The sequence below is a fragment of the Vicinamibacterales bacterium genome (genome assembly GCA_041659285.1).
In the GTDB taxonomy this organism is placed as follows: domain Bacteria; phylum Acidobacteriota; class Vicinamibacteria; order Vicinamibacterales; family UBA2999; genus 12-FULL-67-14b.
Genome location: JBAZYO010000003.1, coordinates 285,315 through 342,985, shown reverse-complemented (window position 1 = coordinate 342,985; position 57,671 = coordinate 285,315). Strand labels below are relative to the sequence as shown.

Annotated in this window: 44 protein-coding genes and 2 pseudogenes (2 of these 46 cut by a window edge); 22 read left to right on the top strand and 24 right to left on the bottom strand. The window is 66.9% G+C overall.

From position 1 onward, the window contains the following. The 6 genes from WC815_06415 to WC815_06390 form a co-directional block, all read right to left on the bottom strand. On the bottom strand, positions 1-359 hold the beginning of the coding sequence (locus WC815_06415) for a DUF4175 family protein (protein ID MFA5908388.1). The gene continues 3,370 nt to the left of window position 1, outside the view; the window shows 359 of its 3,729 coding nt (coding positions 1-359); its start codon is at positions 357-359; its stop codon lies beyond the left edge, outside the window. 55 nt (positions 360-414) lie between these two features. Further along, positions 415-2,559, bottom strand: coding sequence for a BatA domain-containing protein (locus WC815_06410; GenBank protein MFA5908387.1), 2,145 nt, complete (start codon positions 2,557-2,559; stop codon positions 415-417). Positions 2,560-2,561: 2 nt separating this feature from the next. After that, positions 2,562-3,470, bottom strand: a complete 909-nt coding sequence (locus tag WC815_06405; protein ID MFA5908386.1) for a DUF58 domain-containing protein — start codon at positions 3,468-3,470, stop codon at positions 2,562-2,564. A 40-nt stretch (positions 3,471-3,510) separates the two neighbouring features. After that, positions 3,511-4,533, bottom strand: a complete 1,023-nt coding sequence (locus tag WC815_06400) for a MoxR family ATPase (protein MFA5908385.1) — start codon at positions 4,531-4,533, stop codon at positions 3,511-3,513. Positions 4,534-4,606: 73 nt separating this feature from the next. Further along, complete coding sequence (locus WC815_06395) at positions 4,607-5,449, bottom strand: DUF4159 domain-containing protein (protein ID MFA5908384.1); 843 nt, start codon at positions 5,447-5,449, stop codon at positions 4,607-4,609. Further along, positions 5,430-7,709 (bottom strand): glutamine amidotransferase, encoded by a 2,280-nt coding sequence (locus WC815_06390; protein ID MFA5908383.1) that lies wholly within the window; start codon positions 7,707-7,709, stop codon positions 5,430-5,432. The genes WC815_06395 and WC815_06390 overlap by 20 nt, the downstream gene beginning before the upstream one ends. Before the next feature lie 272 nt (positions 7,710-7,981). Here WC815_06390 and WC815_06385 point away from each other — a divergent pair, with 272 nt between their 5' ends. Further along, positions 7,982-9,040: a branched-chain amino acid aminotransferase gene (locus tag WC815_06385; protein MFA5908382.1), complete on the top strand. Its 1,059-nt coding sequence runs from the start codon at positions 7,982-7,984 to the stop codon at positions 9,038-9,040. Between the two features lie 138 nt (positions 9,041-9,178). Here the strand turns inward: WC815_06385 and WC815_06380 are convergent, their stop codons facing one another. Both WC815_06380 and WC815_06375 read right to left on the bottom strand, forming a co-directional pair. Continuing rightward, on the bottom strand, positions 9,179-9,730 hold the full coding sequence (locus tag WC815_06380) for a hypothetical protein (protein ID MFA5908381.1): 552 nt from the start codon (positions 9,728-9,730) through the stop codon (positions 9,179-9,181). A gap of 107 nt (positions 9,731-9,837) precedes the next feature. Next, positions 9,838-10,818: a YpdA family putative bacillithiol disulfide reductase gene (locus WC815_06375; GenBank protein MFA5908380.1), complete on the bottom strand. Its 981-nt coding sequence runs from the start codon at positions 10,816-10,818 to the stop codon at positions 9,838-9,840. A gap of 85 nt (positions 10,819-10,903) precedes the next feature. Here WC815_06375 and WC815_06370 point away from each other — a divergent pair, with 85 nt between their 5' ends. Then, entirely contained in the window at positions 10,904-13,705 is a 2,802-nt protein-coding gene (locus WC815_06370) for a VWA domain-containing protein (protein MFA5908379.1), read from the top strand. Between the two features lie 9 nt (positions 13,706-13,714). Here WC815_06370 and WC815_06365 read toward each other — a convergent pair whose 3' ends face one another. Together WC815_06365 and WC815_06360 are read right to left on the bottom strand one after the other, a co-directional pair. Further along, positions 13,715-15,022, bottom strand: a complete 1,308-nt coding sequence (locus tag WC815_06365) for an aminotransferase class III-fold pyridoxal phosphate-dependent enzyme (GenBank protein ID MFA5908378.1) — start codon at positions 15,020-15,022, stop codon at positions 13,715-13,717. A gap of 7 nt (positions 15,023-15,029) precedes the next feature. Then, positions 15,030-16,298: an acetylornithine deacetylase/succinyl-diaminopimelate desuccinylase family protein gene (locus WC815_06360; protein ID MFA5908377.1), complete on the bottom strand. Its 1,269-nt coding sequence runs from the start codon at positions 16,296-16,298 to the stop codon at positions 15,030-15,032. Positions 16,299-16,387: 89 nt separating this feature from the next. Here WC815_06360 and WC815_06355 point away from each other — a divergent pair, with 89 nt between their 5' ends. The 5 genes from WC815_06355 to WC815_06335 all read left to right on the top strand — a co-directional run bounded on the left by WC815_06355 (position 16,388) and on the right by WC815_06335 (position 19,908). Next, entirely contained in the window at positions 16,388-17,167 is a 780-nt protein-coding gene (locus WC815_06355; GenBank protein ID MFA5908376.1) for an SDR family NAD(P)-dependent oxidoreductase, read from the top strand. Between the two features lie 3 nt (positions 17,168-17,170). After that, entirely contained in the window at positions 17,171-17,590 is a 420-nt protein-coding gene (locus tag WC815_06350; GenBank protein ID MFA5908375.1) for a DUF3788 family protein, read from the top strand. An 11-nt stretch (positions 17,591-17,601) separates the two neighbouring features. Continuing rightward, a complete protein-coding gene (gene speB, locus WC815_06345; GenBank protein ID MFA5908374.1) occupies positions 17,602-18,411 on the top strand; it encodes an agmatinase in 810 nt (269 codons plus the stop codon). Positions 18,412-18,535: 124 nt separating this feature from the next. After that, on the top strand, positions 18,536-19,720 hold the full coding sequence (locus tag WC815_06340) for an aminotransferase class I/II-fold pyridoxal phosphate-dependent enzyme (GenBank protein ID MFA5908373.1): 1,185 nt from the start codon (positions 18,536-18,538) through the stop codon (positions 19,718-19,720). 5 nt (positions 19,721-19,725) lie between these two features. Further along, a complete protein-coding gene (locus tag WC815_06335; protein MFA5908372.1) occupies positions 19,726-19,908 on the top strand; it encodes a hypothetical protein in 183 nt (60 codons plus the stop codon). 76 nt (positions 19,909-19,984) lie between these two features. Here the strand turns inward: WC815_06335 and WC815_06330 are convergent, their stop codons facing one another. Then, on the bottom strand, positions 19,985-21,616 hold the full coding sequence (locus WC815_06330; GenBank protein MFA5908371.1) for a hypothetical protein: 1,632 nt from the start codon (positions 21,614-21,616) through the stop codon (positions 19,985-19,987). A gap of 263 nt (positions 21,617-21,879) precedes the next feature. On the opposite strand from WC815_06330, the gene WC815_06325 reads away from it, so the two are divergent. Both WC815_06325 and WC815_06320 read left to right on the top strand, forming a co-directional pair. After that, a complete protein-coding gene (locus WC815_06325) occupies positions 21,880-23,961 on the top strand; it encodes a radical SAM protein (protein ID MFA5908370.1) in 2,082 nt (693 codons plus the stop codon). 74 nt (positions 23,962-24,035) lie between these two features. Next, a complete protein-coding gene (locus WC815_06320; protein ID MFA5908369.1) occupies positions 24,036-24,959 on the top strand; it encodes a heavy metal-binding domain-containing protein in 924 nt (307 codons plus the stop codon). On the opposite strand, the gene WC815_06315 is transcribed toward WC815_06320, so the two are convergent. Beyond that, on the bottom strand, positions 24,941-25,987 hold the full coding sequence (locus WC815_06315; GenBank protein ID MFA5908368.1) for a hypothetical protein: 1,047 nt from the start codon (positions 25,985-25,987) through the stop codon (positions 24,941-24,943). The two genes, WC815_06320 and WC815_06315, sit on opposite strands and share 19 nt — an antisense overlap. A 120-nt stretch (positions 25,988-26,107) precedes the next feature. Here WC815_06315 and WC815_06310 point away from each other — a divergent pair, with 120 nt between their 5' ends. Then, positions 26,108-30,742 carry a LamG-like jellyroll fold domain-containing protein gene (locus WC815_06310; protein MFA5908367.1) on the top strand — a complete coding sequence of 1,545 codons (4,635 nt, stop codon included), beginning with the start codon at positions 26,108-26,110 and terminating at the stop codon, positions 30,740-30,742. 114 nt (positions 30,743-30,856) lie between these two features. On the opposite strand, the gene WC815_06305 is transcribed toward WC815_06310, so the two are convergent. Next, positions 30,857-33,763 (bottom strand): TonB-dependent receptor, encoded by a 2,907-nt coding sequence (locus WC815_06305; protein ID MFA5908366.1) that lies wholly within the window; start codon positions 33,761-33,763, stop codon positions 30,857-30,859. A gap of 162 nt (positions 33,764-33,925) precedes the next feature. On the opposite strand from WC815_06305, the gene WC815_06300 reads away from it, so the two are divergent. Genes WC815_06300 through WC815_06290 form a run of 3 tightly spaced genes read left to right on the top strand, consistent with a single transcriptional unit; the run spans position 33,926 to position 36,375 of the window. Further along, a complete protein-coding gene (locus tag WC815_06300; protein ID MFA5908365.1) occupies positions 33,926-34,216 on the top strand; it encodes a DUF485 domain-containing protein in 291 nt (96 codons plus the stop codon). Then, on the top strand, positions 34,216-35,757 hold the full coding sequence (locus tag WC815_06295) for a sodium/solute symporter (protein ID MFA5908364.1): 1,542 nt from the start codon (positions 34,216-34,218) through the stop codon (positions 35,755-35,757). The genes WC815_06300 and WC815_06295 overlap by 1 nt, the downstream gene beginning before the upstream one ends. A 45-nt stretch (positions 35,758-35,802) precedes the next feature. Beyond that, positions 35,803-36,375, top strand: coding sequence for a VTT domain-containing protein (locus tag WC815_06290; protein MFA5908363.1), 573 nt, complete (start codon positions 35,803-35,805; stop codon positions 36,373-36,375). Here WC815_06290 and WC815_06285 read toward each other — a convergent pair. Genes WC815_06285 through WC815_06275 form a run of 3 tightly spaced genes read right to left on the bottom strand, consistent with a single transcriptional unit; the run spans position 36,372 to position 39,379 of the window. Beyond that, the gene (locus tag WC815_06285; protein MFA5908362.1) at positions 36,372-37,913 is read right to left on the bottom strand and encodes a hypothetical protein; all 1,542 of its coding nucleotides are present in this window, start codon (positions 37,911-37,913) and stop codon (positions 36,372-36,374) included. The two genes, WC815_06290 and WC815_06285, sit on opposite strands and share 4 nt — an antisense overlap. Continuing rightward, positions 37,910-38,602: a glycosyltransferase family 2 protein gene (locus WC815_06280; GenBank protein ID MFA5908361.1), complete on the bottom strand. Its 693-nt coding sequence runs from the start codon at positions 38,600-38,602 to the stop codon at positions 37,910-37,912. Before WC815_06280 ends, WC815_06285 begins: the two co-directional genes overlap by 4 nt. Positions 38,603-38,608: 6 nt before the next feature. Continuing rightward, positions 38,609-39,379, bottom strand: a complete 771-nt coding sequence (locus WC815_06275; protein MFA5908360.1) for a hypothetical protein — start codon at positions 39,377-39,379, stop codon at positions 38,609-38,611. A gap of 23 nt (positions 39,380-39,402) precedes the next feature. Here WC815_06275 and WC815_06270 point away from each other — a divergent pair, with 23 nt between their 5' ends. Genes WC815_06270 through WC815_06260 form a run of 3 tightly spaced genes read left to right on the top strand, consistent with a single transcriptional unit; the run spans position 39,403 to position 42,286 of the window. Then, positions 39,403-40,107, top strand: coding sequence for an alpha/beta hydrolase (locus WC815_06270; protein ID MFA5908359.1), 705 nt, complete (start codon positions 39,403-39,405; stop codon positions 40,105-40,107). Continuing rightward, positions 40,104-40,895 carry a CoA transferase gene (locus WC815_06265; GenBank protein MFA5908358.1) on the top strand — a complete coding sequence of 264 codons (792 nt, stop codon included), beginning with the start codon at positions 40,104-40,106 and terminating at the stop codon, positions 40,893-40,895. The genes WC815_06270 and WC815_06265 overlap by 4 nt, the downstream gene beginning before the upstream one ends. Further along, on the top strand, positions 40,892-42,286 hold the full coding sequence (locus WC815_06260; protein MFA5908357.1) for an aminotransferase class V-fold PLP-dependent enzyme: 1,395 nt from the start codon (positions 40,892-40,894) through the stop codon (positions 42,284-42,286). Before WC815_06265 ends, WC815_06260 begins: the two co-directional genes overlap by 4 nt. Here the strand turns inward: WC815_06260 and WC815_06255 are convergent. Beyond that, the gene (locus WC815_06255; protein ID MFA5908356.1) at positions 42,273-42,968 is read right to left on the bottom strand and encodes a hypothetical protein; all 696 of its coding nucleotides are present in this window, start codon (positions 42,966-42,968) and stop codon (positions 42,273-42,275) included. The genes WC815_06260 and WC815_06255 overlap by 14 nt on opposite strands. A gap of 242 nt (positions 42,969-43,210) precedes the next feature. On the opposite strand from WC815_06255, the gene WC815_06250 reads away from it, so the two are divergent. Next, on the top strand, positions 43,211-46,009 hold the full coding sequence (locus tag WC815_06250) for a TonB-dependent receptor (GenBank protein ID MFA5908355.1): 2,799 nt from the start codon (positions 43,211-43,213) through the stop codon (positions 46,007-46,009). Positions 46,010-46,172: 163 nt separating this feature from the next. Here the strand turns inward: WC815_06250 and folE are convergent. Further along, positions 46,173-46,697 (bottom strand): annotated as a pseudogene (gene folE / locus WC815_06245) (GTP cyclohydrolase I FolE). Between the two features lie 7 nt (positions 46,698-46,704). On the opposite strand from folE, the gene WC815_06240 reads away from it, so the two are divergent. The 4 genes from WC815_06240 to WC815_06225 all read left to right on the top strand — a co-directional run bounded on the left by WC815_06240 (position 46,705) and on the right by WC815_06225 (position 49,045). Further along, on the top strand, positions 46,705-47,436 hold the full coding sequence (locus WC815_06240; protein ID MFA5908354.1) for a TRAP transporter TatT component family protein: 732 nt from the start codon (positions 46,705-46,707) through the stop codon (positions 47,434-47,436). Positions 47,437-47,497: 61 nt separating this feature from the next. Then, a complete protein-coding gene (locus WC815_06235) occupies positions 47,498-47,719 on the top strand; it encodes a hypothetical protein (GenBank protein MFA5908353.1) in 222 nt (73 codons plus the stop codon). Beyond that, complete coding sequence (locus WC815_06230) at positions 47,716-48,234, top strand: hypothetical protein (protein ID MFA5908352.1); 519 nt, start codon at positions 47,716-47,718, stop codon at positions 48,232-48,234. Before WC815_06235 ends, WC815_06230 begins: the two co-directional genes overlap by 4 nt. Positions 48,235-48,241: 7 nt before the next feature. After that, a complete protein-coding gene (locus WC815_06225) occupies positions 48,242-49,045 on the top strand; it encodes a methyltransferase domain-containing protein (GenBank protein ID MFA5908351.1) in 804 nt (267 codons plus the stop codon). Between the two features lie 182 nt (positions 49,046-49,227). Here the strand turns inward: WC815_06225 and WC815_06220 are convergent, their stop codons facing one another. From WC815_06220 to WC815_06205, 4 genes are all read right to left on the bottom strand, one after another. Beyond that, entirely contained in the window at positions 49,228-50,085 is an 858-nt protein-coding gene (locus WC815_06220) for a 3-hydroxybutyryl-CoA dehydrogenase (protein MFA5908350.1), read from the bottom strand. Next, positions 50,085-51,266, bottom strand: coding sequence for an acetyl-CoA C-acetyltransferase (locus WC815_06215; protein MFA5908349.1), 1,182 nt, complete (start codon positions 51,264-51,266; stop codon positions 50,085-50,087). Before WC815_06215 ends, WC815_06220 begins: the two co-directional genes overlap by 1 nt. A gap of 52 nt (positions 51,267-51,318) precedes the next feature. Then, positions 51,319-52,368 carry a 3-isopropylmalate dehydrogenase gene (locus WC815_06210; GenBank protein MFA5908348.1) on the bottom strand — a complete coding sequence of 350 codons (1,050 nt, stop codon included), beginning with the start codon at positions 52,366-52,368 and terminating at the stop codon, positions 51,319-51,321. A 115-nt stretch (positions 52,369-52,483) separates the two neighbouring features. Next, complete coding sequence (locus WC815_06205; GenBank protein ID MFA5908347.1) at positions 52,484-53,713, bottom strand: acetyl-CoA C-acyltransferase; 1,230 nt, start codon at positions 53,711-53,713, stop codon at positions 52,484-52,486. A gap of 877 nt (positions 53,714-54,590) precedes the next feature. Between WC815_06205 and WC815_06200 the strand changes: the two are divergent. Then, a pseudogene (locus WC815_06200) lies at positions 54,591-54,854 on the top strand (transposase). Positions 54,855-54,983: 129 nt separating this feature from the next. On the opposite strand, the gene WC815_06195 reads toward WC815_06200, so the two are convergent. Both WC815_06195 and WC815_06190 read right to left on the bottom strand, forming a co-directional pair. Then, a protein-coding gene (locus tag WC815_06195) for an IS3 family transposase (GenBank protein ID MFA5908346.1) occupies positions 54,984-56,089 on the bottom strand; the annotation gives its coding sequence in 2 pieces (ribosomal slippage) (positions 54,984-55,840 and positions 55,840-56,089; 1,107 coding nt in all). 1,319 nt (positions 56,090-57,408) lie between these two features. Further along, positions 57,409-57,671 carry the 3' portion of a transposase gene (locus WC815_06190; protein MFA5908345.1) on the bottom strand. 7 nt of this gene lie beyond the right edge of the window, so 263 of the gene's 270 nt are visible here — the last part of the coding sequence; the start codon falls outside the window, past its right edge; its stop codon occupies positions 57,409-57,411.

The following is a 57,671-nucleotide window of genomic DNA, read 5'->3' as shown; positions in this document are numbered from 1 at the left end:
GGCGACCAGTCGCCCGGGCGTTCCGCCGCTTCCATGGCGCTCAGGATGGTGGAGTCGAGCGACGGCTCGTGTTCTTCGAGGTAGAGCGCGACCTGTTCGTCGGAGACCTTGCGCGACAGCGGCCGCGCGAAGAACCACGCGCCGGCGGCCACCAGGACGAACCCGGTGACGATGCGGAACGAGAGGATCGCCGCCGGCGTGAACTTGAGCGCCTCGAGCGCGTAGGCCATCGCGACGATGGCGAGGATGCCGGCAATCAGGAAGCCGACCGCGCCGCGCAACGCCAGCTTGATGCGCCAGCGCCGGCGTACCTGGCGGACCACCTCGAGTAGTTGCGCGCGCGGATTGAGTTCACCCATCTACGGCATCTCCGATGTAGGGCCGCCCTTTATGGGCGGCCATCGACCCGACAGCTCACCGAGTGGCGCGCGACAAGCGCTGGGCCAGCACGGTTTCGGCGATCAGCAGCAGGATACCCGCGAACAACAGGTACCACCAGACCCGTTGTGCCAGTTCCTGGGCCTCATCCGGTAAGACGTCCTGGGCGCCGGCAGAGCCGGGCGCGCCGTTGCCGTTCACCCCGGCAATCAGCTCCTTCGGATCCATGCGATCGAGATTCGACTCGGCCAGGCTCACATTCGCCGCGGCCACGATCACTGGTCCCGCTTCTCGCCCCGCGCCGCGGACCTCGTAGAAGCCCTGTTCGCTGAGTTCCAGAGCCGCAGACACAGATGACGGAGATGACACGGATTTCACACCCAGATCGTGGCGTTGCCCTGACGGCGCCAACACGGTGCGGCCGGCTTCGGTCCGCCCTGCCGCGCTCGTCGTGGCGCCGGCCGCGATCTCGGCGGCATCAACATCGAGCACCTCGCCGATGGTCAGCCAGGCCGGCTGCTCCTTGAATCCCGACAGGTGGCGGCCGAGCTGGTGCACGAACGGCAGGAACACCGGCTTGAGGGCCAGGTCGTTCCAACTGAGATCCAGTGTCGACGCGAACATCACGACACGGCCGCGGCCCCTGGTCCGCTCCACCAGCGCCGGCTCGCCGGTGTCGAACCGCGCCAGCACGGTGGCGCCTGTCGCCGCCTTGAGGCCGCGATACGAGTAGAACCGCGCCGTCGAGAAGTCGCCGCTGCGCGGCGCGCGGAACGGTTCGAACACCGCGTGGCCGTAATCCATGCCGCTCAACTTGGCCGCCGCGCCACGTGAGCGGTCCACCACACCGGCCATCACGGCCGGCAACCACGCTTCGCGAGCCGAGGGCCAGGTCGCGCGCGGGCCGAGGGCCAGCAACAGTCCGCCGCCGCCCTCGACAAACGTGACCAGCTTCGCCGCGGCCGCCTCGGCTACCGACACGTCATTGAGGATCAACAGGCGCGCGCGGGTCGTCGCGTCACCCGCCAGCGCCTCGGCCGATTGGAACGAGGTGTCGAAGTGCGGCGCTTCGCCGATGGCGAGGGCGCGCGACAGATAGAGGTTGGCGTCGGCGCGGCCGCCTGGCGTCACCACCATCACCGGCACCGGCGCGCTCGGCGTGATCACGAAGTTGAACACGTTGTCGCGCGCCAGCGCGTCGATCGACGAGGTCGCCGGGGCCACGCCGGTCTGGACCGCCACGCCCTTCGGCGTGTCGGTGCCGAGGCGCACGGTGGCGCGCGTGGTGGTGGTGGCGATCGAGACCGGCGCGAAGGTCACCGTCGCCGAGGCATTGGCGCCGACGTTCACCGGCAGGGTCTGCACGATGCGGCCGTCCATTTCGAGCTGCACCGGCAGGTTGGCGGCGGCCGTTGCGGTGCGATTGAGCACGCCGGCGGTCACCGTCACCCGCTCGGGTTGCCCGGCCTCACGCGTGCGCAGCAGCGTGGCCGGCGTCAGCGCCAGGCTGGGTCCCGAGGCACCCTCCACCACCGCCGTGGTGATCACCGTCCCGCCCGGCATGCGCAAGGTGTCGTCCGGTTGCCACCCGCCACGCTGGAAGTCGGACACCACGATCACTTCCTTGCGCGGCAGCAGCGATTCGGCGAGCAGGCTCCCCGCCAGCTTCAGCGCCGGCCCGTACTTGGTCGAACCGGGACCGGGCGCCGCGGCGTTGATCTCCGACACCGCGCGCGATCGATCTGGCGTCGATCGCAACGCCACTTCGGCGTTGTCGGCAAACAGCACGAGGGACACGCGGTCCGCGGCCGTCGCGCTCTCGATCGCCTGCGCCGCCGCCCGCTGCGCGCGCGCCCACGAGTCGCCGTAGCCCATGCTGTAGGAACGGTCGAGCAGCACGACGATGTCGCGGGCGCCGCCGGGTGCCGCCGAGACGCCGGACCCGCGCAGGAACGGGCGGGCGAACGCCGCGACGATCAGTGCCAACGCCGCCAGCCGCAGGGCCAGCAACAGCCAGTCGCGGATGCGCCGCTTCTGCACCGACTCGTAGGGAATCTTCTTCAGGAACATCAGCGACGGGAACGCGATCACCGACTTGCGCTCGCGCTGGGTCAGGTGCACGAGCACCGGGATCGCGAGTGCCGCGAGGCCGAGCAGGAAGAGAGGCGTCAGGAACGACACGGTTACCTGGTCCGGGCCATGCGTTCGCGCATCGACAGGAAGCGGAACAACGCGTAGTCGAGTGGCTGGCTGGTGTTCAGCAGCATGTAGTCAATCTGCTGCTGCGACGCCCGGGTGGTCAGCGCCTCGATGTGCGCGGCCACCAGCGACCGGTACTGATCCGCCAGCGCCGCGGGAACGATGGGAATCTGGTCGCCGCTCTCGAGATCCTCGAAACTTGACGGCTCGACGAACGAGAAGTCGACCTCCTGCGGATCGAGCACATGAAAGAGGACCACATCGTTGCCGCGGAACCGCAGCAGCCCGACCGCATCGAAGATCTCTTCCGGCTCGGCGTAGAAGTCGGAGATCACCACGATGATGCCGCGGCGGCCGAAGTGTTCCGCCAGCCGCTTGAGCGGCGCCACCAGGTGGCCCGGCTTCTCGGCCCTGGCCCGGTCGAGCGTGTGCAGGACGACGTCCATGTGCTTGGCTGACGGCGGCACGTGGTCGACGATGTGCTCGTCAAACGTGACCAGGCCGACGCGGTCGCGCTGCTGGTTGGCGAGATAGGTCAGGCACGCCGCCAAGGTCTTGGCGTAATCGAGTTTCGAAATCTTCTCGCCGAAGCTCATCGACTTCGAGACGTCGAGCAGCACCGAGAAGTTGGCATTGGAGTCGGCCTCGAATTCCTTGATGTAGTACTTGTCGGTGCGCGCGTAGACGCGCCAGTCGACGCGGCGGATGTCGTCGCCGGCGACGTAGCCCCGGTGCTCGGCGAAGTCCACCGAGGCGCCGAAGAAGGGCGAGCGGTGGGTGCCGTTGATCAGGCCATCCACCACCGTCTTCGCCACGAGCTCCAGGTTGCCGACGCGCGCGAGGACCGCGGGGTCCACGAAGCGCGCGCCGGGGATGGGTTGGTGTACTGCCATGTCGCTCCCGGGCGGGCAAAGCCCGCCCCTACATTCGAGATTACATCCCCGACTTCGGCACCGGCACCGACTCGAGCAGCCGATCCACCAGCGTGTCGCTGGTGACGCCCTCCGACTGGGCGTGGAAATTCGTCAGCACGCGGTGGCGCAGCACGGAGTGCGCAATCGCGCGGATGTCCTCGAAGCTGACGTGGTAGCGGCCGCTGGTGAGCGCGCGCGCCTTGCCGCCGAGCACCAGGTACTGCGCCGCGCGCACGCTGGCGCCGAACGCCACCCATTTCTTCACCGACTCGGGACAGGTCGGCGACTTCGGCCGGCTGGCACGGACCAGCGACAGCGCGTAGCGCATCACCGGATCCGCCACCGGCACCCGGCGCACCAGCCGCTGGAACGCGACCAGGTCGGGCCCGGTGACCGGCCGCTCGAACTGCGGATCCTGGTTCGTGGTGGTCGTCTTCACGACCAGGAACTCCTCGTCTTCCGGCGGGTGCTCGATGACGATGTGGAACATGAAGCGATCGAGCTGTGCTTCGGGCAGTGGATAGGTGCCTTCGAGCTCGATCGGGTTCTGCGTCGCGAACACGTAGAACGGCTCTTCGAGCTTGTAAGTGCGGCCCTGGATGGTGACGCGGTGCTCCTGCATGGCCTCGAGCAGCGCCGACTGCGTCTTCGGCGGCGTGCGGTTGATTTCGTCCGCCAGCACGATATTGGCGAAGATCGGCCCGGGCGAGAACACCATTTGCCGCCGGCCGGTGGCGGCATCTTCCTGGATGATGTCGGTGCCGGTGATGTCGGACGGCATCAGGTCGGGCGTGAACTGGATGCGCGAGAACTTGAGGTCCAGCACGCGCGCCATGGTGTGAATGAGCAGCGTCTTGGCGAGGCCGGGCACGCCGACAATCAGGCTGTTGCCGCCGACAAACAGCGTCAACAGCACCTGGTTGATGATGTCGTCCTGGCCGACGATTAGCTTCTTCAACTCGTGAATGATCTTGTCGCGGCCGTCCTTCATCCGTTCGGCCAGGGCCAGATCGTCCGGCGAGTTCATGTCTGCGGTGTCCACGGAAGCTCCTCTCGCTGCTAGTCCGCCTGAAGGCGGACGCTACGTACGGCTCCGCCTAAAGGCGGAGGCTACATCAATGCGTCATCGCGTAGATGACGTAGTTCACGCCAAACTTATACGCTTCGTTCGATAAGTCCACCGGCATGTAGCCGGTGTCCGAAAACTCCCACATCTCGCCGAGGTCGTGGTTGTAGTTGGCCACGGCCATCAGCCGCTTGGCCGGATCATTGTCTTCGAAGAGCCCCGTCCATTCGGCGGGGCCGTAATAGCCGTCGAGGTCGAGCGAGTTGATCTCGAAGAACGAATGGAAGATGGGATGGGTGGCGTCGAGCGGCACCCAGCGCGCGTCGGGCAGCACGTGGCGCATCTGGAACACCAGGTTGTCGCGGTGGTTCTCGCGGAAGTCGTCGAAGATGATGAAGCCGCCCTTCTGCAGGTAGGCCCGCAGTCCGGCCGCCTCCGCCTCGTTCATCGTCCAGAAGCCCGGCTCCGACATGTAGGCGATTGGAAACAGCGCCAGGTCTGGATCGTCGAGCGTGCGGATGTTGCCCTGGTCGACGAAGGTCCGCGTGAAGGTCAGCTCCGACAGGATCTTCATGAAGTGGAAATCGGCGCGCGGGAAGTCGTGCGCCCAGGGCGGCTCGCGCCGCATCATGCGGAGGTCGGCGGCGCCGTATTGAAGGCGCATGAACGCAAACCGCCCGTCGTAGCCGGCCTTGGCGCTTTCGACCACCGGCACGGGCCGGCGGCCGCGGCCGGCGCCGCGAAAGTCTTGCGGCTCCTTCGCCCCGACTTCGCTCTTCGAGCTTCGTCGGGCTTCGCTGCTGACGGCGCCCAGTGCACCGCTCGCGGCGATGACGGCGGTGACCAACGCCGCACAGGTGGTCGCGACGGCGTTACGCGAGGCCGACGACACGCCGGTACCCCCATTCGGCGGACAACAGGCCCACCAGCAGCATCAACACGATCGGCATGTGCCAGAGGTCGTGCTCTTCCACCGTGGTCACGCCGCGGCCGGTGTAACGCAAATCATCGGCGAGCGTCGCGGTGGTGCCGGCCTCGTAGTAGCGGCCGCCGGTATCTTCCGCAATCCGCCTCAACGTCGCCGCGTGCATCGTCGCATCGAAGAACTCGGCTTCGCCGGGCGCGGCGCGGAAGTGCGTGACCGTGCTGCTGACGGTCTTGCCGCCGCGCGTCGCTTCCAGCTTCGCTTGGTACCAGCCCGGAGCCTTGGTTGGCACCGACACGTGGTACTGGCCCGGGTGCTCGCCATCCCACGACATCGGCAGGTCGGCAATGGCGCCGTCGGGGCCGGTGATGGTGGCGGTCACCGCCGCGTCGTTCAACTCGACGAAGGACGGATCGACCACGTTCGCGATCAGCGTGGCGGCCTCACCGGGCTCGACGCGTTCGCTGGTGAGGCTGGGCTCGACCTGGTCGGGGACGCCGTCCACGACCCAGCGCAGCAACTGGCGCCAGTAGTTCTCGTGGGTCATGTCTTCGACCGGAATGCTGGCGTGCATCTGCCAGATCCACGAGTCTTGCGGAAGAAACGCGAACGCCTTGCCGCGCCCGTAGCGCTGGAACGACAGCATCGGCCGCTCGGCCCGCGACTCGTCGGTGCCGGTGAGCAGCACGGTGGCGCCGGGCTTCACCGCGTCGATGCGGTTCACGGTGGTGATGCCGGGCAGCGTGTTCCAGCGTTCGGCGGAGGCCGTCTCGTTCGCCGCCAGTTGGGTCACCGCCGTCGCGCTGCCGGCGCGCGTCGGTTTGACCTGGAGCCGCGACACCGTGTCCCTGGCCTGCACCTTCGCGCGGTCGAGCACCACCGGCAGCACGTCGGCGACCGCGGTGCCGGCATAGCCGCCCTCGGCAAACGCGCGCGGGCCGCCCAGCGTGAGCAGGCCGCCGCCGCGGCGATCGACGAACTCCGAAATCATCCGCAGCTGATCGCCGGTGAAGGCGCCGGCCTCGATACTGCCAAGGATGAGGCCGCGATAGGAGAACAGCTCCTCGCGCGTCTTGGGAAACCCGGCCGCCAGTTCTTCCGGCGTGTCGACCCCGATGCGCAGGTACTTGTTGTCGGCGGTCCGCTGCAGCACCGTGAGAATCAGGTTGCCGTCTTCCTTAATGGCGCGGCCGATGAACTTCATCTCGAAGCGCGGCTCGCCTTCGAAGTAGAGGACCTTCTCCTTGCGATCGCGCACGTCGATCAGCGCCTCGCGGGCGTTGTTCTCCGTGACCAGCTCGCCCGGTTGCGGCGAGACGCGGAAGCGCAGCACGCGCGGGCCGGCTTCGCTCACGGTGAACCGGACCGGGATCGACGCCGGCGTGCCGGCGTCGGGCAGCGTGACCTGCTGCGTGCTGACCAGCGTGCCCTCGTCGTCGACGTCGAGCGTGACCTGCTGGCCGTCGAAGCCCGACTGCGACAGCACGACATCGACCATCAGCGTGGTGCCCTTGAGCGTGGTCTTGGGCGTGACGATGCGGCCGACCTGGATGTCCTTCGACAGCGTCTCCTGCCCCACGCCGACCGTGAAGACCGGCAGGCCCTCGGCCTTGAGGCCCAGCAGCGCGTCGCCCAGCGCCGCATCCGCGGTGTCGGCGCCGTCGCTCACCATGACCAGGCCGGCCACGGGCAGGCCCGCCAGTTCCTGCCGCACGCCGGAGAGCGCCGCGCCGAGCCGCGTCTGCGATCCGCCAAACGTCAGCTCGCCCTGCGCCATCGTTCGCGACGGCGCCGAGGAGAAGCGAAACGTGCGCACGGTGAACCGATCGGAAAGCGCCTTGAGCAGGCCGGCATTGGGCTCCGCGAATTCGTCGGTGATGAACTTCGAGCGCGGCTGGCCGCCGTGATCGGCAATCTGCATGCTGCGCGAGTCGTCCAGCAGCACGCCGAGGAAGTTCTGTTGCGGCACCGCCGCCTTCACCACCAGCAGCGGGCGGAACAGGCAGACCAGGATGATGGCGAGCAGCGCGACGCGGATGGCCGCCAGCGCGACGCGATCACGCGTGCGGCCGCGTCCGGAGCGGTAGGCGGCCAGGGTCAGGCCGACCGCGACCAGCACCGCGACGGCAGCCACGTACGAACCCGTGGAGGCGGCGAAGCGGAACTCGCCCTGGGTGAACACCACCGGGGAGAGCTCGAAAAAGAACTTGAATAGGGCGTCGAACACGAATGGCTCGGATTCTACTTCGGTTAGGGAGGCGCCACGCCACAGCTAACCTGTCAGACGGTCCCCGGCCCACCGTGGCCGTGACCGTATGTAATACGACGTCTCCGGCCACCGATTGGACACCGATTAATCACGGATGAGAGCCCGACCCGCGACGCCGGGCTCTGCCCGGCGCGTGCGCGGGTCGGGCTGCAGCTCGGTTGCGCTGAATCGGTGCCAAATCTGCGCCTAATCTGTGGCTGGTTTGATAGGATTTCCAAAAGGACCCCGCCATGCTTGCCACTATCCCGATTACCAAGACCACCTCGTCCCGCCTCACCCCGGAACTCCGCGACAAATCGGCGTTCGGTGCCGTGTTCAGCGATCACATGCTGATCGCCGACTGGTCCCACGGCAAATGGGGCGACCCGAAGATTGTCCCGTATGGCCCCCAGATGCTCGCCGCCGCGCCGGCGGTGGCGCACTACGGCCAGGGCATTTTCGAAGGCTTCAAGGCCTTCCCGCGGCCGGGCGGCAGCGCGGCGGTGTTCCGCCCGCAGGCCAACCACGCCCGCATGGGCCGGTCGTGCCAGCGGATGGCGATGCCCGAAGTGCCGGCCTCGATCTTCATCGACGGAACCATGGCGCTCGTGCAGCTCGACCGCAACTGGATTCCGGAAAGCGAGGGCGCGGCGCTCTACATTCGCCCCGTGCTGTTCGCCACCGGCGAGCCGCTGGGCGTGCGGCCGTCCGACACGTTCCGCTTCGTCATCGAGACCTGCCCCAGCGGCCCATATTTCTCCGGCGCGGTTGATCTGATCGCCGAAGACACCTACGTCCGCGCCTTCCCTGGCGGCACCGGCACCGCCAAGTGCGGCGGCAACTACGCCGGCAGCATGCTCGCCGCGCTCGAGGCGCAGAAGAAGGGCTTCCACAACGTGCTGTGGCTCGACGGCATCGAGCGGAAGTACGTGGAAGAGGCCGGGCTGATGAACGTGGTCTTCGTGATCGACGGCACGGTGGTCACGCCGCCGCTCGGCGGCACGATCCTCCCGGGCATCACGCGCGACAGCGTGCTCACGCTGCTCCGCGACATGAAGGCGCCGATCGACGAGCGCCGCATCTCGATCGACGAGGTGTTCGAGGCGCACGCCAAGGGCACGCTGCAGGGCGCGGCCGGCGTCGGCACGGCGGCGGTGATCGCGCCGCTCGGCCGCCTGCGTCACAAGGATCGCGAGATCACCGTCCCGGCTTTGACCCCCGACTCGGTGCTCGCGAAGGTGGGCGCGGAACTCGAGGGGATTCGCACGGGCCGCATTGCCGACCGTCACGGGTGGTTGACGATGATCTGATCTGGTGATTTGGTGATTTGGTGGTCTCGTGATTTGCCGGGGCGGCCGAGAAGTCCGACATCACGGCGTTCATGCGCGCGCTGTAGCTGTCACGGCGGCAGGGGCCGGGCCATCGGTGCCCGGCCTTACCGAAATAGATCAGCGCTCCTCGGCGGCCGCCGCCCCGGCGATGAGCCCCTTGAGTTCACGCAGCACCTGGTCGCCCGTCCACCTGGCATCGGCCGAGTCCCACGCCGACTGGGCGAAGTTGGTCGGCTGGCCGATCTGCCGGTACAAGGCAAGCAGGGACTGGTCGTCGGATACCCATGGCGCCGACATCACTTCGATCACATGCTGCAATTCGTGACCGAGCAGCGCCAGCAGCGCGTCCGAGCTAGCCTGTGCTTTGATCGACACGCGCACGAAACGATTCGGCGGACCCGCGCCGATCCAGGTCAAGATGCCGGCCGCCTCGTGCGGCAACCAGCGCACGGTCTGAACTATCACAATGACGCGGCCACCCTGCACCTGTTCCACCAGCGACCGCAGGGTTGGCGAGCGACGGAGGCCATCGGGCAGCAGCCCCGCCAGGCGGGAGTCCTCGATCCGAATCTGGGTGCCGGCGGCCGGCTCCTGAGGCGATGACTGCGGTACGGCCACCTGTAGGACACCAAGCAGCAAGGCGAGGACGATCGAGGCGAGGTGAACCATGGATGGTGCCTCCTCTTGCTATTGTGCACGATCGGGCCCATGCCGGCGTGTCGAAAACACCACCGGGGCAGGGCACACCGGACGCGCCAGGGCGCCCTTCCGGCCGCCTACTCCGGCGCGCGGAGACGGGCGGCCAGCGTCTTCGCGATCACCTCGCCGTGAAGCCGGCCGTTCTCGATGAACACGGTTCCCGTCTTCTTCCCCGCCAGCTGCCCGCCCGCGACGAACAACCCGGGAACATTGGTCTCGTAGGTGTCCGCGTGGTACCGCGGCTCCAGCGTCTCGGGATTGATCTCGACGCCGATCTTCCGCATGAACTCCGGATCGGCGCGATAGCCCGTCAGCAGCAACACCGCCTCGGCCGGCAGGGTCTGCCCCGAATCGAGCACCACCTCGGTCGGGCGAATCTCGGCGATGTTGGCGTTGAAGTGGGCGGCGATGGAGCCTTCTTTCACGCGGTTCTCGATGTCGGGCTTCACCCAGTACTTGATCGAGTCGCCGAACGCCGCACCGCGGTGCACGATCGTCACGTGTCCGCCGGCACGATGGATCTCGAGCGCCGCTTCGGCCGCCGAGTTCTTGCCGCCGACAATCACCACGCGTTGCCGGTAATAGGGGTGGGCTTCCCGGTAGAAGTGCGAGACGTGCGGCAGATCCTCGCCGGGGATGTCCAGCATCACCGGCGCGCCGTAGTAGCCCATCGACAGCACCACGTTGCGCGCCTCGCGCACCCGCGTCACGCCGCGCGCGTTCCGGGTGTGGACGACGAAACAGTCCGCCTCAGCCTCGACCTCGGTCACTTCCTCGAACAGCGACACCTGCAGCTGAAACACGTCCACCACCTTCCGGTAGTAGCGCAAGGCCTCCGTCCGCGTCGGCTTGTCGTACGGCGTGGTCAGCGGGATGCCACCGATTTCCAGCAGCTCCGGCGTGGTGAAGAACACCATGTTGGTGGGAAACCGCGCAATGGCGTCCACAAGCGCGCCCTTTTCGAGGACGAGGTAGTCGAGGCCGAAGTGCTTGGCGGCAATGGCGGTGGCGAGCCCGGACGGCCCGGCCCCGATGATGATGACGTCGCGAACGGACATATCTCCCGATTCTAGCCGGGAGTCGGGAGTCGGGAGTCCTGAACCGGGAACCGGATCCGGTTAAGATGCGCCCGAGGGGTTCGTCATGCGATTACTGCTTGCCGGCGTCGCTGCCTTCGCGTCTGCGTCCGTCCTGTCGGCGCAGGTCCCCCAACAGCCGCCGCAGCCACAGCCGCCGATTTTCCGGGCCGGCATCGAGCTGGTCAGCGTGGACGTCGCCGCCCTCGACACCAACGGCCGGCAGGTTACCGACCTCACCATCGCGGATTTCCAGGTGGAAGTGGACGGCGACCGGCGGCAGGTGGTGTCGGCCGAATACGTGCGCTCGGTCGATCCTCTGCGCGTGATCGGCGCGCCGCGCAAGGTGGCGGCGGCGCCGGACGAGACCTTCTTCTCCTCCAATTCCAAGGGCGCGCCCCTGGGCCGGCTGGTCCTGCTGCTGATCGACCAGGGCAACATCCGCACCGGCGCCGCGCGGGCGGCGATGAACAGCGCCAAGAAGTTCGTGGACACGCTGACGCCGGAAGACCGCGTGGCGGTGGTCGCGGTGCCGGGGCCGGGCGAACTCGTCGACTTCACGACCGATCACGACAAGGTGCGCGAAGCCCTCCTCCGGATCGTGGGCAGCGGCGAACCGGTGCAGTTCCGGTTCAACCTCAGCGTCACCGAAGCCCTGGCCGTCTACCTGCGCAGCGACCTGCAACTGGCCGTCGAGGTGATCATGCGCGAGTGCGGGCGGCTGCCGGCCTCCGAGGCCGAGCGGTGCGAGCGCGAGGTCGAGCAGGACGCGGGACAGATCGTGGGCGAGGTGCGCCACCGCACGCAGGCCTCGGTCAACGGCATGCGCGCGGTGCTCAAGGGCCTGGGCGGCATTGAGGGCCCCAAGTCGGTGATCCTGATCTCGGAAGGGTTGACCTTCGAGAGCCTGGGCGGCGAGAGCGACGAACTGGCGTCGGCGGCGGCCGATTCGCGCGCCACCATCGACATCCTGCTGCTCGACGTGCCGCGCTTCGACGTGTCGCAGTCGGCGCGGCCGAATACGCCGCGCCAGGATCGCGACCTCCAGGTGACCGGCCTCGAGCTGCTCGCCGGCGCGGCGCGGGGCTCGCTCTATCGCATCAACACGTCGGCCGAATACGCCTTCGACCGCATCTCGCGGGCCCTCGACGGCTTCTACCTGCTGGGTGTCGAGTCGCAAGCCGCCGATCGCAACGGCCGGCGGCATCGCATCTCGGTGAAGACGCCTCGCCGCGGCGTGACCATTCGCTCGCGGCGCAGCTTTCTCACTTCGGTGTCGGCGAAGGCGACCACGCCCGAGGATGCGGTGTCGCGCGCGCTCAAGTCGCTGCTCCCGATCAACGACCTGCCGCTGAAGGTGGCGACCTGGACCTACAAGGAGCCCGGCTCGTCGAGGGTCCGCGTGCTGATCGCCGCCGAAGCGGAGCGCCTCGCCGGACAGCCGCTCGACTACACCGCCGGCATGGTGATGGTGAACAAGGAGGGGCGCGGGTTTGCCCCGGCCGTGGGCCTGCGGACGCTGACGGAAAAGGCCGGCGACCCTGGCACCGCCGTGCTCTCGGGCTCGATGGCGGTGGACCCCGGATCTTACCGGTTGATCCTGTCGCTGGCCGACAGCGAAGGGCGCGTCGGCAGCGTGTCGCGCCTAGTGACGGCGTGGCAGATGGATGGCCCCGCCCTGGCGATGGGCGACCTGATCCTCGGGAGCTACACGCCGGGCGAGAAGACCGCGCTCGCGCCGGCCATTGAACCCGCCGTGACCGGCCAGATGGCCGCGCTCGTCGAGATCTACGGGCCGGCGCCGCAGCTCACCGGGCTGGATGCGGTGCTCGACATCCTGCCGAATGAGGACGCCCAGCCGCTGGCGACCATCCCGATGCGCCTGGCGCCGGGACCGTCACCGGAGATCCTGGCGGGCAACGCGCAGTTCAGCACCACCGCGCTCCCGCCGGGGCGCTATCTGGCGCGCAGCACGATCCGCCAGGGCGGCAAGGCCCAGGGGCACATGATTCGCCCGTTCCGCGTCCTCACCGAGTCACCGGCGCTCGGCGGCGGCGTGCCGGCGGCCGCCGCGGGCGGCGCGCTGCCGGCGGAGATGGCAATGGTGTTACTGGGTGGGTTGTCGAACTTCGATCGCAAGGAGTGGCTGACACCGGCGGCGCTGATGGCGACGTTCGCGGCGGCCGAGGCGCGGGGAAACGGGTCCCAGGCCGCGATCAAGGAAGCCCGCGGCGGCGACCTGGGCTCGGCGGCAATGACCGCGCTCGGCGACGGCGATCAATCGCTGGCCGCGTTCCTCAAGGGGCTCGAGCTGTACCAGTTGTCGCAACTCGAGAAGGCCGCGGTGCAGTTCCAGAGCGCCATGCAGATCGCGCCCACCTTCACCCCGGCGCGGTTGTATCTCGGCGCCGCGCTTGCCGACGCCAACCGCCACAAGGAAGCGGCCGGCCTGATCCAGAGCGCGGCGACGTCACCGGCAAGCCCCGCGGCGGCGCGGCTCGCCGGCGAGGAGTGGCTCAAGGCGGGCCAACCCGAGCTCGCGATCACGCCCCTCGAGTTCGCCATGCGGCAACCCGGCGTCGATGCGCGCACGCGCAAGCTGATGGGGATTGTCTACGTGCTCGGCGGCCGCCCGGCGGATGCCGTGGCGGTGCTGACGCCGTACCTCGAGACCAACCCGACCGATCAGCCGGCGCAGCTGGCGGCGATCTTCGGCACCTACATGCGTCACCTGGACGCGCCGCAGCCGGCGACGCTGGCGGCCGACCAGGCCAACGTCGTGAAGTGGTCGAAGGCCTACACGGCGTCAAAGGGCGCGATGCAGCCGCTGGTCGCCGCGTGGGTCAAGCACGTGCAGGGACTTCGGTAAATCACCAAATCACGAGATCGCCAAATCCGTGACGCACAACCCTTTGTCGATGATCGCAAACGCCTCCGCCAGCTCCGCCTCGGTGATACACAGCGGCGGGTTGGTGAAGAACGTGTTCCACCGCACGAAGGTGTAGAGCCCCTCGTCGCGGAAGAACTTGCCGAGCGCCTGCATCTCCGGCGAGGTGCCGTTGAACGGCGCCAGCGGCTCCATGGTCCTGCGATCCTTGACCAGCTCGACGAGGCCGAACAGGCCGATCGAGCGCACATCCCCCACGCACGGGTGCTTCGCCTTCAACTCCGCCAGCATCTTGCCCATCAACACGCCCATGGTCTTGGCCCGGGCGATCAGGTTGTCTTCTTCGTAAACGGCGATGGTGGCGAGCGCGGCGGCGCAGCCGAGCGGATGGCTGTTGTAGGTGAGGCCGCCATAGAGCACCTTCTGCTGGAAGTGATCGGCGATGCCCTGCCGGACCCCGACCGCGCCGAGCGCCACGTAGGCGCTGGTCAGGCCCTTGGCCATGGTCAGGATGTCGGGGACCACCTTCCAGTGATCGACGGCGAACCACTCGCCGGTGCGGCCGAAGCCCGACATCACCTCGTCGCAGATCATCAGGATGCCGTGCCTGGTGCACAGCTCGCGGACGCCTTCGAGGTAGCCATCGGGCGGCACGTGGATGCCGTTGGTGCCGGTCACGGTTTCGAGGACGAAACCGGCGATGGTCTGCGGCCCCTCGAACATGATGATCTCTTCGAGCTGCGCCAGCGCCTCAGCGCCCGAATCGGTGCCGCGCTTCAGGCCATGGTGCGGATGCGGCACGTGGATGATGCCGGGCATGCCCGGCTCCATCGCCCACCGGCGCGGGTCGCCGGTCATGGTCAGGCTGGTGCCGGTGCCGCCGTGATACGACCGGTAGCGCGCGAGGATCTTGTGGCGGCCGGTGACCAGCCGGGCCATGCGCACGGCGTTCTCGTTGGCTTCGGCGCCGCCATTGGTGAAGAAGAACACGTCGATGTCGCCCGGCGAAATCGCGGCCAGCTTCTGCCCCAGCCTCGCGCGCGGCTCGGTGGCCATGAACGGGTTGGCGTAGGCCAACGTCGCGGCCTGGTCCTGGATGGCCTTGATCACACGCGGGTCGCCGTGCCCGATGTTCACGCACATCAACTGGCTGTTGAAGTCGATGTAGCGCTTGCCTTCGGGCGTCCAGAAGTAGATGCCCTTCGCCTTCGCCACCGGAATGGGGTCGACGTGCGCCTGCGCCGACCACTCGTAGAGCGAGTGCTTCTTCGAGAGCGCCACCATTTCTTGTCCGGTCATGAGTTCCTCATTCGGCCAGCGTGAGCACCGCCAGCGCCAACACTTTCGTTGCCATCACAATATCCGCAATCGAACAGTACTCGTCGGGCTGATGCGCCAGGTCGAGTTCGCCGGGGCCGTAGGCCACGCAGTGCGGGACGCCGGCGATGCGGGCGACGTGCTTCTGATCGTAGGTCCCCGGGCTGGCCACCAGCGCCGCCGGACGGCCCACCACGCGGGCAATGGCGGCGGTGAGCGCCGCGATTACCGGCGCGTCTTCGGGGGCACGGGTCGGTTCCACGATCATCCGGTCTTCAATCGCGAAGCGCACCTCGGGCATCTTCGCCTGCGCCTTGGCCACCAGCGCGGCGACCTCCGCGCGCGTCCGCTCGAGGCCCTCTTCCAGCAGGAACCGGCGATCGAACACCGCGCGGCAGCGGTCCGCCACGCAGGGACTCGGCGATTCGTCCACCGGCTGGCCGCCCTCGATGCCGTTGACGTTGATGGTGGCGTGGCGCGACCCTTCGGGCACCACCGGCATGGTGGTGACGCGCCCGGCCAGCGCCGGCCCGAGCTCGTCGCGGACCAGGTCCATCAGGTGCGACATGCCCTCGATGGCGCTCACCCCGAGATACGGCATGCTGCCGTGGGCGATGCGGCCTTCGGCAATCACTTCGAACCAGTAGACGCCGCGATGACCGACACAGATGCGATCGACGCCGAAGGGCTCGGGGATAATCACCGCCTTGGTCCGCTCGCGGGAGATCCAGCGGTTCTCGGCGAGCCACGCCACACCGGCGAAGCCGCCGCTTTCCTCGTCCACGGTGCCGCTGATCTCAATCGGCGCCTGGTGCGCGACGCCGGCCCGCCGGATGGCCGCCGCCGCAAACACCGCCGCCGCCAGGCCTGCCTTCATGTCGCAGGACCCGCGGCCGTAGAGCCGCCCGTCGATGATCTGGCCGCCGAACGGATCGCGCGTCCACCCCTGTCCGGCGGGCACGACATCGAAATGGCCGTTCAGGTGAATGGCGGGGCCCCTGGCGGCGCCCTCGTAGCGACCCACCACGTTGATGCGCGGGTGGCGCGCGGTGTGCTCGACGCGGCCAATGGCCGGCAGCAACTGGACCTCCGCCCCGTGCGCGCGTAGTTGATCGCCAATCGTGTTGGCGCAGGCTTCGTACTCCTCACCTGGCGGGTTCACGGTGGGGATGCGCACCAGCCGCGAGGCGAAATCGACGATCTCGCCGGCGGCGCGGTCAACTTCCGCGATGATGCGATCGGTCTCCGAAGCACGCACGGTGGGAATTTTATCCCGACCGACTCCCGACTCCCGACGAGAAATGCCCTCCCGACCAGAAATGCCTTCCCGGCAAGTATCATGTCTTCATGTTTCGATTAGACGGGAAAACCATTGCCGTCATTGGCGCCGGCTCGGGCATCGGCCAGGCCGTGGCCCTCGGTGTCGCGCAGCAGGGCGGACACACCATCTGCCTCGACATCAACGCCGCCAACGCGGCCGCCACCGCGGACATGATCGCCAGGGCCGGCGGCTCCGCCGCGGCCGGCGTCGTCGACATCGCCGACGAGACGTCGGTGCGCGACGCCCTCGCCAACGCCCTGCACCACCGGACCGGGCTCGACGGCCTCGTCTGCACGCCGGCCATCAATGTCAGGAAGTCGATCCTCAACTACACCGGCGAGGAGTTCGACCGCGTGGTCCGCGTCAACCTGCGCGGCAACTTCAACGTGCTCCAGGCCGCCGGCCAGCTCATGGTCCTGCAGAAGTCCGGCAGCATCGTGCTGTTCTCGTCGATTCGCTCGCTTGTGACCGAGCCCGGGCAGTCGGTCTACTCGATGACCAAGGCCGGCATCGTGCAACTGGTGCGGACCGCGGCCACCGAGTGGGGCGAACTGGGCGTGCGCGTCAACGCCGTGGGACCGGGCGTGATCGAAACGCCACTCACGGCGCCGATCAAGGCGCAGCCCGAGTGGTACAAGGCCTATGCCGACAAGACGCCGATGAAGCGCTGGGCCCAGGCCTCCGAGATGGCGGGGCCGACCGTGTTCCTGCTGTCGGACGCCGCCAGCTACGTCACCGGCACCATCCTGTTCGCCGACGGCGGCTGGCTCGCCAACGACGGGCGGTTCACGCCGCCGGGAATGTGACGGATGGCCCTGAGCGTCTTCGCCGACAGGTCGAAGAAGCCGTCGCCGGCCGCCCTCACGGCCGCCCTCGGGCGGAAGGCGCCACAGTGGGACCATGCGATCGAACAGATTGCGGGCCGCATCGGGCCCGTGACCACTGAATGGGGCTTCTCCAGCAAGAGCACCGGCTGGGGCCTGCGCGTGAAGCGCGGCGACCGCATCATCGCCTACCTCACGCCGTGCGATGGCCACTTCCTGGCCTCGTTTGCGCTCGGCAGGGCGGCGGTGGCGGAAGCGCGCGCGGCGCGCCTCCCTCAGCACGTCCTCGACGCTGTTGACAGCGCCCAGAAGTACGCCGAAGGCACGGGCCTCCGCTTCGCCGTGTCGACGGCCGCGGACGTTCGCGCGGTCGCGGCCGTCGCGGCGATCAAGAATCAGAACTGAAGGTGGGAACCATGCCCCTCACGTCAACTCGCCCGCGACCGCAACTCATCGGCATCCCCTACGACGCCAGTTCCTCGTTCTTGCGCGGGTCTGCGGCGGCGCCGTCGCTGATTCGCCAGGCGATGTGGTCGCCCGCGGGGAACTTTTTCACGGAGAAGGGCGCCGACCTCACCGGCCTGACCGACGCCGGCGACCTGCCGCTCTCGGACACGCCGGCGAAGGCGCGCGATCAAATTCAGCTCGGCATCGGCGCGCTGCTGGCGAGCGGCTTCCAACCCATCGCGCTCGGCGGCGACCACTCGATCACCTATCCAATCCTGCGCGCCCTCATCACGCAGCGCCCCACGCTGACCATTCTCCACATCGATGCCCATGGCGACCTCTATGACGAGTTCGAGGGCGACCGCTATTCGCATGCCTGCCCGTTTGCCCGGATCATGGAGGAGTGCGCGGGCGTGACGCTGGTGCAAGCCGGCATCCGCACGCTGACGCCGCATCAACGCGAGCAGGTGGCGAAGTTCGACGTCAACTGCCTCGAGATGCGCCACATCGCGGCGGGAGCCCGGCCGGCGATCGACGGCCCGGTCTACATCTCGGTGGACATCGACGGCCTCGACCCCGCGTTCGCGCCCGGCGTCTCCCACCGGGAGCCGGGCGGCCTCTCCGTCCGCGACGTGCTGACGATGATCCACGCGCTCCCCGGCCCGATCGTCGGCGCCGACGTCGTGGAATACAACCCGTCGCAGGACCTCGGCGGCGTGACAGCGGCGGTCGCCGCGAAAATCGCACGAGAGATCGCCGGCCAAATGATGCTCGGTTAGCTCACCAGCAGCGGCTGAGGGATGATTGGGGTCAGGCCGCGAAAATCGCCCTTACCAGTCGTTCAAAAGGGCGATTTTCGCGGCCTGACCCCAATCATCCCTCGGTGCGACGTAGAATCCCGACGTGCGCTACACGCCGTCGTTCACCGGCGTCGCCGAATCGCCGATGGTGCAGATCGCCACGGCCGCCGAGCAGATGCCCGGCTCGCTCAAGCTCTGCTACGGCGAGTCAGACCTGCCGACGCCGGCGTTCATTTGTGAAGCGGCGGACGCCGCGCTGAAGGCCGGACACACCTTCTACACGCACACCGCCGGCTACGCCGAACTGCGCCAGGCCATTGCCGGCAAGGTTCACGAACTCCACCGCGTGACGTATCGGCCGTCGGAGATCATGAGCACCGTCGGCGCGTCGATGGCCATCTACGCCGCCATCCGCGCCATCGTCGGTCCCGGCGACAACGCCGTGGTCGTCTCACCCGCCTACGCCATCTTCGCCAACAGCGTGATCATGGCCGGCGGCGAACCGCGCCCGGTGCCACTCGCGCGCGACGGCGCGCGCTTTCGCCTGGATCTCGATCGCCTGCGCGCCGCCATCGACGCCAACACGCGAATGATGATCGTCAACAGCCCATCGAATCCCACCGGCTGGGTCGCCTCCATCGCGGAGCAGCAGGCGCTCGCGGAGCTGGTGGCGCAACACGACCTCGTCCTCCTCGCCGATGAGGTCTACGAGCGGCTGGTCTACGACGACGGCCAGGACGTCGCGCCGTCGTTCGCGCGCCTCGCCATCGATCGCGACCGGCTAATCGTCGTCAACAGCTTCTCGAAGACCTACAACATGACCGGATGGCGGCTCGGCTGGGCGCAGGCCAGCGAGGCGACCATCAAGACGATGTACAGAGCTGTGGAGTTCATGACCTCGAACGCCTCGGCGATGGTGCAGCAGGCGGGCATCGTCGCGCTGCGCGACGGCGAGCCATACATCCGCGAACTGCGCGACCACTACGCCGATCGCCGCGCCGACGTGATGACGGCGCTATTGTCGCTGCCGGGCGTGTCGCTGCCGGAACCGCAGGGCGCCTTCTACGCGTTCCCACGGATCGAGGGCCTGACCGATTCCCCGGCGTTGACGAAGGAATTGCTGCAGGCCACGGGCCTGGCGCTGGCGCCGGGTGCAGGCTTTGGGACTGACGGCGAAGGCTACGTGCGGATGTGCTTCGCGGCGACCGAGGCGACCGTGGCCGATGCCCTGGCTCGATTCACGCAATGGATGTCGCGTCGAGAGGGGCCGGTATGCAGCCGAAAATAATCCGGGTGCTGGTGCAGGTAGCGATCGTGTTCGTCCTGATGGTCGGGTTCATGATGATCGTGACCGCGGTCACCGGGCGACGCTCGCCATGGGCAACCGGGTTGCTCATCGCCATCCTCACGATCGTGCGTGGCGTCTACATGTGGCGCACGACGCCTCCGAACTCCCCTGCCAAGCTGGTCAAGTGAGCCCGAGATACAGGAGAGCCCTCCCGACCAAGGGTGTCCTCCCGGCCAGAAGTGCCCTCCAGGCAGGTTCCGATATCTACTTCGCCATCTTCCTCGCGTACTGGAGTTCGGGACGCTCCGTACCGGCGTCGGCGCAGGTCGCCACGATCTGCTTGTAATAGCCCTTCGCCTTGGCCGTCTGCTTGGTGGCCTCAGCGGCCTTGCCCGCGCCGTAGAGCGCGAGGAACCGGTTCGGTTCTTTCTTGGCAACGGCTTCGAACGCGACCAGCGCTTCCCTGGCGCGGCCGGCCTCGAGCAGCATGGCCCCGTACATCTCACGGGCGGGAGCGATCGGACCGGGCGTGACGGCGGCCTTGTCGGTCTTGTCCTCGGCCTCGGCCACCGCCGACATCGCCGCGATCGCTTCGGCCTGCTTGCCCTCGGCGAACATCACCCACGCCGCGGCGCCGCGGCGCTGGATGTCCACCTGCTCGGTCCAGTAGGCGTCCTTCATTTCGATCTCGCGGTCGCGAAGCGCCGTCAGTCGCGCGATGTCCGCGGCCGCCTCGGCCGGCTTGCCCGAGCGCGCAAAGCCAATCGCGCGGGCGAAGTGCGTGATGGCTTCGGTGTAAGGAGTGTTCGCCGCGGGCCACGGCTTGAGCGCCGTCGCCTCGGCCCATTGACCGCGCTCCATGGCGTAGCGGGCCGGGATGGCCGCCAGCGCAAAGGTGTTGGCGCCGCCGGCGTCAGCCGCACCTGGTGCCGCGGCGACCTTGGCCGCGACCATCATCGCGTGATCGAGCACGCCCCTGGCTTCCTTGTCCATGCCCATTTGGAGATACGCGTAGGTCATGTAGTCGCGCGCATGCAGCCCCTCACCGAGCCCGCCGCCCGACTTCTCGGCTTCGTCGGCCGAACGGATGTTGGTGGCCACCGATTCCTTCCACTCGCCCACGCGCGTGAAGGTGTGCGACGGCATGTGGAGCGCGTGCGGCACCGACGGCGCGATGTCGGCGTAGGCGCGCGCCGCGGGCAGGGCCTTGGCGGCCAGCGCCGGCACGTCATAGGCGTGGATGATGTAGTGCGCGAGACCGGGATGATTCTGGTTCCGCTTGTAGAGGGGCTCGAGGATCTCGGCGGCCTTGAGGTTCTGCGCGAAGGTCTTGTCGGTCGGGAGCGCGGTTTGCGCAATCGCCAGCGCCCAGAAAATGCGCGCTTCCATGTCATTGCGGTTCTGGCTCGCCACCAGCTCCGTCGCGCCCTCGTAGGCGACGACGCGCGCGCGCTGGGTGGTCACGTCGGCGCTCGAGAAGAGGCCGGCGACCGCGTCGATGAAGCCCTTCTCCCGCGCCGTCGGCGTGCCGGTGGATCGGGCCTTGTCAATCGCGGCCTTGCCATTGGCAATGGTCTGCGCCGAGCGCTGACCGGCGAACGGATTGCCCCAGTAGGTCAGGGCGACGCCCCAGTGCGCCATCGCGCACGTGGGATCCTTCGTGGCGATGCCCTGGAACAGGGACCGCGCCTCGGGGAACCAGAATGAATGGAGTTCCGCGACCGCCAGGTTGAATTCGTCCTTGACGGCAGGGCTGCAGGAGGTCTCGAAGTTGACCGTGCCCGCCTTGATGGCGCCCCCTTTCGGGGAATGATCGTGTTGTTCGGTTTGTGCCCACGCCGGCATCGCCAGCGCGAGCCCGAGACACATGCAACCGGCCGTCATCAATCGCTTCATTTCCGCTCCCTCTGAAGTAATCGTGTACGCGCCGTCGGGCGGTACGCCGCGGCAGGATATCAGAGCCAATGCCGACCCAATCAATCGGATATTGACCGTTCACCCCGGCCCGCGCCAGTTCAGCCGAGATTTCGGCCCGCTCGGCGGCCCCTGTGCAGAACTGACGAAAATCTCCGTAAGATATCGTGAAGTCAATCACTTACGGGCCGTGAGCTGACGGCAACACCCAGACAGAGCCCGCTCGAATCAGGTAAGGAGCGCACATGCACGCGCCAATCAAGTACGCGGAAAAAGGTTTGTCGATCGCAGCCAACGGCCTTTGGCAGGTCTTCTCTCAACTCAACAAGATCAGCCCCAACCCCTCGATGACGCCGAGGTGGTCGGACCAGCCGCTGCTGAAGTCGCACCAGAAGACCAAGCCGCCACTCGGTTGGCCGCGGCAGACCGATTCGCTGTGCCCGACCTGCGTGCGCGAAGCGCGCCAGGCCATTCTCGACGGCACGCGCCCGCTCGAGACCCTGCTCAACGACAAGGTCGGCGAGATCAAGGCCGTGATCGACGAGAAGGACGGCAAGATCGTGATGTCGAAGGACTGCCCCATCCACGGGCACTTCGAAGACACGATGGCCATCGACACCGCCTTCTTCAAGCACCTCGAGGAGGTGTTTCCCGGCCGCGACATCCGCGCCCACAACGACGAGAAGCTCCACAACCACGGCAGCTCGACGATCAAGCACGGCCGCGGCTCGGTGCTGACGGTTGACCTGACCAACCGCTGCAACATGATGTGCGACCCGTGCTTCATGGACGCCAACCAGGTGGGCTTCGTGCACGAGCTGACCTGGGAAGACATCAAGACGGTGCTCGACAACGCCATCACCATCAAGCCCAAGCGGCAGATGTCGGTGCAGTTCTCGGGTGGCGAGCCGACGCTTTCGCCCTACTTCCTCGACGCGGTGCGCTACGCGCGCAAGGTCGGCTACTCGTCGGTGCAGGCCGCCACCAACGGCATCGAATTCGCCAAGAGCCCCGACTTCTCCAAGGCGGCGGCTGAAGCGGGCCTGCGCTACGCCTACCTGCAGTTCGACGGCATCGGCAACGCCGCCAACTCGCACCGTCGTGTCGGCAACCTGTTCGACGTCAAGCTGCGCGCGATCGAGAACCTTCACACCGCCGGGGTCGAAATCGTGCCGGTCGTGACGATTGTCAACGGCGTCAACAACGAGCAGGTCGGCCGCATCATCGAGTTCGCGCTCGACAACCCGAAACGGATCAACTTCCTGTCGTTCCAGCCGGTGAGCTTCACCGGCCGCGACGAGGAAGTCACGCCGGAGCGCCGTGCCGCGCAGCGCTACACGCTGTCGCACCTGGCGCACGACGTCAAGAACCAGACCGGGCTCGGCGAGCCGGTGCGCGACTGGTTCCCGATCTCGTTCGTGGGCACCTTCACCGACTGGGGCGACGTGGTCAAGGGGCCCGACAACGAATGGGGCAACCTGACCTGCGGCTGCCACCCCAATTGCGGCATCGGCATGGCCGTGATGATCGACAAGGAAACCAAGGAGGCGGTGCCGGTCACGGCGTTCCTCAGGGCGGAACAGCTGGCGGCTGACGTCGCGCAGGTCAACGATGCCGCCCGCGGCAGGTTCCTGACCATCGCCGGCATGGCGCTGGCGCTGGCCCGCAACTACGACTCGTTCAAGTCGCCGACGCACTTCAAGCTGAGCGACCTGCTGCAGAAGTTCGACAAGACCTTCGGCGCCACCAAGCGCGACTACGGCAGAGTGGACGGCGACCGCACCCGGGCCGACATCGACAAGCGGCGCGCGGATCGCTGGAACTTTCTGTTCATCGCCGGGATGTGGTTCCAGGACCTGTTCAACTACGACTTCCGCCGCACCGAGATGTGCATCATCCCGTATGCGACGCAGATGGGCGAAATCTCCTTCTGCGCCTACAACACCGGCATCGGCTGGCGCAACATCATCGAGAAGATGCACATGACCGCCACGCTCACCAAGTGGTACGACGAGCACGGGCGCCACGAAATCTTCGCCGGCAACAAGTCGGTGCCGCTCAGCAGCAACGAGCACACCTTGAAGCTCAATGCCGAAGCGGTCGCCGCGGGCATTCAGACCGATCTCGACGATCTCGGGATTGCGAAGAACTCGCGCGACGAGAAGATCGCGGCGCAGAAGAAGAAGAACATGACCCCCGAAGAGCTGCGCCACCACGCGGAGATGGAGAAGCTCTATCGCAAGGAAGTGCTCAAGGAGCAGCCGGGCGTGCCGGTGCTGCAGATCCAGGGCCTCAAGAAGGCCCAGCAGCCAGCGCCGACGCACTGATCGCACCGACCGAGACTAGACCTGAGCGAGGCCCGGGACCCCGGGCCTCGCCTCCCCTGCTACACTCCTCGCCCATGGCCACCGCCGCCAGGGCAGCCCTCATCGCCTGGCTCTCGTTGGGTCTCGCGGCATGCGCCGTGGGCCGTGGGCCGCGGGCTGCCGTGTCGCCGGCGGCGGCGTATTGGTGCCCGATGCATCCGGACGTCCGCGGCCACGCCGGCGAGCGCTGTCCGAAATGCCAGATGGAACTGGTACCCGCTTCCACCGTCATCGGCGACGCCTATGCGGTGGATGTCGAGCTGAACCCGCGGCTCGTGGCACCGCGGCAGAAGACGCGGGTCCGCCTCCACGTTCGAGAGCCCGGCACCGGCGCCACCGTCAAGCGGTTCGACGTCGTGCACGAGAAGGTCTTTCACCTGTTCGTGATCAGCCGCGACCTGGAGTACTTCACCCACGTGCATCCGGTGCTCCGCGCCGACGGCGCGCTCGACGTCGACATCGAGCTGCCGCGGGCAGGGCTCTACCAGCTGGTCGCGGATTTCGTGCCCGCCGGCGGTCCGCCGCAGGTGGTGCAGAAGTCGATCATCACCGCCGGCCACGAGGGCCCGCTGCTCGGCGACCTGGTGCTGACGGCAGACACGGACGACAAGGTGATCGCGGGAACGCGCGTCCGTCTGGGCATGCGCGAGGCGATGGCCGGCGGCCAGCGGCTGATGACCTTCGAGTTGCTGGACGAGGCGAGCGGCAGGCCGGCGTCAGGCCTCGAGCCCTACCTGGGCGCCACGGGACACCTCGTGCTGATGAGCGCCGACATGAGCGTGGCCTCGCACAGCCATCCGGTCGCCGAGCGCGCAGCGCTGCCGTCGTCGGTGGCCTTCCAGGTGCTGTTTCCGCGCGCCGGGACCTACCGCGTGTGGGTGCAGTTCCAGCGCTCGGGCAAGGTGATGACCGCGTCGTTCACGATCCCGGTGCAAGATCGCTATCGCACCGGCACGTAGTCGAACTCGAGCCCGCACTCCGCCGCGGTGGACCGCACCTCAACCCGCGAACCACGCGGCAGCCGCACCGCCGATCGAAGGCGATAGGTCGGCACGTATCCAGGCAGGAAGCGCAAGACGACGCCGAGGGGTTCGATCGACAGGTCGGGCCGTCGGCCGGTGGCCTCGATGCCGGCCCCCGCCTCACCGGCGCGGGGCTGCACCGCCAGCACGTCCACGTCCTCGTCGAGAACCGTGGTTCCGCACGACAGCGAGCGGTGGCGCAACTCATGCCGGGGGCGGGCGCCGAAATAGAGAGCGACGCGGCCCACGCCCGATCTCGGCGTGGTTGATTTCCGGTAGTGAACATCGACCACGAGGTTCGCGCCGGCCGGCAGGCGTCGCGCCACGCCTGGCGGAAACATCACGTCGGATTCCGGCGGCACCCACGACGCCACCAGGCCGTCCATCGCGATGCCAAGCTCCGCGCGCTCGACGATCGACCGTTGGGCCGGCCTCAGGCTCCAGCCCGTGATCCACTTTTCCGACGAGAGTCCGGTGGCAAGCTCGTAGCGCTCGACCTGCGACGACGACGCCGTGCCCGAGGCGAGCGGCAGGTCCACGCCCGGTGAGCGGCCGGGACCGGCGGCCACGTGCGCAGAGGGGCGGACCACCGGCGGCCCCAAAGGCGTGCCGCCCTCCGTCCAGGCCAGCAGGATCTCGGTTTCAAGCGGCGTCAGGCTGCGATCGTTGGCGTAGTCGCCAACGCCGGGAGCCGCGGGCCACGGGGGCATCCGCCGCTCCATCACCTGCTCGCCGATGGCGCGGCTCCACGCCCTGGCCTCTTCATACGTCGTGAGGGGCATTGGACCGAACCCGCCCTCGACATGACAGCCGAGGCACCGCTTCTCGATGAGCGGAGCGATGTCGGCATTCCAGGTGACCTGGGTGAGCCGCGGGTGCGTGGCCACGGTCGGCGCGAGGCTTGCAATGAGCGCCGCCATCACCGCGACACTGCCGATGGGCGCGACGCTCCGTTTCACTGCCACCGCGCGATCTTACACGCGGCAGACCACGCGCGCGTGTCAACGATCGTTTCGCTCGTTGTCTGCCTGCGAGCTGACGGAAGTAGCCGCCGGAGGCGAACCGTGCCACCCGAGGATCCCCCCATGTTGCGACGCCACCTGCCGGCCATGACCGTTCGACCCGTTCGCGCTTCTCGCTGGCTGATCACCGTGCTGCTCGTCGCGGTGAGCCTGCCGGCCGCCGGACGGCGAGACTGGTACGGCGTGGGAACGCCGGTCGGTTACGCCGACAGCAGCCTGGTGGCCGCGTTCAACTTCGATGAAGGAACCGGGCTCGCGGTCGAAGACGTGTCCGGCCAGGACAATCACGGCGTCGTCTCGGGCGCGGCCTGGTCCACCACCGCGAAATACGGCAAGGCGCTGTCGTTCGATGGCGTCAACGACATGGTGTCGATCGCGGATGCGGCGTCGCTGGACCTGACCACCGCCTTCACGCTCGAAGCCTGGGTCAGGCCAACGACCACGACCGGCTGGCGGACCGTGTTGATGAAGGAAGTGCCGGGTGAGCTCGCCTACACGTTGTACGCCAACAGCAGCCCGGCGCGACCCTCGACGTGGGTGAGGACCGGCGGCATCTCGAAGTCGGCCATTGGCGGCACCAGGCTCACCGCGAATGCATGGACGCACTTGGCCGCCACCTACGACGGCGCCACATTGCGGCTTCACGTCAACGGCGTCAGCGCCGCGGCGACGGCGGTCACCGGCAGCATCCAGGCCTCGACCGACCCCTTCCGCATAGGCGGCAACGCCGTGTGGGGCGAGTACTTCAAAGGGCAAATCGACGACGTCCGCGTCTACAACCGCGTCCTGGCTGCCGCGGAGATCCAGGCCGACATGGCCACGCCGGTGTCGGCCGTGAACGACACCACGCCACCGACGGTGGCGGTCACGGCTCCGGCCGACGGGTCCGCGCTCGCGGGCACGATCACCGTCACCGCCACCGCCGCCGACGACACCGCGGTTGGCGGCGTCCAGTTCTACCTCGATGGCGCGGTGCTGGGCGCCGAAGACACCACATCACCGTACTCGGTGTCGTGGAACACGAAGGCGGCCGCGAACGGCGCGCACACCCTCTCCGCGGGAGCGCACGATGCGGCCGGTAACACCGCCGTGTCGGGCAGCGTCAGCGTGACGGTCAACAACCCGCCGCAGCTCGTGATCCTGCAGCCCGCCTCCGGCTCCAGCGTCTCCGGCACCACCGTCCCGATTTCGTACACCACGCAGGGCGACCTTGCCGAGGTCAATCACGTGCACTTCGTGCTGGACGCCGGCGGTACGTTGATGGACATGAGCTTCGACGGCGCCTACCAGATCAGCGGCGTATCGTCGGGGACTCACACCCTGAACGGCTCTCTGGCCCGAGCCAACCACTCGAAGATCGACGGCAGCGACGCGGTGGCGGTGACCTTCACGACCAGCACGCCCGACCTCACGCCGCCATCGGTGGCGCTGACCTTGCCCGCGCCGGGCGCCACGGCCACGGGCCTGACCACGGTGCGCGCCGACGCCGCCGACAACGTCGCCGTCGCCGGCGTGCAGTTCCTGCTGGACGGCAGCAACCTCGGCGCTGAGGACACGCAGCCGCCTTACGAGATCGCCTGGGATTCGCGATTGACGGCCGATGGTGGCCACGCGCTCGCGGCTCGCGCGCGCGATGGCAGCGCCAACAACGCCACCTCACCGCCGGTCGATATCACGGTGTCGAATGGCGGAGGCCCCGCGGTGACCGGCCAATGGTCGGCGCCGTTCAGCATGCCAATCGTCGCCATTCACCAGGCGCTGCTGCCGACCGGCAAGGTGCTGATGTGGGACGCGGCGGACTTCACCAGCGCTCCGCCCGTCCTGTGGGATCCGGCCACGGGCGCGTACCTGAACCAGCCGCAAACCAGCACGGACCTGTTCTGCGCCGGGCACGCCATGCTGGCGGATGGGCGCCTGCTGATGATGGGCGGCGACACGCGGACCGTCGGCCTGGGCGTCAACGACGTCAACGTGTTCAACCCGGCCACATCGACGTGGAGCACGGCGCCCGGCATGGCCTACCGGCGCTGGTACCCGACGGCGACCACGCTCTCGGACGGCCGCGTCTTCGTCCTCTCCGGCTACGACGACTGCTACAGCCCCAGCTGCATCGTCGGCCGCCCGGAGATCTTCGATCCCGCGACGATGGGCTGGACGTCGATGCCGACGGCAGACTACGTCATCCCGACTTATCCGTTCCTGTTCGGGCTGCCCGATGGCCGGATCATTAGCGCCGGTTCCTACGAGGGCACCGTGGACACGCGCGTGCTCGACCTGTCTACCGGCACGTGGACCGTGATGGATCCCAACCCGATCGACGCGGGCAGCGCCGTGATGTATGCGTCCGGCAAGATCATGAAGGCTGGCAAGTGGGCCAACTCGGACGCGCCGTTCGTGGCCGCGCACGGCAACACCTACGTGCTCGACACCAACCAGGCGTCGCCGAGTTGGCGCAGCACGGCGGCCATGAACTTCCCGCGCGCCTACAACATGCTGACGCTGCTCCCCGACGGCACCACGCTGGCGACGGGCGGAAGCCGATCGACGGACCCGGCCTCCGCGGCGCAGGCGGTCTTCGAAGCGGAGGTCTGGTCGCCACTCGCCGAAACGTGGACCCCGCTGGCGCGCAGTCAGAAGCCGCGGCTGTACCACGGCACGTCGATGCTGCTGCCCGACGGCCGGGTGCTCGTCGCCGGCAGCGGCCGCTACGGAAGCCCGGAGCAGTTGAACGGCGAAGTGTTCTCGCCGCCGTACCTGTTCAAGGGACCCCGGCCGGCGATCGCCTCGGCACCGGCGATCGTCCAGCATGGCCGTTCGTTCTTCGTGGGAACCGCGGCCACCGACGTGGCGGCCGTCACGATGATCCGGATTGGCGCGATGACCCACTCGTTCAACTCGGACCAGCGCTTCCTCGACCTGCCGTTCACGCCGGGTGAGGGCGGGCTGACGGTGGACGGTCCAGTGAACGTCCACACGGCTCCTCCGGGTTACTACCTCCTGTTCCTGTTGAACAGCAACGGCGTGCCGTCGATCGGCTCCTTCGTGCGAGTGCCGGCGACGACCGAAGACACGGAGCCGCCGACGGCGCCGACGGGACTGTCGGCGGCCGGCGGGCTGGCGCAGACGGCGTTGTCGTGGACCGCGGCGACCGACAACGTAGCCGTGTCCGGCTACCGGGTCCACCGCTCCAACACCGCGGGATTCACCCCGGCCGACGGCAACCTGGTTGGCCAGACGGCGTCCACGACGTTTGTTGACACCGGCCTGGCCGCGGGCACGCACTACTATCGCGTGATTGCTCGCGATGCCGCGGACCTCCGCAGCGACCCATCCAACGAAGCCGCGGCCGTGGTCACGTCGGATGGCGAGGCGCCCACCGTGGCGATCACCACACCCGTGCCTGGCGCCACCGTCTCGGGCTCGGTGACGGTCGCGGCCGGCGCCGCCGACAACGTCGCAGTGGCCGGCGTGCGCTTCCTGCTCGACGGCGCGGCACTGGGAGCCGAAGACGCCAGCGCGCCATACGCGATCACCTGGAACACCGGCACCGCGACGCCGGGCGCGCACCAGCTGACAGCCGTCGTCCGCGACGGGTCTGGCAACACCACGACCTCGGTCGCCATCGCGGTCACGGTGACAAGCCCGGCGCCAGTGGGCCTGGTGCTGGCGATGGGGTTCAACGAGGGCGCTGGAACGACGGCGGCCGACTCGTCGGGCCTCGCCAATGGCGGAGCCCTCTCGAACGCGACCTGGACCGCGTCGGGCCGCTTCGGCTCGGCGCTGACCTTCAACGGCAGCAGCAGCTGGGTGACGGTGGCCGACGCCAACTCGCTCGACTTCACAACGGGGATGACGCTGTCGGCGTGGGTCAGGCCGACGAGCGTGTCAGGCGACTACCGGACGGTGATGCTGAAGGAACGCGCGCCGGGCCTGTCGTACGCGCTCTACGGGACCGACGGCGCGTCGCGGCCGCCGGCCGGTTACATCAACACCGGCGGGTCCGACCTCGCGGCCATCGGGCCGTCGAACCTGGCCGTCAACACCTGGACCCACCTCGCGCTGAGCTACGACGGCGCGACGATGCGGCTCTACGTCAACGGATCCCTCGCCAACAGCCGCAGCGCCGCCGGATCAATCCAGACCTCGACGGGCGCGCTGCGAATCGGCGGCAACGGCGTGTGGGGTGAGTACTTCGCCGGATCGATTGACGAGGTACGGGCCTACAACCGCGCCTTGACGCAGGCCGAGATCCAGGCCGACCTGAACACGCCGGTGAGCGGCGCACCGGCCACTGGCGCGTGGACCCTGTCGGGCACGATCAGTCCGGCTGCGACTGGCGCGGGATCCACGGTGACGCTGGCGGGTGCGGCCAGTGCCGCGGTGACGGCGGATGCCGGCGGCAACTACAGCTTCGCGGGGCTGCCGAACGGGTCGTACACGGTCACACCAGCGAAGAGCGGCGTGACCTTCCTCCCTGCCGCCAGGTCCGAGACCATCAACGGCGCCAACCTCGCGAGCGTGGATTTCGCGTCCACCACCGGCGGTGATGAGTTCACGGCGCTCTGGCCGGTCAATGGCGATCTCGACCGATACCACATCCAGCTGGTGGCGAGCCCGATTGCGGCGACGTTCGTGCCGGATGGCAACGCGGATTGGTTCGTGGTGATGGCGACCTTCAAGCCGGCCGGACAGCAATAGGGGTCTGACCCCGACTCGGTGGTGCGGAGGGGTCTGACCCCTCCGCGGTTCTCGTCGTGATCGTCGCTACGCCCGGGGGTCAGCCCCCTGCATCTCTCGGTCGGGGTCTGACCCCTAGAAGCTCAGCTTGGCGGCCAGCTGCATCACGCGCGGCTGATACGCGTTCAGCAGGTTCTGCCGCGGATCGCCAAACGTCGTCGAATTCACCTGCGCGTTGTAGGCGCCGTAATTCTTGTGATTGGTGATGTTGAACACCTCGGCGATGCCGGTCAGTTTCATCCCCGCCGGCAGCTTCAGGTCTTTCGACACCCGCAGGTCGATGCGGTGCAGCGGCAAGCCCTTGAGGGCGTTGCGCGGCACGATTTCGCCAACGGCGTAGGTGGCGTTGCCGTCGAAGCGCTCGAGCGCCGCCGACCTGACCGTCAACGGCACTGTCACGTAGCGGTTGGTGCCGGTGCCGCCGAACGGGTTGGCCGCGTAGGTCGTCGCGTAGTAGTTGCCGGACCCGAACAGGTAGGCGCCCGACAGCGAGAGGTCGTAGGGCAGCTTCCAGATGCCGTTGAAGCGGAGCGTGTGCCGCTGGAACTCCGTGGAGCGGGCCCATTCGGCATCCGGATCGAAGGGGTTGTTGCCCTGATACTGGAAGTTCGTGGTGTCGTCGTTGGCGAACAGCATGTAGGTGTACGACATCGAGGCCTGCCAGTTGTTGCGGTAGCGGCGCGTGATGCCGCTCGAGATGGCGGCGTAGTCGGCGCTGCCGTTCGACTCGAGCCACTGGATCTGACCGTAGGCCGGGTCGGGGCGTCCCTGCGCCGGGGTGCGGTTGTAGCCGGTGGCCGGGTTGAAGAACAGGTTCGGATCGCGCTGGCGCGCGAAGTGGTAGCCCTTCCAGTGCGTGAAGTCGGCTTCGATGCCCAGTTGCGGGCCAATCTGGCCCTGGAAGCCGATGATGCTCTGCCACGTGGACGGCATCTGGTAGTCGTGCGCGATCACCCGCGGGCTCTGCGCCGGCAGCGGCACCTTGCCGGACTGGATGTCGGCCTGGGTGATGCCGCGCGTCGGATCCGTGAGGAACCCGGGCCGGCCGTCGTTGGGGAAGGAGTTCACGAGGATGCGCTCGCCGTTGAACGACTGGATACTGAACGTCGTGTTGGAGTCGGGGATGCTGTAGTAGAGCCCGCTGCCGCCGCGGATCACCCAGGTGCCGTTGCCGCCAACGTTCCAGGTGAAGCCGGCGCGTGGCGCGACGCTGCCGATGTCGCGCAGGTTATTCGGATACAGGAGATCCCCGCCCTGGAGGTCGATGTCCTGGTACTGCGACACGCCGCCGGCGGGGTTGAACTTGGCCTGGGTCGTGATCAGCGGCGGGTCGAGCGCGCCCCAGTCGGCGTCCCAGCGGACGCCGTAGTTCACGGTGAACGAATCGCTCATCCGCCAGGTGTCGCCGAACCACACCGCCCAGGTCGGCCGCGGGATGTCGATGGTCCAGTCGCCGAAGTTCTGGTCGAAGCGCTGGACGGTGGCATCGAGGCCGGTGAGGTCCCACCGCGAGGGATCGTCCCAGGCATCGAAGGGAATGCGGCGATTGATGTCCGCCGGGATCGAGTTGAAGATGAACTCACCACGCGACAGCAGCTGCCATTGGCCGGTATCGTGCCACCGCAGGAACTCGCCGCCGATCTTCGAATCGTGGCGGCCCCAGGTCTTCGACAGGTCGTAGCGCGCGCTGATCGTGTTCTGGAAGAACTCCTGCGGGTAATTGCGGCGCTGGCCGATGGTCAGGCCCGGGAAGACGTAGTTCGCCGTGTTCTCCAGCTTGCTCGACGCCAGCAGGTTCTGCCAGTCGAAGTGGGTGTAGCCGATTTTCACTTCCTGCAGCGTCGTGTTGTTCAGCACCTTGGCCCAGGTCCCGACCACGTTGACGGCCTTGCGATAGCGCGCGGCCGCCTGTGACGGATGCTCGGTGCCGGCCACCTGCGTGAAATCGTTACCCCAGTCCCAGTAGGACGCGCGCACCGTGAGGTGATCGGTCGGCCGCACCTGCCAGTCGCCGCGGCCGAGGAAGCTGTTCTGAATCAGCTTGGTGTCGAAGCTGAACGACTGGCCTGGCAGCGCCGCCGGCGCCGCGAGAATCGTGTTGGGCTCGTTCTCGCGCTCGAACGAGAGGAAGAAGTGCGCCTTGTCCTTGATCACCGGCCCACCGAACGCGACGCCCAATTGCTGGTTGGCGTAGGGCAGCACGCGATTGGCGATGAAGTCCTTGGCGTTCCACTGGTCGTCGCGGAAGTAGCCATAGACACTGCCGTCGTAGTTGTTGGTGCCGGAGCGCGAGATGGCCTGCACCTGGATGCCGAGCGAGCGGCCCTGCGTGATATCGAACAGATTGGTGACGACCTGGAACTCGGCAATCGCTTCGCGGCTGAACTTCGGCTGGCCGAATCCCGAACCGGCGACCTGCTGCGTGATCTCCTGGCCGTCGAGGTTGAGCTGAAACTGCCGGTCGCGCACGCCGGGGGTCGTGTCAACCGCATTCGCCGTGATGCCCTTCACCTGCATCGCCAGCTCCATCCAGTTGCGGCCCTGTAGCGGCAGCTCTTCCATCTGCCGGCGGTCGACGTTGCCGGCCACCTGTGTGGAGCTGACGTCCACCAGCGGCGCTTCGCCGGTGACGGTCAGCGTCTCCGACAACGACGCCACCTGCATCGCAAACGGCAGCGAGCGGTTCTGGCCGACGAGCAACTCGATGTCGGGAATGATGACGGTGGAGAAACCGGAGAGTTCGGCCTGGACCTTGTAGCGGCCGGCCTGCAGGCCGCGGAGGCGGTACTCGCCGCGCTCGTCCGATACGGTGGTCGCGACGCGGCCGGTGTCGATCATCGTCGCCGTGACGGTGGCGCCGGGCAACGCCGCCTTGGTGCCGTCGACGATGGTGCCCGCCAGCGAGGCATCCTGGGCTGACGCCGCGCCCACCGAAACCGCCAATAGGGAAAAGATCAGAAACGCGAGGACGCGGGCACGCATAACTCACTCCCTTTCTGCCCGGGGGGCAGGTGTGAGAAGTCAACCGACGCAACCAACAATGAAGCCGCGACTTTCCCGTGCCCCTCGCACCGCGAACGCGGCCACTCGGGAATGAATTGCGCGGACTATAGCACGGCCCGAAGGCGATATGATGGCGACCGCATGAGCGACTCCGCCTCCCGGCTCGTCACGCTGTCCGCCGCCCGCTGGCGGCTCTCGATCATCCTCACCGCGGCGATGACGCTGATCTACGTCGGCTTCATCCTGCTGATCGCTTTCGACAAGGAACTGCTCGGCACGGTGCTGGTCCCCGGCCTCAGCCTGGGGATCCTGCTCGGCGTGCTGGTGATCGTGGCGGCGTGGCTGCTGATCATGGTGTACGTGCGCTGGACCAACGCCAACTACGACGTCGCCGTGGCCGAGATTCGCCGCGCGCACCGGGAGGGACGCTAGTGCCGCAGTCGGGTCAGCCCAACATCATCGCGATGTCGGGCTTCGTCATCTTCATTGCGCTGTCGCTCGTCATCACCTGGTTCGCCGCCCGCCGCACCCGCAGCACCAGGGACTTCTACGCCGCCGGCGGCTCAGTCACCGCGTTGCAGAACGGGCTGGCGCTGGCGGGCGACTACATGAGCGCCGCCAGCTTTCTCGGCATCGCCGGGCTGGTGGCCCTGTCCGGCTTCGATGGCCTGATCTACTCCATCGGCTTCCTGGTCGGCTGGCCGGTCGTCGTCTGCCTGATCGCGGAGCCGCTGCGCAACCTCGGGCGCTTCACCTTCAGCGACGCGGTGGCGTTTCGCCTGCGGCAGACGCCGGTGCGGGTGGCCTCCGCGGCCGGCAGCCTCGCCGTGATTGCCTTCTACCTGATCGCCCAGATGGTGGGTGCCGGCAACCTCATTCGACTGCTGTTCGGGCTCGACTACGAAATCGCCGTCGCCATTGTCGGCGTGGTCATGCTGGCGTACGTGCTGTTTGGCGGGATGATCGCCACGACGTGGGTGCAGATCGTGAAGGCGGTGCTGCTGCTCTCGGGCGCGTTCCTGCTGGCGATGATGGTGCTGGCCCGGTTCTCGTTCAATCCCCTGGCGCTGTTCGCCGCCGCCGCCGAGCAATACGGCCCCGCGGTGCTGGCGCCCGGCCGGCTGGTGTCGGATCCGATCGACGCGATGTCGTTGGGCCTGGCGCTGATGTTCGGCACCGCCGGGCTGCCGCACATCCTGATGCGCTTCTACACGGTTCCCGACGGGCGCACGGCCCGCGTCTCGGTGGCCTACGCCACGGGGATCATCGGCGCCTTCTACCTGCTCACGTTCGTCCTCGGCTTCGGCGCCATGGTCCTGGTCGGCCAGGACGCCATCCGCGGCGTGGATGCCGGCGGCAACATGGCCGCGCCGCTGCTGGCCGAAGTGGTCGGCGGCCAGGCCTTCCTGGGCTTCATCGCCGCGGTGGCATTCGCCACCATCCTCGCCGTGGTCGCCGGCCTCACGCTGGCCGGCGCGGCGGCGCTGTCGCACGACATCTACGTGAACGTGTTCCGCCACGGCCACGCCCCCGAGAAGGAGCAGTTGCTGGTCGCGCGCTACGCCACCATCGTGCTCGCGTTGGTGGCGATCGGGCTGGGCATCGTGTTCAAGGGACAGAACGTCGCCTACATGGTGGGGCTCGCCTTCGCGATTGCCGCCAGCGCCAACTTCCCGGCCCTGATCCTGTCGATGTTCTGGAGGCCGTTCACGACGCGCGGGGCGCAAGCGTCGATCCTGTTCGGCACGGCAGCGACCCTGGCGTTGATCTGGATGTCGCCGACCATCCAGATCGACCTGTTGAAGAACACCACCGCTTACTTCCCCTATCGCAACCCCGGCCTCTTCACCATTCCGCTGTCGTTCGTCATCGGCATCATCGTCTCGCTGGCCTCACCCGAGCCGGCCGCCGTCGCCGGCTTCCCGGCCCTCGAGCGGCAGATCCATTTCGGCGCGGCCGACGACGCGGCATAATGGAACCAGGCGCGCCGCGCCGACGTCATTGACTCTGAGCTTCGCGTGACCGCACTCCAGCTGCACAACCCGCGCATCCGCTATTCCCTCTTCGCGCTCTGGCTGCTGGTCGTGGCCGGGGCGCTGTACCTGTACTTCTTCAAGCGCGACGCGGTGCAGGGCGAGCTGCAGGATGCGCTCTCGGTGTCCTTCTGGGCGGCGGCGATCACCTACCTGCTGATTGGCTCGTTCCGGGCGTTCACGCTGGTGCCGGCCACCTTCCCGCTGCTGATCGCGATGCCGTTCTTCGACCCGTGGGTGCTGCTGGCGCTCACCATTCCCTGCATCGCCATCTCGTCGTCGGTCTGTTACTGGTTCGCCGAGGTCCTGCACATGGACGAGCTCTTCGAGCGCAAGTATCCAAAGCAGATCACGAAGCTGAAGACCGCGCTGCAAACCTACCAGTTGCCGATCATCATCGGCTGGAGCTTCTTCCTGTTCCTGCCGACCGACCTGATCTGCTACGTGTGCGGGTCGCTGAAGATCAACTACAAGAAGTTTCTGTTCGGCGTGGTCGTTGGCGAGGGCACCGTCTACGCGATCTACATCTTTCTTGGCGACTGGGTGTTGCGCCGCTAGCGCCGGGGCCGGCGAGTGTTCTCGGTCGGGTAGCCTTCGCCGGCGAGGTAGCGGGCCCGGTCGGCGGGATCGAAGATACGGGCCTGGCCGCCGATGTTGAAGCGCGGTGGCCAGTCGAGCGCGCCCAGGTTCGAGTGCGCGCTGAAGCGCCGGCGAAATTCCGCCTCTTCCCCGCGCTCCGTGAGGATGTACGGCGTGCGGCCCTGGGCGGTGAGCCATGCCACCGCGCGATCGAGCCACGCCGGATCCAACGCATCCCACATCACCGCCTCGCGCCCGGCATGAAACCGCACGCTGCCGCTCTCCCACACCGTGATCAACACGGCGTTCTCCGGCAACCGCGCGCTGACCAGTTCCGCGGTGTCACGATAGCGTCCTTCCATGCGTGGCAGGTCGAGCACCTGTCGCGCACCGGCGACGCGCAGCCCCGTCAGAGCCAGCGCGATCGTGCCAATCGCGACCACGCCGCGCATGCGGCCGCGGTCGGCAACCAGCACGGCGACACCGCACGCGGTCACGATCATCAGGACGATGGCCGGGATCAGGAACCGCAGGTACCACCACTCGGGATACGGGCGGTAAAGCAGGTAGATGCCGAACACGGCCGCAGCGGCGGCCAGCAGCCACCACGCCAGGCGGCGTGATTCACCGGTGAGCACGAACGGCGCCGCGAGGGCGAGTAACGGAAACACCGTCTGGGTTTCGTACAGCGCGCGTCCGTAGGCCGCCAGGTTCGCCGCCACGTGCGAGACGCTGAACAACTGCCCGACATCGCCGTAACCGTTGCCGGCGATGCTGCCGTAGAGAATGTGATTCAACCCGAGCCACAAGGCCACGCCCGGCACCGCGCCCGCCACCAACGCCGCGACTGCGCGAACGGGCATCGGTTGGCCGGGCCGCCACTGCATGGCGGCGATGATGACGGCGAGCGGGGCAAGATTGGGGCGGACGAGGATGGCGAGGCCGATGAGAACCCCAGCGGCGAGAGGACGAGACGCCAGCGCGAACGCCGCGAGCCAGAGCGCTGCCGTCGCGACGTCATTCATCGGCTGCACCACCTGGAACAGCACGATGGGGCTGGCGGCCGTCAGGACCGCCGCCGACACGCCGGCCAGCCCGCCGCCCAGGCGCCTGGCCAGCACGAACGCGCTCAACACCAGCACGAACCCGGCAATGGGCGTCACCGCGAAGATGGCCTCGCGGCCACCGATCGCACGCAGCGGCGCCATCAACACCGAGAACCCCGGCGCGCAGATGGGCGACGCTGCGTCCGGCCGGACCGGCGAGGGTATGAAGCCGCCTGGCGCCAGCGTCCGCGACGCGTCGGGCCACGGCGCCGCGATGGCCAGCGCACTCGACGGCTGCCAGTGCCCGGTGCCGAAGGCCTCGGCCATCAGCGCATAACAGGAGGAATCGGACCCGCCCACCGCCCGGGTGCCTCGCACCACGCCAAAGGCCGCCAGCGCCAGCGCCGCCGTGAGCGCGAGCGCTAGCGGGCCGCCTTCGCCAAGGCTTCGGCGGGCCAAGCTCTTGTTCATCGAGAGAAACGGTATTTGAGAAGAACCTGAATAGCCCGCACGCCGTCGCGCCAGCCGATCTTCTTGCCCTGGGCGCGGCTGCGCGGCTCGAAGCGCACCGGCAGTTCGAGGATGGCGTGCCCATCCCGCAGCAGCTTCGCGGAGATTTCCGGCTCGATGTCGAAGCGATTGGATTCGAGGTGCAGCCCGCGGGCGATGTCCGCGGTCATCACCTTGTAGCAGGTCTCCATGTCGGTGAGGTGGCCGCCGAACAGGACGTTGGTCACGCCCGTCAGCACCTGGTTGGCGAAGATCGACAGCCACGGCGCATCGGGGCGGCCGGCCAGGAACCGCGACCCGTAAACGACGCCGGTGCGCCCGTCGAGGATCGGCTGCACGAGCAGGGCGATTTGCGCGGGGTCCAGCTCGAGATCGGCATCCTGGATCGCGACGATGGTGCCGGTGGCCTGCGCGAAGCCCGTGCGGATGGCGCTGCCCTTGCCGCCGTTCTTCGCGGCGTGAATGATGCGCAACTCGGGTCGCGTGGCCAGGCGGTCCAGCACCTCGCGCGTGCCGTCGGTGGAGCCGTCGTTGACGACGAGGATCTCGCGCGGCGCCGGCAGATCGATCGCCAACAGCCGGTCGATGACCTCGGCGACGGTCCGCGCTTCGTTATAGACAGGAACGACTATTGAAATGAGGGCTGTCAAGACGGGTCAGAAAAAACCAATCGCGGCCAAATTGTCTGCGTCATCTGTGTCATCTGCGGGCCTGGGCAATCTGCGCTCAATTTTACGTGCAGGGATGCCCGCGTAGATAGCAGAACCTTCCAGCTTCGACCCCTTCAGGACCACGCTGAGGGCGCCGATCTGGCATTTGTCGCCGGCCTCCACGTTGATCCCCACCATGCTGCCGAGGCCCACCGTGACGTGCTTTCCCAGCCGCACCGGACCGGTCTTCACCATGCCGGCCTCGACCGTGTGGCCTGAGAGGTGCACGCCTTCGCCGATCACCACGCCATCGCCAAACTCCAGCATGCTGTGATCGGAAATCGACAGGCTGTTGATGTGGACGCCGCGGCCGATCTTGGCGCCGTTCCACCGCATGTACAACGTCCACAACACCGACGCCCGGAAGAAGGTGCCGACGAACACGCGCACCACGTGGGTGGACACCATGTAGCGCACCCAGTCGAGCAGCGGCCATTCCAGGTCGCGCAGCTTCCAGGCGCCGTTCGGCGCCGTCCGCCATCCGCAGACGCGCGTGGAGAACGCCGACAGCGCCACCAGGACGAATGCGAACAGCAGGTACGCCGGCACCAGGGTGGTGGCGACAATGGCCGGACGGATCAGAGGCGGGACGGGCCAGCCCTGCGTCCACGTCCAGAAATAGAACGCCGGCAGCACCGACAAGCCGAACACCAGGCTCTGGACCATGAACATCGAGGCCATGGTCCAGGCCACACGGCCGGCTTGAGCGGGCGTCACGGCGAAAAGCTACCATATAGACAGTGAAGGAACCACTCGTCCTGGTGCCGGGCATTGATGGAACAGGGCTGCTGTTCTACCGGCAACTGCCGCTGCTCGAGCGCCAGTACGCGGTCACCCGCACGCGCCTGCGCGACGATGCCCGGGCGATGGAGGAGCTGGTCGAGGACCTGCACCAGGCGGTGACCGCCGCGTCGGACGAGCCGGTGACGTTGCTCGGCGAGTCGTTTGGCGGAGCGCTGGCACTCAGCTACGCGGTGGCGCATCCCGAGCGCGTCGGTCGCCTGGTCATCCTCAACTCGTTCGCGCACTTCGGCTCCCCGGCACGGCTCTGGCTGGGCTATCACCTGCTGCGCGCGACGCCGTGGGGGATGATGCGGCTGATTCGGCAGCTGAACGGCCGGCGCCTGCACTCGAAGCAGACCGACCGCGACGAGATCCGGCGGTTTCACGATCTGATGCAGGCGACCACGCGCGAGGGCTACCTGTCGCGGCTCAACATCCTGCGCAACTACGACATCCGCGAGCACCTGCCGACCATCCAGTCGCCGGTGCTCTACCTGGCCGCCGACCGCGACGTGGTCGTGCCGTCGGTGGAACAGGCGCGGCTGATGACCTCGCTCACGCCCGGCGCCCGCATGCGCATCCTCGAAGGGCACGGCCACAGCTGCCTGATCGCCCCGGACATGGACCTGTCGGCGATCCTCGGCGAGTGGCTCGCCGAATGAAGCTCGTCACCATCGCGCAGAACGTGCCCGGGCCGGTGGCGGTGGCGCGCCTCGTCGCCGGTGGCGCCACCGCCATCAAGGTCGAGGCGCCGTGGGGCGATCCGCTCGAAGGCTTCTGCCAATCGTGGTACGACGAACTGCATGCCAAGGTGGCGGTCGTCCGCCTCGATCTGAAGACCGACGAGGGCATGCGAGCGCTGACCGACCTGCTCGGCTCGGCCGACGTGTTCATCGCCAGTCAGCGGCCGGCCGCGTTGGCGCGGCTGGGGCTCGACGTGGCGTCATTGTCGCGGCGCTTTCCCCTCCTTCGCCACCTGAACATCGTCGGCGACACGGCGCACCCGGATGCGCCCGGGCACGATGTCACGTATCAGGCCAAGGCAGGCCTGCTCCAGCACGGCCTGCCGAAGACGCTGCTCGCGGACCTGTTTGGCGCCGAACGCGCGCACGCGGCCGTCATCGACATGATGCACAAGGGGCCTGGCGGCTGCCGGGTGGTCGGCTTGTTCGACGCGCTGGGCGCGCTGACGGCGCCGATGCGACACGGGCTCACCGCGCCCGGCGGCCTGCTGGGCGGCGGCAATCCGGCGTATGGCGTGTATGCGGCGAAGGACGGCGCGGTCGCGATTGGCGCGCTGGAACCGCACTTCCGCGCGCGGCTCTACGACGCCCTCGGCCTTGCCGACGGGGCCAGACTGGACGACGTGTTCGCGGCGAAGACGGCTGCCGAGTGGGAACACTGGGCGGCCGAACGTGACATTCCATTGACGGGACTCCGAACTTCATGACCAGCGCAGACCTGCTCGCCACCGCCCTCCGTCACGCCTCGCGTTACCTCGCTGAAGCGCCGGAACGCCATGTCGGCGCGCAAGCCACCCGCGAACAGTTGTTTCGTGCGCTCGGTGGTCCGCTGCCCACCAGTCCTACCGAGCCGGTCACCGTGATCGACCAGCTGGCCGCGAATGCCGATCCCGGCCTGGTCGCCACCATCGGACCTCGCTACTTCGGTTTCGTCACCGGCGGCGCGGTGCCCGTGACGGTGGCCGCGGATTGGCTCGCGAGCACGTGGGATCAGAACGCCTGTCTCTACGTCCTCTCGCCCGCGGCCGCGGTGATGGAAGACATCGTGGCGGGATGGGTCCTCGAGCTGCTCCGCCTGCCGTCCACCGCCAGCGTCGGGTTCGTATCCGGCTGCCACATGGCGAACTTCACGTGCCTCGCCGCCGCACGTCATGAAGTGCTGCGCCGGGCGGGCTGGAACGTGGAAACGCAAGGCCTGCAGCGCGCTCCGCGGGTGCGCGTGTTCGTGGGCGGCGAGGTGCACGTGTCGGCGGTCGGGGCGCTGCGCTACCTGGGTTTCGGCAGCGACGAACTGGAGTCGGTGCCCGTGGATGGCCAGGGCCGCATGCGCGCCGACGCGCTGCGCCAGCAGCTCGCCGACGTGACCGGCCCCGCGATCGTGTGCGCGCAGGCGGGCAACGTCAGCACCGGCGCCAGCGATCCCATCGCCGAGATCGTGACCGCGGCGCACGGGCGCGGCGCGTGGGTGCACGTGGACGGGGCGTTTGGGCTGTGGGCCGCCGCGGTTCCGGAACTGCGAGCGCAAGTTGACGGGATCGCGACCGCCGACTCGTGGGCCACCGACGCGCACAAGTGGTTGAACGTGCCATACGACTCCGGGCTTGCCATCGTGGCCGACGCCGCGCCGCATCGCGCGGCCATGAGCATGAAGGCGTCGTACCTGCAGCGCGGCACCGACGAAGAGCGCATCGGGATGGACTGGGTGCCCGAGTCGTCTCGACGCTCGCGCGTGATTCCGCTCTACGCGCTGTTCCGCGCCCTCGGCCAAGACGGCATTGTCGCGCTCGTGCGCCGGAACTGCGCGCTGGCGCGGCGGATGGCGGCGCGCTTGTCGGCCGCGCCCGGCGTCACCATTCTCAACGAGGTCGTGCTCAACCAGGTGCTGGTGCGGTTTGCGGGCAATGGCGCGGGCGCGGACGACACCACGCGCGACGTGATCGCGCGCATCCAGGCCGAGGGCACATGTTGGGCCGGCGGCGCGTTCTGGCAGGGCCGGCAGGCGATGCGCATCGCCGTATCGAACTGGTCCACCACGGAGGCCGACATCGATCGATCGGCCGACGCGATGCTGGCCTGTTACCGCTCTATCGTTTCTTGACCGGTATTTTTTTCGGCGCGGGGCCCGGCCGGAATTGCAGCATCACGTTACTGATGGTCGCAATGGGTCGGCCGGTGGCCGAGAAGTTGTCGGTGCCGTCGGGCCGGACCACCGTCAGTTTCTCGCCGAGCACCGACACCTGCTCCTGGACGGTCTCGGGCAGCTCGATGGTGATGAACTCGTCGCCGGCCGGGGCCACCGCCTTCACGCCGCCGGGGCCGGCCCCGCCGCTGATGCGATCGAACAGGTCCTTCTCGGTGCGGAACTCGCTCTGCACGACCGCGCGATCGATCAGGGTGTTGTCCATCGACAGGACGCCGATGGTGGCGGTGTACTTCCGGTAGGCCTGCTTCTGCTTGATGAGCTCGGCCGAATAAGTATGCCGGTTATGCAGCTCGAACATCATCGTCACCGGGCCGCGATGCGGCGGGATGGTGATGAGAATGCCCTCCTTGGGGTCCCGGGCCGTCAGCACATCGCAGTACCGTCGTCCGGTCGCCACGCCCTGGCCTAACTCCGACGGGCACTGCCACTCCGCCTGGATGCGCGACACCACCGGCGCGGGTGCCGCCTTCTTCGTGGTCTTGGTGGGGACTTTCTTGGGTGTGGACTTCCGAGTCTGCGCGTCAACCACGGGAGAAATCATGAGGCTTGCACACAGAAGAGCCAGCATCACGCGCATGAACGCAATTATAGCGTCGGTTCGGCAGTAGCTTTGCTTACTGACTAGTTAGCCTGCGCGTCGGCCAGGCGGTTTGTCGCATCAGGCTCCCCGTTGTCGCTCCTTGTCAGCCCATCCTTGATGCGTGTCCCATTTGTAAGCATGCGCCACTTCAACTTCTCGTAGAGCGCGAACGGTTTTCCGGAGGCAATGTCATGAATCGAATGCGAGTATTTCTGGCGACTATCAGTCTGATGACTGTGGTGGCTTTTCCTGTTGCCGCCCAAGTCCAGACGGGATCGATCCTGGTTCGAGTGACCGATGAGCAGGGCGCCGCCGTTCCCGGCGTCGCGGTGACGCTGACCAGCCCCGTGCTGGTGGCTGGCACCATGAGCGGCGTGACGGACAACGGCGGTGTGAACCGCTTCCCGTCCCTCTCGCCTGGCATCTACTCGGTGAAGGTCGAGTTGCAGGGGTTCCGCACCATGATTCGCGAAAACGTGTCGGTGCAGGTCGGCGCCACGGTGCCGCTCGACCTGTCACTGAGCGTGGCGACGGTGGCCGAAACGGTGACCGTCACCGGCGCCTCGCCGGTCGTTGACACGACCAGCGCCAACACCAGCGTCAACCTGAGCGAGCAGCTGCTCCAGGGCACGCCCGGCGGCCGCGACATCTGGTCGTTGGTGGAATACAAGGTCCCCAGCCTGCTGATCACGCGGCCCGACGTCGGCGGCACCTCAGGCGGGCTGCAGGGCGTGTTCAACGCGCGCGGCACCACCAGCGCGCAGAACTCCAGCTATCTCAACGGCATCAACGTCGGCGACCCCGCGGCGATTGGCGCGGCCGGCTTCTACTACGACTTCGATGCGTTCGACGACATCCAGGTCTCGACCGGCGCGCATGACATCACCGTGCCGACCAGCGGCGTGTTCCTGAACATGGTGACCAAGAGCGGCGGCGAGCAGTGGCGCGGCCGCGTGACCGGCGCGTGGCTCGGCGATTCCACCCAGACGCAGAACATCGACGACAACCTGCTGCGCTACGGCTTCCGTCCGGAAACCAACGCGGTCGATTTCGTCTCCGACATCAACGTCAGCGGCGGCGGCCCGCTCATCGCCCGCAAGCTGCGCATGTTCGCCTCGTTCCGCGACTGGCGCGTGCACGTCAACGTGCCGGCGGCCTTCTCGACGCTGGTGCTCGACAAGACCGACATCACGTCAGGCCTGGTCAACTTCAACTATCAGCTGAACGACAAGAACCGGCTGACCGGCCTGTACTCGCGCCAGTACTACAAGAAGCCAAACCGCTTCCTGGCCGGCTCCAACACCCTCGTCAAGGACTCCACGAGCAACGAAGACGACGTCTTCGACATCTACCAGGTGCTGTGGAACTCGGTGGTGACGCAGAAGTTCTTCCTGGACGCGCGGGTCGGCCTCAACAAGATCTTCTTCCCGACCTACCTGAACGGCAACGACCAGACGCTGCTCGACTCGGCCACCGGCATCCGCACGCGGAACTTCACCGCCGGCACCGAGCGCTGGCGGGACCGCTACCAGGCGAACGCGACGGGTCAGTACTACATCGACGAGCTGCTCGGCGGACGGCACGAGCTGAAGTTCGGATTCGATCACGCCCATTCGCCGGTCGAGAACCGCACCAGCCGCTTCGACGACGTCGACATGACCTACAGCAGCGCCACCGGACTCGCCCAGAACGTCACGCTCTACGCGACGCCGTTCTATACCAAGACCGCCGTGGACGTGACGGCGCTCTACGCGCAGGACAGCATGGCCTACAAGCGCCTGACGGTGACCGGCGGCGTGCGCTGGGAGCGGCTGAACGGCTACCTGCCGGAACAGGGCAGCCCGGCCAGCCGGTTCTTTCCCAACCTGGTGCGGGAATTCGCTGAGAAGCCGGACGTCGTCAACTGGACCACCGCGGGTCCGCGCATCAGTGCCGCCTTCGACGTCACCGGCACCGGCAAGACCGCGCTCAAGGCCGCGGCCGGCCGCTACTACTACGTGATCGCCTCCGGCGGCGGCATCCTCGACGGCGTCAACCCCAACGCCAATTACCAGGAGCAGTACAGCTGGAGCGACCTCAATGGCGATCGCCACTTCCAACCCGGCGAGCAGGTGGGCACGCCCGTGATTTCGCGGGTGGACACGACGACGATCTCCGTCGATCCCGACTACCGGCGTCCCTACACTGACGAGTTCACCGGCGGCATCGACCACGAGCTCTTCCCTGCCTTGCGCCTGAGCGCGGTGCTCACCCACCGTAGCGAGCGCGACCCGCAGGCCACCTCGAACCCCGCCAACCCGTACGACACGTTCCTGACGACGCGCACGGACACCGGGCGTGACGGCAGGGCCGGGACGGCAGACGACTCGACGTTCCAGTTCTACAACCGCACCTCGACCGCGGTGAACCAGACGTTCTTCACCAACGACCGCGCCTTCCGCCAGACCTACAACGGCCTCGAGATCACCGCCACCAAGCGGATGTCGAACCGCTGGCAGATGCTGATGGGCTACACCTACTCGGAGACCCGGGTGAAGGGCGTGAGCGTCAACGTCAATCCCAACGCGTTGATCAACGCCGAGGGACCGGTGACCGGTCAGATTGGCGACCGGCCGCACCAGTTCAAGGTGACCGGCACCTACGTGCTGCCGTTCTACGAGATCGGCGTCGCCGGCAACCTCAACATGCAGAGCGGCGCGGCGATTACGCGGCAGTTCACCACGGCGCAGACGGTGGGCGGCAACTCGACCCTCAACGTCGAGCCGCTGGGCTCCTACCGGCTCGAACGCCGGACGGCCGCCGACCTGCGCGTCTTCAAGACCGCCCGCTTCGGCGACCGCTCGTTCGAGGTGTCGGTGGACTTCAACAACGTCACCAACACCAACACGCCCTGGGATGCGCGGACGCTGAGCGGCACCATCAACCTGCGGCAGAACGGCGACCCGGCCGGCGCGATCAACACCGTGCCGCAGTTCGGATCCCCGGCGCAGGTCTACGCCCCGCGGAACATCCGCTTCAACGCGGCGCTGCGCTTCTAGCAGGCCAGGAGTTCTAACCGGAGATCACGAGATCAGGAGAACAATTCGTTTCTTCTGATCTTCTGATCTCCGGTTTCTCTTTCTACTCGTCGTGATCGTGCGTATGGTCCGGGATCGGCATCCCCGTCACCGAGACGCTCCCACTCCTGAGCTTCAGCAGTTCCAGGAATTCCATCCGTGTCCGTGACTGATCGCGGAACGCGCCCAGCATGGCGCTGGTGATGGTGTAGGAGTTCTGCTTCTCGACGCCGCGCATCGACATGCACAGGTGCGTGCCCTCGCACACCACCGCCACGCCGAGCGGCTTGATCTTCTCGGTGATGGTCTCGGCGATCTGGTTGGTCATCCGCTCCTGCAGCTGGAGCCGCCGCGCGAAGATGTCCACCAGCCGCGGGATCTTGCTGAGGCCAATCACCCGCTTGTTCGGGATGTAGGCGACGTGGCACTTGCCGAAAAACGGCAGCAGGTGATGCTCGCACAGGCTGTAGAAGTCGATGTCGCGGACGATCACCATCTCGCTATAATCCACGCTGAACAACGCGCCGTTCAGCGTGTCATCGATGTCAGCCTGATACCCGCTCGTGAGAAACCTCAACGCCTTGTCCACTCGCCGCGGCGTCTTGGCCAACCCTTCGCGATCGGGGTCTTCGCCCAGTTCGATCAGCAAGCGGTGGATGAGATCCTGCATCTGCGTATTGTATCTAGTCGCGGGTGCGTCAGGTGCCGCACTCGATGCACCTGCCGTCCAGATTCCCGCCGACGATCCCGACGCCCTCTACAAGGACCGGGAGAACCAGGCCGGCGCCCGGAAGGCCACCGACATCTGGACGGCTCGGCTGACAGCGAATCCGCAGGATTTCACCTCGGCGTATCGGCTGGCGCAGGCACGCTATTGGCTGGGGACCAACGGGTTACCCGAGCCGCAACGCAAGGGCGCGCTCGAGGCCGGCATCGCGGCCGCGCGCGCGGCGATTGCGATCGACGCCAACCGGCCGGAAGGCCACTTCTGGCTGGCGGCGAACATGGGCGCGCTCGCCGAGTCGTTCGGCCTGCGGCAGGGGATCAAATACCGCAGCCAGATCCGCAATGCACTCGAGAAGTCGCTGAAGCTCGACCCGGCGTTCCTGCAAGGGTCAGCGGACCGCGCCATTGGCCGCTGGTACTTCAAGGTGCCGGGCCTCTTCGGCGGCAGCAACCGGAAGTCCGAGGAGCACCTGCGGAAGGCACTCACCTACAACCCGCGGAGTGTCATCTCGCACATCTTCCTGGCCGACACGCTGGCGGATATGGGGCGGACAGACGAGGCGCGCAAGGAGTATCAGGCGGCGATCGATGCGCCACCCGACCCGGACTGGATTCCCGAGGACCGGCGGTTCAAAGAGCAGGCGAAGCAGATTCTGCAGCGACTCTCGCGCAGAGGCCCATGACCATCGGCCTCAGCGCGAATGCGACGGCCGATGGCCTGGGCGCCCGTGCGATACTGAGGCCATGAAATCGGTCGCTGACGACCTGCGCGCGCAGACGACAGCCGCGGTCCTGCAGTTGCCGCTTCAGGCGCGGATTGCCCTGGCGTTATCGCTGGGTGATGCGGACCTCGATGTGTATGTGCGGACCAGCGGGCTCGATCGCGCCACGGCGCTGGCGCAGCTTCGGGCGCAGCGGTCACGCGACCGCGCCAGCTACAGCCGATCGGCTGACCCCTTGCGATGACCGTGTTCGAGCGTGTGTGCGGCGTGCTCAACGACTCCGGCATTGCCCATGCGCTGATCGGGGCTTCCGCGCTCGCCGCCCGGGGTGTGGCGCGATCCACTTACGATATCGATCTGTTGACCACCGACGGGCAGGTCCTGGAGCCGGGCCTCTGGCAATCGCTGTCGTCCGATGGCCTTCGCATCGACATCCGGCGCGGCGATGCGGACGATCCGCTGGGCGGCGTCGTCCGGGTCGAGACGGCAGACGAGCGGCCGGTTGACGTGATTCTCGGAAAGCTGGCCTGGCAGCAGCGTGCGGTTGAACGCGCGGAACTGGTCGCCGGCGGGCCACCCGTCGTATTGGCTCGCGACCTGGTCCTGCTCAAGCTTTATGCGGGTGGACCACAGGATCTGTGGGACGTGCGGGAACTGCTGCGGCAGCCGGAGAGAGTGCAATTGGCCAGCGACGTCACGGCCGATCTCGCCGAACTGCCGTCGGAAATGCGCGAGCGCTGGCAGAGCCTGCGCGCATAGGCGGGCGATGAACCAAGCCTACGTTCACGGGTATCACGAGCGCGAGAACAAGCGGCTGCGCGACCAGGCCGGCTCGCTGGTGGATCTCCTGCATTGCGATACGTCCTATCCGGCCGGCAGTCTCGTCCTCGAAGCCGGATGTGGCGTCGGCGCGCAGACGATCACGCTGGCGCAGCGGAGCCCGGATGCGCAATTCATCTCGGTCGACCGCTCCGCGGAGTCGCTGGCTGCGGCCCGCCGCCTGATTGACGGTGCCGGCCTCACCAACGTCGAGTTTCAGCAGGGCGACCTCTTCGCGCTGCCCTATCCAGAGGTGTCGTTCGATCACGTGTTCGTCTGCTTTGTCCTCGAGCATCTTTCGCAACCCGTCGAGGCGTTGCGGGCTCTGAAGAAGCTGTTGAAGCCGGGCGGTACCATGACAGTGATAGAGGGCGATCACGACTCGGCTTATTTCCATCCCGACAGCGCCGCCGCTCGCGAGGCAATCGACTGCCTGGTGACGCTGCAGGCCCGGGCCGGCGGCAACAGCCTGATCGGCCGGCAGCTCTATCCCCTGCTGACCGCGGCGGGCTTGAACAACATTCGCGTCACGCCACGGCCGGTGTACGTCGACGGCAGCCGTCCCGACCTGATCGACGGCTTCACGCGCAAGACGTTCACGGCCATGATCGAGGGCGTTCGTGAGGCAGCAATTGCCGCGGGACTGATCTCAGCGGAGCGGTTCGACGCGGGGATTCGAGACCTCTATCGCACCGCGGCCCCGGACGGTGTGTTCTGCTACGCGTTCTTCAAGGGCGTGGGGGCCAAGTAGGCCAGCGAATTACTTATCGCTCATGCAGTTCGTCTCGCGACTTCAGAGGCGTAGACTCGAGATCGAATCCGTGGCGCAGCCGCGCCAGTGCGCCGGTTTCAGCGCCGAGGGGAAACGTCAGCCACAGAGAACAGAGAGACAACCGGTCTCTGAGTCCTCTGTGTCCTCTATGGCTAATGTCTTTACTTCGCGGAATAATCGTAGAAGCCCTTGCCGCACTTCTTGCCGAGGTGCCCGGCGATCACCATCCGCTTCAGCAGCGGCGGCGGCGCGAATCGCGTCTCGCGGAACTCCTCGAACATGATGTTGGCGATGTAATACGTCGTGTCGAGGCCGACGAAGTCGAGCAGCGTGAACGGGCCCATGGGATAGCCGCAGCCGAGCTTCATGCCGTTATCGATGTCTTCGACGGTGCCGATGCCGTCTTCGAGACAGCGGATCGCATCGAGCAGATACGGCACCAGCAGCCGGTTAACGATGAAGCCGCCGCGGTCGGGCGCCGAGATCGGCTCCTTGCCGATGGCCTTCGCGAACGCAGACAGCGCCTCGTGCGTCTCCTGGCTGGTGGTCAGCGCGCGGATCACCTCGACCAGCTTCATCAGCGGCACGGGATTGAAGAAGTGCAGGCCGCCCACCCGGTCGGGCCGCTTGGTGGCGGCGGCGAGTTCGGTGATGCACAGCGACGAGGTGTTCGACGCGATCAGGCAGTGTCGGCCGACCACGGCCTCGACCTGCGCGTAGGCCTGCTTCTTGATTTCGACGTTCTCGATGATCGCCTCGATCACGAGGTCGCAATCCTTCAGGTCCGCGTACTTGGTCGTCCCCGTCAGGTTGGCGAGCACGGTCGCCTTCTGCTCCGGCGTCACCTTGCCCTTTTCGATACCGCCGGTCAGGAACTTGTCGATGCGGCCGAGCCCCTTCTTGAGGACGTCGTCGTTGACCTCGAGCACGAAGGTCTTGAACCCGGCGGCCGCCGAGATCTGCGCGATGCCCGCGCCCATCAACCCGCAACCCAACACACCCACTGTCTTGATGGCCATTAGAGTGCCTCCACGATCATCGCAATGCCCTGGCCGCCGCCAATGCAGGCCGACGCCACCCCGTATTTCTTGCCGCGCCGGCGCAGCTCGTGCAGCAGCGTCAGCAGCAGGCGCGCGCCGCTGGCGCCGAGCGGGTGGCCAATCGCAATGGCGCCGCCGTTCACGTTCACCTTGTCGCGATCGAGGCCGAGCTCCTTCTCGCACGCGAGGTACTGCGCCGCGAAGGCTTCGTTGATTTCGATCAGATCCAGGTCGCCGAGCGAGAGCCCCGCTTTCTCAAGCGCCTTGCGGATGGCGGGCGCCGGGCCCATGCCCATCATGGTCGGTTCGACGCCGACGGTGGCCCACGACACGATGCGGCCGAGCGGCGTCAGGCCGCGCGCCTTGACCGCGTCTTCGCCGGCGATCACCAGCGCCGCCGCGCCATCGACGATGCCGCTGGCGTTACCGGCGGTGACGACGCCGTCTTTCTTGAACGCCGCCGGCAGCTTCGCCAGGATCTCGATGGTCGTCTCGGGACGCATGTGGTCATCCTGTTCGACCAGGGTCACGCCCTTGCGGGTCTTGATCTCGACCGGCACCACTTCGTCCTTCATGATCCCCGAGGACCACGCCTTGTGCGCGAGCTGCTGGCTGCGCAGGGCGTAGGCGTCGGAGTCTTCGCGGGTGATGCCGTACTTGGCGGCGCAGTTCTCGGCGGTGACCGCCATCGAGCAGCCGGCGTACGGATCGCTCAGGCCTTCCCACAGCCAGTCTTCGAGCTTGCCCTGACCGAGCTTGAAGCCCGAGCGCGCGCCGCGGATGACGTGCGGCACCTGGCTCATGCTCTCCATGCCGCCGGCCAGCACGATGCCGGCCTCATCCAGTTGAATGCACTGGGCGCCGCTCAACACCGCCTGGATGCCGGAGCCGCACAGGCGGTTCACGGTCAGTGCCGGCACCTCGATGGGCACGCCTGCCTTCAGGCCGACGTGGCGGGCGCCGTAGTGCGCGTCCACGCTGCTCTGCTGGACGTTGCCGAAGACGACGTGGTCAACCCACTCCGGCCTGGTCCCGGTGCGTTCGAACGCGCCCTTCGACGCGATGGCGCCGAGTTCGATGGCCGACAGATCTTTGAGCGCGCCGACATGCTGCGTCATGGGCGTGCGGGCGCCGCCGATGATGAAAACTGGTTTGGCCATATTTATCGGCGGCACTAAAGTGCCGCCCTCCTGGGAATTGGCGGTTGCTCTCTCACTTGGCAATTCTCGCGGCGATCCAGTCGCCGACTTCGCGCGTGCCGAGCGGGCCGCCGATGTCTGAGGTGGTTTGGTTCTGCGCGATCGCCGCTTCCACGGCGCGTTCGATGGCCTTCGCTTCCTCCGCCGCTCCCAACGTCTCGAGCATGAGCGCCGACGACAGGATGGCGCCCACCGGGTTGGCCACGTTCTTCCCGGCCAGCGGGGGCGCGGACCCGTGCACCGGCTCGAACAACGAGGTCTTGCCGGGGTGGATGTTGCCCGACGCCGCCATCCCGAGCCCGCCCTGCAACGCGCCGCCGATGTCAGTGACGATGTCGCCGAACAGGTTGTTGGTGACGATCACCTGGTACTGGCCGGGATCCTTGACGAGGAACATCGCCAGCGCGTCGATGTACTGGTGCGTGGCGGTGATGCCCGGATATTCCGCCGCCACTTCCTTGAACACCCGCTGCCACAAGGCGTGGCCCTGCTGCATGGCGTTGCTCTTGTCGGCCATGCACACCTTGGTGAGGCCGTTCGCCTTCGCGTACTCGAACGCGTGGCGGATGATGCGGTGCACGCCCTTGTAGGTGTTGATCTCTTCCTGGATCGCCACTTCATCCGGCGTGCCGGCCTTGAAGCGTCCGCCGATGCTGACGTAGACGCCTTCGGTGTTCTCGCGGAAGACGACGAAGTTGATGTCCTTGCGCCCGCGATCCTTCAGCGGGCAGAGGCGATCGTCGAGCAGCCGCACCGGGCGGTAGTTCACGTAGAGGTCGAGCTCGAACCGGGTGCCGAGCAGGATGTCGCGCGCGTGCTGGTTGTTGGGCACGCGCGGATCACCGAGCGCGCCGACCAAGATCGCCTGAAAGTCGTCGCGGAGCATCTGGTAGCCGTTGGCCGGCAGCGTCTCGCCCGTCTTCAGGTAGTGATCCGCGCTCCACGGCAGGTGCACGAGATCGAACCGCCGCCCGAACGCGTGGCCGGTGGCCTGCAACACCTTCACCGCTTCGGCGGTGACGTCCCTGCCGATGCCGTCGCCGGGGATGACTGCAATTCTCACGAGATGACTCCATTAGACGGCCACAGAGACACCGCGGCACAGAGAAATCTCTTTTCTAAATGCATTTTGAAAAACGTTGTCTTCTCTGTGTCTCGGTGTCTCTGTGGCATTCTCGTCACGCAATCTCGATCGCGATCGCCATGCCCATACCACCGCTGACGCACAGCGTGGCGAGGCCGCGTTTCTGTCCCCGGCGCATCAGCTCGTGGAGCAGGGTGACGATGATCCGGGCGCCGGTGCAGCCGATGGGATGGCCGAGTGCAATCGCGCCGCCGTTCACGTTCAGCTTCTCCGCCGGAATCGGCACGTCTTTCAGCACCGCCAGGACCTGCGCGGCGAACGCCTCGTTGATCTCAACGAGATCGAAATCATCGATGCCGAGGCCGGTGCGCTGTCGCAGCTTCGCAATCGCCGGCACCGGGCCAATGCCCATGATGCGCGGATCCACGCCGGCACTCGCCCACCCGACAATGCGCGCGAGCGGGGTGAGGCCGCGCGACTCCGCGAAGGCGGCCGACGACAGTACGAGCGCGGCGGCGCCGTCGGTGATGCCCGACGCCGTTCCCGCGGTGATGATGCCGTCGTGGCCTTCCACCGTCGGAAACGTCAGCGGTAACTTGCGTAACGCCTCGATGGTCGAGCCGTGCCGGGGATGCTCGTCGGTATCGATGTGGAGTCCGGCTTCAGCCGGACCCTTGGCCGAAGGCACAGTTACCGGCGCGATCTCGCGCGTGAAGTGACCGGCCCTTTGCGCCGCTTCCGCCTTGCGCTGGCTCTCCAGCGCAAATGCGTCCGACTCCTGGCGCGTGATGCCGTATTGGCGCGCCAGCACTTCCGCGGTCTCGCCCATGATGAGGCCCGACAGCGGATCCTGGAAGCCGTCGCGATACATGGCGTCGACGAACTGGAAGTTGCCCATCTTGTGGCCCCAGCGCGCGTCCGCCGCGTCGATCAGGTACGGCGTGCGGCTCATGTTCTCGATGCCGCCGGCCAGGACCACCTCCGATTCGCCGAGCAGGATGCTCTGCGCGCCCGACGCCACCGCCTGCATGCCGCCCGCGCACGCCTTGTTGATGGTGTAGGCCGGCGCCGTGTGCGGCACACCGGTGCGGTGCCCGACCTGGCGAGCCGCGTTGGGGCCGACACCCGCGGGGCGGCCGTGCCCCATTAGGACTTCCTGGACATCGTCAGCCTGAATGCCCGCGCGCGCGATCGCAACGCGCGAGGCCACGGCGCCGAGCTCCGCCGCGTGGACATCCCGGAAGGCCCCGCCGTATCGCCCGATGGGTGTTCGGGCGGCCCCAAGAATAAATACTTCCCCAGCCGGTTCCGGCGGTGAGGTCATCGATTCCTTATGATATCAAACGATTGTTCAAGACACAGACCGTTGGGTGAGAGCCGCCTCTTGGTCGCCACTTGTCATTAGACCAGCCGACAATTGAAGCCTCCACCACAGGGTGCCGTGGAATCGGCTGTGGCGCGGATGAAGATCCGAATGGAATGTGCGCAGAATGAGAAAAACCAGGCGGTTGGCCGTCTATTCGAGTGACCACCAACTCTAGTTGACCATTCGATTTGACGAACGGCGAAGCCGGGCCGATTAGGGATATATGGAATATGCAGATGCAAAAGGTCTCTGCAGTGTTGCTCGAAATTGAATCACGCTTCTCTGATCCTGGCCTGTCACTCACCGTCATAGCGAAGCGATTCGGCCTGTCTCCATACCACTTATCGCGAACTCTGATGGCTTTCGACGGAATGGGTTTTGGGCGAAGGCTGCACGCCCTCCGCACGAGGGCAGCCAGGCGCCTGCTCATCAGAAGCCAACTGAGTGTAAAGGAGGTCGCGGCCGCGGTTGGATACAGAGACGCAAAGCATCTTTGTAGACATTACAGACCGCGATTCGGGGAAACGCCGTCTATCACGCGCTCGCTGGATAATTGTAAGCGTTCGACGAACCCCGTCTTGAAGCCGACCTGAGGTTCGACCGATCCTCCGCTCTGGAGGGTGGGACATGGCGCAGCGATCGACAGCGGCACGGATGGCGAGACTCGTCGCGCAGTGGCGCGCGAGCGACGAATCGGGAGCGATCTTTGCCCGGCGGCACGGGGTACGACCGTGGACGTCTATCAGGTCGAACGCGCGGGCACCGACCGCGACGCGGACGCCAGGCGTGCGCTCCGCCGCGGCCAGGCGGTCCCGCTGCTCGCCCGGTCGACACGGTGCGTCAGGAACTCGCGCGCACGGTGCTTCCGAAATCCCCGCTGGGCGACGCCATCCGCTATCTCACCAATCAGGGGGCGGCGCTGCAGCGCTATGTCGAGGACGGCCGCCTGGCCATCGACAACAACCGCGCCGAAAACCAACTGCGCGTCGTCGCGGTCGGCCGCAAGAACTGGCTCTTGGCCGGCAGCCTGGAGGGCGCCCGGCGCGCCGCGCGCCTCTATTCATTGGTCCAGAGCTGCAAACTCGTCCACGTCCCGCCCTTCGACTGTCCTGCTCCGCGTGGCCACACATCCGCACGCACGCATCGGCGTGACCTGCCGGGTTTCTTCGGACCAATCGTTACTGGAGAATGGCCCCCTGTTGAGGGGACCGGCTTTTTCGGACCAATCCTAGAGTGACTCTGCAGAGGGTTCCATCGCTTTCCGAGCGTATTCACTGGGGCTGAGGCCCTTGAGAGCTCGGTGAGGATGATTCGCATTGTAGTCTTTCCGCCAGGCCTCGATCTTCGTCGATGCATCCTCCAGGGATTCGAACCAGTGCACGTTCAGGCACTCATCGCGAAAGCGGCCATTGAAGGACTCGATCGCGGCGTTGTCGGTCGGCTTGCCGCGGCGACTGAAGTCCAGCATGACCTTGTTCGTATACGCCCACAGATCCATGGCGGCCCCGACGAACTCGCTGCCGTTGTCGCAGTAGATCCGCTGGGGCAAGCCCCGATCGAAGCGGAGCCGCTCGAGCGCGGCCACCACATCCTGTCCGGTGAGCCCGCGTCCGACGGCGATGTCGAGGCACTGGCGGGTGAAGAGATCCAGCACCGTCAACGTGCGGAAGCGCCGTCCATCCGTGAGCTCGTCGGCGACGAAGTCCATGCTCCAAATGTCGTTCCTGGCGGTCGCCGGGCGCCGCTGCTCGCGATGCACCGCCGTGGCGTGCCGCCACGGTCGCTTCCGCCGCAGCGCCAGACCTTCCTCGGTGTACACCCGATAAAAGCGCTCTTTGCCGACCGCCCAGCCTTCTCGTTGGAGCAGGATCCGCAGGCGTCGGTAGCCGAACCGCACCCGCGTCTGGGCCAGCTCGCGCATCCGCTGCCGCAAGGCCGTGAGCGGGTCGCGCCGCGTCGTGTAGTACGTCGACGATCGCGTCGCGCGGATCACGCGGCACGCGCGGCGTGCACTGACGTCGTAGTGTCCCATCAAGTATTTCGCCACTTCGCGCTGCTTGACGGGTTTCAGAACTTTTTTTGGATCACGTCCTGGAGCATGACTTTGTCCAGGGAGAGATCCGCGACCAGGCGCTTCAGCTTCGTGACCTCGTCGCGCAACTGCTTCAACTCGCGGGCCTCACTCGGCTGCAGACTGCCGTAGACCTTCTTCCAGCGGTAGAAGCTCTGCTCCGAGACCCCGAGTTTGCGGCACAGGTCGCCGACCGGGACGCCCTGGTCCGCTTGCCTTAGCACCGCGGTGATTTGCTCAACCGAAAAACGCTTCTTCTTCACGGCACGTCCTCCTGGCCCCCCAGGGCCGATTGTGCCGCAGACTCACCCTCGATTTGGTCTGAAAACCCCGGAGCCCCTCAGGCGAACTCACCCCCAAAGGCTGGGCCGCCACAACCGACCGCCCCGCGGCCGCATAACGCCGGGTTCGGCCCGCAGTTACCGATCGTCCGTCAAGTCGCGGGGCGATCGCCTGTCAAGCACGTGGTTTGTCGAACGCTTACTGAGAATTCCGCAACTACTGCCCCTAAACAGCAAGAAACGCCCCCGTCGCCAGATTGACCGGATACAGCTTCGAGAGGAATATTGCCGCCTACGGTAACCGGCAGACACCCGACTGAAGGAGGATGAAATGAGGCGCTTAACCCGCTTGCTAGGTGCGATGTTGATAGCGACCGCTGTCTTCGTAGCTGTGTCCGAAAGGTCCGTGGAGGCACGGCGAAATCTCTGCTACATCATGGACGTCAATTACTTCGAGGACTCGAGTTGTTCCAACGTGGTAGGCATCCGACAGTACAACTGCAACGGTCAGTTAGTAAACAGTTGGGGCAGCGAGACGTCCCAATACCAATCGGAAAAGTTTGGGGGAAGCTTATGCGGCTGTTCCGGCGAGGATTGGTACCAATCTCAAACCGTCGGGTGCAGCCTGAGATAGGCAGAATGGGGCTCGCGAGATTGTCGCCGTTCCTTGGTCGCCGAGCCCTTCGCTCGGCGACTGAGCTGACCGCAAACGTGACGATGGCTTTCGCCGCAGTGGTGGCTTCTGTGTTCTTGATTCATCGATTGGTCACAGAGCCCTCTCCTCTGCCCGAGCCGCCAGTTGTCTACGAGCCATCCGAACGGCTACCCGAAGGCCTGCCACCCTCGATATTCGACGCGGAGCGAGTGGTTCTCGTCCACGTGCGAAGCAGCTGCGGATATTGCACAGACAGCATGGCCTTCTATCGAAGGCTGGCGAGACACCAAGCGCCCGGTTTAAAGCTAGTGGTCGTGAGTGAGGAGCCGGAGGCGGTTCTGGTTACTTATTTAGACAAGCAAGGACTGAAGCCTGCGCAGATAGTGCGAATTGAGCCAGGCTATTTCCGAAACTCAACGACTCCATTGGTGATTGTTGCCAATTCGAGCCGCACGGTTCTCGGATCCTGGCTTGGATTGCTAGAGCAAGAACGCGAACAGGAAGTCCTGGGGCTACTGGGTTTATAGGATGTCGAGCAGCGCGCGGCGGTGTCCGGCGGTCCATACGTAAGCTTGCCCGGTCAGTGAACCACCGAAGGCAGACTGCTCCGGTCAGTGACGTTGGTCCCGAAACGAGACACCCGACGCTAGAGAAAAGAGCCTTCAGCGGTCAGTGAACTCCGGCGTTGCCGTGCGTACTCGTCCGGTGTCAGATGGCTAAGCGAGCCGTGCGGGCGGCGCTCATTGTAGTCGACCCGCCAGGCTTCGATCTTCTCCTTGGCATCCTCGATGGACGTGAATTGGTGCACGTTCAAGCACTCGTCACGCAGCCGTCTGTCGAATGATTCGATGAGGGTATTTTCCACGGGTTTCCCTGTTCGAATGAAATCCAGCTGCACACCGCGCGCGA

Excerpts from the sequence above, each read along its gene's own strand:
- WC815_06405 (MFA5908386.1), bottom strand. The coding sequence starts at position 3,470 with ATGGCAGTACACCAACCCATCCCCGGCGCGCGCTTCGTGGACCCCGCG.
- WC815_06385 (MFA5908382.1), top strand. The coding sequence starts at position 7,982 with ATGCTTGCCACTATCCCGATTACCAAGACCACCTCGTCCCGCCTCACC.
- WC815_06380 (MFA5908381.1), bottom strand. The coding sequence starts at position 9,730 with ATGGTTCACCTCGCCTCGATCGTCCTCGCCTTGCTGCTTGGTGTCCTA.
- WC815_06375 (MFA5908380.1), bottom strand. The coding sequence starts at position 10,818 with ATGTCCGTTCGCGACGTCATCATCATCGGGGCCGGGCCGTCCGGGCTC.
- WC815_06370 (MFA5908379.1), top strand. The coding sequence starts at position 10,904 with ATGCGATTACTGCTTGCCGGCGTCGCTGCCTTCGCGTCTGCGTCCGTC.
- WC815_06365 (MFA5908378.1), bottom strand. The coding sequence starts at position 15,022 with ATGACCGGACAAGAAATGGTGGCGCTCTCGAAGAAGCACTCGCTCTAC.
- WC815_06355 (MFA5908376.1), top strand. The coding sequence starts at position 16,388 with ATGTTTCGATTAGACGGGAAAACCATTGCCGTCATTGGCGCCGGCTCG.
- WC815_06350 (MFA5908375.1), top strand. The coding sequence starts at position 17,171 with ATGGCCCTGAGCGTCTTCGCCGACAGGTCGAAGAAGCCGTCGCCGGCC.
- speB (MFA5908374.1), top strand. The coding sequence starts at position 17,602 with ATGCCCCTCACGTCAACTCGCCCGCGACCGCAACTCATCGGCATCCCC.
- WC815_06330 (MFA5908371.1), bottom strand. The coding sequence starts at position 21,616 with ATGAAGCGATTGATGACGGCCGGTTGCATGTGTCTCGGGCTCGCGCTG.
- WC815_06325 (MFA5908370.1), top strand. The coding sequence starts at position 21,880 with ATGCACGCGCCAATCAAGTACGCGGAAAAAGGTTTGTCGATCGCAGCC.
- WC815_06320 (MFA5908369.1), top strand. The coding sequence starts at position 24,036 with ATGGCCACCGCCGCCAGGGCAGCCCTCATCGCCTGGCTCTCGTTGGGT.
- WC815_06310 (MFA5908367.1), top strand. The coding sequence starts at position 26,108 with ATGTTGCGACGCCACCTGCCGGCCATGACCGTTCGACCCGTTCGCGCT.
- WC815_06305 (MFA5908366.1), bottom strand. The coding sequence starts at position 33,763 with ATGCGTGCCCGCGTCCTCGCGTTTCTGATCTTTTCCCTATTGGCGGTT.
- WC815_06300 (MFA5908365.1), top strand. The coding sequence starts at position 33,926 with ATGAGCGACTCCGCCTCCCGGCTCGTCACGCTGTCCGCCGCCCGCTGG.
- WC815_06285 (MFA5908362.1), bottom strand. The coding sequence starts at position 37,913 with ATGAACAAGAGCTTGGCCCGCCGAAGCCTTGGCGAAGGCGGCCCGCTA.
- WC815_06265 (MFA5908358.1), top strand. The coding sequence starts at position 40,104 with ATGAAGCTCGTCACCATCGCGCAGAACGTGCCCGGGCCGGTGGCGGTG.
- WC815_06260 (MFA5908357.1), top strand. The coding sequence starts at position 40,892 with ATGACCAGCGCAGACCTGCTCGCCACCGCCCTCCGTCACGCCTCGCGT.
- WC815_06255 (MFA5908356.1), bottom strand. The coding sequence starts at position 42,968 with ATGCGCGTGATGCTGGCTCTTCTGTGTGCAAGCCTCATGATTTCTCCC.
- WC815_06235 (MFA5908353.1), top strand. The coding sequence starts at position 47,498 with ATGAAATCGGTCGCTGACGACCTGCGCGCGCAGACGACAGCCGCGGTC.
- WC815_06230 (MFA5908352.1), top strand. The coding sequence starts at position 47,716 with ATGACCGTGTTCGAGCGTGTGTGCGGCGTGCTCAACGACTCCGGCATT.
- WC815_06225 (MFA5908351.1), top strand. The coding sequence starts at position 48,242 with ATGAACCAAGCCTACGTTCACGGGTATCACGAGCGCGAGAACAAGCGG.
- WC815_06220 (MFA5908350.1), bottom strand. The coding sequence starts at position 50,085 with ATGGCCATCAAGACAGTGGGTGTGTTGGGTTGCGGGTTGATGGGCGCG.
- WC815_06215 (MFA5908349.1), bottom strand. The coding sequence starts at position 51,266 with ATGGCCAAACCAGTTTTCATCATCGGCGGCGCCCGCACGCCCATGACG.
- WC815_06205 (MFA5908347.1), bottom strand. The coding sequence starts at position 53,713 with ATGACCTCACCGCCGGAACCGGCTGGGGAAGTATTTATTCTTGGGGCC.